Genomic DNA, 54,744 nt, shown 5'->3' on the forward strand with positions numbered 1-54,744 from the left:
GGAGACGGTTCTCTTGGTCGAAAACCCATCTACCAGGGGTTTCGTCATGCTGTCAGGTCAACCGGCAAGCTCGCAAAGCAGGTTGAGAAACCCTCACTGCTCGACGCTGTCACCGGGTTCCAGATCGTGCCGTCCTGGCATATGCCCCGTTCCCCACCTGCGCAATGGAACTCAACTCCTGGAAAGCGTAGGGCGGCACGCGCGATCGTGAAGGCGTCCCGGAGAAGATCCACCAGAAAGGGAACCCTCCATGAGCACACCCCTGCCCCCGCTCCCCTCCCGCCCCGTCTCCGAGGCGGAGGCCGCCCGCGTCTACCGCGACCTCAAGGACGCCATGGAGACCGCCGGGCTCCCCACGAACGGGCTCTACCGGGACGTCACGCGCGGGCCGGCCGGTGACGTCCACCGGTACGGGCTCGGGACCGTCGGCCTCGGCGGTGCCAAGCGGCTCACCGTGCTCCTGCGCACCGCCCGGGCGGCCGAGAAGTGAGGTACCGGATCGGTGACGTCGTGACCGACGCGCAGCGGGCGCTCACCGGGCAAGTCCGGTCCGTGAACGGGAACATGCTGGTCCTGGCCCGCCCCAGCGGCTACCTGTGGGAGGCGGCGGCCGAGCAGTGCTGGGCGGCGAGCCCGGAGGAGCGCGCGAGCCTGACACCGCGCGGAGCCGTACGGATCATCAGCACCTCGTCCAGGAAGCCGCATCCCGCACCTGAATGATGATGTGACCGCGCATCACTCGAATGGGCGGTCTTCACTCCGCACGCCGGTGCGGGCATATGCCACTGCGGTACGTTCACGCAAAACGGCCCCCGCCGATGGCCTGAGACCCATCAGCGAGGGCCTGAACCACTAGTGGAAGAGAACACCTCCCACCGTGATCTACCGGAACTTTAGCGCGCCCTCGCGCGGCTTCACCCAGTTCTCGCACGAGCTCATCCGGCACCCCCGGCTCAGCTCCCACGCCGTACGACTGCTGACCTGGCAGCTCTCCCTTCCCGAGAACGCCCGCGAGAACCTGTCCCGCACCGCCGAACGGGCCGGGATCGGAGGAGACGCGTTCACCAAGGCCAAGCGGCAGCTCATCGCGGAGGGGTTCGTGCACGAGCGGCGGGTGCAGGTGGTCGGCGGCAGGTGGGTGACGCAACAGCTCGTCTCCAACGTCCCGTTGAGCTGCGAACAGGCCGTCAAGATCTTCGCCCGGGACCCGCGCCTCCTCCACCGGGCACCCGTGAACCCGCAGGTCGCACCGGGTCCCCGGAACCCGGCCGCCGGTTCGCCGGTGAGCCCGTCCACCGGCGGTCATCCAGAAAAATACTTTTGGGAGAACAACTCCAACCTTCCGGCCTTTCCGGAGGAGCCGGAAGCGACGGCAGCGGCGGAAGGGGAGGAGGAGGTGGAGAAGGTGGAGGAGGAAACACCGGCGGAGCCGGAAGCGGCCGAGGTGCCGGAAGAGCCGGAAGCGGCAGAGGCTCCGGAAGCGGCAGAGACGCCGAAAGCGGCCGAGGTGGTGACCCCGGCCGCCCCCGACGAGTCCCCGTCCCTCGAAGAAGCCCGCACCCTCGTCGGCGTCCTCCCGATCCTCTCCCCCACCCTGCGCCGCATCCCGCCCGGCATGCGCGACGAACTCACCCGGCTCGCCGCGCGCTGGCTGGACGCCGGATACACCTCCGCCGACATCCACGCACACGTGCTGCGCGGCCTGCCCGGTGACGGGACGCGCGTGCACCGGCCCGGCGGGCTGGTGCGGTACCTGCTGCGGGAGGTGCCGCCCCGCACCCTGCCCCGGCCCACGCCACCGCCGTCCGCGCCACCGTCGTCCGCGCCCCAGCCGTCCGCGCCATCGCCGTCCGCGTCCCAGCCGTCCGGCGCCCGGTCGTCCGGTTCCCGGCTGTCCCCGCGGCTCCAGGGCGCGCGTGAATGCTCCGGCTTCCACACCCAGTCCATGCTGTTCCGGCCCGTCGCGGACGAGACGCACTGCCGGGAGTGCACGGCCGAGGAGTGGCACGGGACACTGCACGGGTACCCGCCCCCGCACACGGTGCGAGAGGCGCCGGGACGAGCTGGGACGGAGTGATGAACCGCAGCCCCGGCTACCGGCCCCTCACCAAGATCCTCCACTGGAGCGTCGTGGTCGCGTTCGCCGCGCAGTTCGCGCTCGGGTACGCGCTGGACGCCTCGGAGTCCGGGCGCGGGCGGGGACGGGGCAGGGGCGGGGAGTCCGGACGGGGCCGGGGGCGGGGCGGCGGTTACGAGCCCTTCGGCGAGGACGCCCTGCTGACCGCCCACGTGCTCGTCGGGGCCCTCGTCGTCGTCCTGGGCGCGGCGCGGCTGCTGTGGCGGCGGCGCGCGGACCTGCCGCCCTGGGCGCCGACGCTCACGCGGTTCGAGCGCCGCCTCGCCCACCGTACGGAGGTCGTCCTGTACGCGCTGACCTTCGTCGTCCCCGTCACCGGAGTGCTGCTCCTCGCCTCGGACGACGACGACCTGCTGTGGGTGCACGTGGCCGCGCAGGTGTGCTTCCTCGCCGCGCTCGCCTGCCACGTCGGCCTGGTCCTCAAGCACCAGTTCGTGAACCGCGACCGGCTCCTGCGCCGCATGCTCTGACACGGCACCGGTCGCGGCGGGCGGCCCGGTGGGCGGGCCGGCGGGCACAATGCCCCCATGACCGCAGACCAGGACCCCGCGCTCCTCCGGCGCTGGAACGCCACCCTGCTCGCCGCCCGCGCCGGCCGTGAGGGCCCCGACCCCGCCCCGTACGGCCGGAACCTGCTCGCCCGCTGGGCCGAGCCCCAGCGCCGCTACCACACGGTCGACCACCTGCGGGCGGTCCTCGACCGCGTGGACGAGCTGACCGACCAGGGCGGCGAGGGCGGCGAGCTGGAGCTCGTACGGCTCGCCGCCTGGTTCCACGACGCCGTCTACCGCCCCGACCGCTCCGAGAACGAGGAGCGCTCGGCGGTCCTGGCCGAGAAGGCCCTCACCGAGGCGGGCCTGACCCCGCACGAGGTGGCCGAGGTCGCCCGCCTGGTCCGCCTGACCGTCACCCACGACCCGGCCGACGGCGACCTCAACGGCGAGACCCTCTGCGACGCGGACCTCGCGGTCCTGGCGAGCGACCCCGACACGTACGCGCGGTACGCGGCGGCGGTCCGCGAGGAGTACGGCTTCGTGCCCGACACCGCCTTCCGCGAGGGCCGCGCCGCCGTCCTCCGCCACCTCCTCGACCTCCCCCGCCTCTTCCGCACCCCGTACGGGGCGGCGGTGTGGGAGGAGAAGGCGCGGGAGAACGTGGAGCGGGAGCTGAAGGAGCTGACGGGGGCGTCCGGGGCTGGATGAGCCCCGGGAGGGGGCCGCCCCCCGCGGTCCCGGCCCGGCTCGGCGCGCAGGCGACCGTCTCGCATGACAAGACGACCCGGCGCCGAGGAATGACAGCAATGAATCCCTGGTTGACCCATGTCATGCCCTCTTCCTCCGCCGAGCCCGTGACACCCGCTCCCGCCTCCCCCGCGTCCCCCCGCATGCCGACGGCCGTCTACATCCTCGGCCTCTCCGTCTTCGCGCTCGGGACGAGCGAGTTCATGCTCTCCGGGCTGCTGCCGCCCATCGCGGAGGACATGGACGTCTCCATCCCGAGCGCCGGGCTGCTCATCTCGGCCTTCGCCGTCGGCATGGTGGTGGGCGCCCCGCTCCTCGCCGTGGCGACCCTGCGGCTCCCCCGCAAGACGACCCTGGTCGCCCTGATCACCGTCTTCGGCCTGGGGCAGGTCGCGGGCGCCCTCGCGCCGAACTACGGGGTGCTCTTCGCCTCCCGGGTCGTGAGCGCGCTCGCCTGCGCCGGGTTCTGGGCGGTCGGCGCGGCCGTCGCCATCGCGATGGTGCCGGTGGGCGCGCGGGCCCGGGCCATGGCCGTCATGATCGGCGGGCTCTCCCTGGCCAACGTCCTCGGCGTCCCCGCCGGGGCCTTCCTCGGCGAGCACCTGGGCTGGCGCTCCGCCTTCTGGGCGGTCGGCCTCGCCTCCGCGATCGCCCTCGTCGGCGTCCTCACCCGCATCCCGCGCATCCCGATCCCCGAGACCCGGCCCCGGCTCAGGCGGGAGCTGACGATCTACCGCGACCCCCAGGTCCTGCTCGCGATCGTCGTCACCGCCCTCGCGGCGGGCGGCGTCTTCTGCGCCTTCTCGTACTTCGCCCCGCTCCTCACCGACGTCTCCGGCCTCGGCGAGGGCTGGGTCTCGGTCGTCCTCGCCCTCTTCGGCATCGGCGCCCTGGTCGGTACGGCGATCGGCGGCCGGATCGCGGACGCGCACCTCTTCGGGGTGCTGCTCAGCGGCATCGCCGCCTCGACCGTCTTCCTGGTCGCCCTGGCCCTCTTCGCGTCCAGCCCGGTCGTCACCGTCCTGCTGGCCTTCCTCCTCGGCGTCTCCGCCTTCTACACGGCCCCGGCCCTCAACGCCCGCATGTTCAACGTCGCCGGCGCCGCCCCCACCCTGGCCGCCGCCACCACCACCGCCGCCTTCAACCTCGGCAACACCGGCGGCCCCTGGCTCGGCGGCACCGTCATCGACGCGGGCCTCGGCTTCGCCTCCACGGCGTGGGCGGGCGCGGCGATGACGGCGGTGGGCCTCGGGGTGGCGGCGGTGGCGCTGAAGCTGTCCCGGCGGACACCGGACGGGGGCCGCGTCGTGACCGGGAGCGGTGCCGCCCCCGCGAAGGACGGCCGGGAGTCGTCCCTGTCCGGCTGAGGCCGGGCCCCTTCCCCCGCGCGGCCCGCCGGGTCCTCAGCCCGCCGGCCGTCCCTTCGGCCGCCGCAGGCCCGCCGCCGTGAGGCGGCGGAGGAGTTCCTTCGAGCCGACCTCGACCGCGCCGCCGGTCACCGCGGCCGCGTAGTGGTCGGCCGGGATGTCGTAGTGGTCCCGCTCGAAGGCGCGGCGCGGGGCGCCGATCGCGGCTGCGAAGGCGTGCAGCTCCTCGAAGGAGACGTCGCTGACCAGGTGCGACCACATGCGCCCGTGGCCCGGCCAGGTCGGCGGGTCGATGTACAGCGTCACGCGCGGACTCCCCCCGTAGCCCCGGCCCCGCCGCTCACCTCAGGCCGCCCACCGGCGCCACCACCACGCCCTGCTCGCCGCAGACCCAGTGCGGGTCCGGGCCCAGCTCCGGCTCCACGTCGAGGGCGTGCGGGTCGCCCGAGGAGCAGACGGGGCAGAGCGGCCAGCGCCCGTACCGTTCGAGCAGGGCGTCCTGCACGTCCTGGGCGACGAGCCCCGCCACGTACGCGACCCCCTCCGGCCACTGCTCGACCCACCAGCGCCGGTGCGTGACCGAGTCCTCCACCATCGAGACGACCTCGGCCGCGGCGACCTCGCGGGCCGCCAGGTCGGCCAGTACCAGCGCACGGGCGGTGTGCAGCGCCTGCTCCACCGTGTCGATGTCGTCCATCCCCTCATTGTCACCCGGCCCGGGAGGAGGCGGAAAGGGCGAAGGCCCCTTCCGGAACCGGACACCGGAAGGGGCTTGTCGCCCCACCTTTACGAAAGTATCTTTCAGGCGTGACCAATGATGTGAAGGAAAGTTTCACCAGCGACGCGCCGCCCGCGCCCGCCGCCCTCGCGGCCAAGGTGCGGACCCTGGCGCCCTCCATGACCCGCTCCATGCAGCGGGTCGCCGAGGCCGTCGCCGGAGACCCGGCCGGCTGCGCCGCCCTCACGGTCACCGGCCTCGCCGAGCTCACCGGCACCAGCGAGGCGACCGTCGTCCGCACCGCCCGCCTCCTCGGCTACCCCGGCTACCGCGACCTGCGCCTCGCCCTCGCCGGGCTCGCCGCCCAGCAGCAGTCCGGCCGCGCGCCCGCCGTCACCGCCGACATCGCCGTGGACGACCCCATCGCCGACGTCGTCGCCAAGCTGGCCCACGACGAGCAGCAGACCCTCGCCGACACCGCCGCCGGACTCGACACCGTCCAGCTCGGCGCCGCCGTCGCCGCCCTCGCCACCGCCCGCCGCGTCGACATCTACGGCGTCGGCGCCTCCGGGCTCGTCGCCCAGGACCTCGGGCAGAAGCTCCTCCGCATCGGCCTGGTCGCGCACGCCCACAGCGACCCGCACCTCGCCGTCACCAACGCCGTGCAGCTCCGCTCCGGCGACGTCGCCGTCGCCATCACCCACTCCGGCTCGACCGGCGACGTCATAGAACCGCTCCGGGTGGCCTTCGACCACGGCGCGACGACGGTCGCGATCACCGGCCGCCCGGACGGCCCCGTCACCCAGTACGCCGACCACGTCCTCACCACCTCCACCGCCCGCGAGAGCGAACTGCGCCCGGCGGCCATGTCGTCCAGGACCAGCCAACTCCTGGTCGTGGACTGCCTGTTCACCTGCGTGACCCAGCGGACGTACGAGACGGCCGCCCCGGCCCTCGCCGCCTCGTACGAGGCCCTGGCCCACCGGCACGCGCCCCGTACGCGCTGAAGCCCCCGCACCCGCTGAAACCCCTGCACCCGCAACCGCACCCGTAAAGCCCGGCGCCGACGACGCCGCCGTACCGAAAGAGCCGCACGTGTCCGCTTCCGCCTCCGCCTCCACGTACTCCGCGCTCCGCGCCCAGCTCGCCACCCTCACCACCGAGGCCTTCCGTCCCGAGCTCGCGGAGATCGACCGGCTTCCCACCCTGGAGATCGCCCGGACCATGAACGGCGAGGACCAGTCCGTGCCCGCCGCCGTCGCCCGGCAGCTGCCCGCCATCGCCGCCGCCATCGACGCCACCGCCGAGCGGATGGCACGCGGCGGCCGGCTCGTCTACATGGGCGCCGGGACCGCCGGCCGGCTCGGCGTCCTCGACGCCAGCGAGTGCCCGCCCACCTTCAACACCGACCCCTCCGAGGTCGTCGGGCTCATCGCGGGCGGCCCCTCCGCCATGGTCAAGGCCGTCGAGGGCGCCGAGGACTCCAAGGAACTCGCGGTGGAGGACCTCACCGCGCTCGGCCTCACCCCGGACGACACGGTCGTCGGCATCTCCGCCTCCGGCCGCACCCCGTACGCGATCGGCGCCGTCGAGCACGCCCGCGCCCTCGGCGCGCTCACCGTCGGCCTCTCCTGCAACGCCGACAGCGCGCTCGCCGCCGCCGCCGAGCACGGCATCGAGGTCGTCACCGGACCCGAGCTGCTCACCGGCTCCACCCGGCTCAAGGCCGGCACCGCCCAGAAGCTCGTCCTCAACATGATCTCGACCATCACGATGATCCGGCTCGGCAAGACGTACGGGAACCTGATGGTCGACGTCCGCGCCTCCAACGAGAAGCTGCGGGCCCGCTCGCGGCGGATCGTCGCCCTCGCCACCGGCGCGCCCGACGAGCGGATCGAGGCCGCGCTCGCCGCCGCCGACGGCGAGGTGAAGAACGCCATCCTCATGATCCTCGCGGACGTCGACGCCCCCACCGCCGCCGGGCTCCTCACCGGCTCCCGGGGCCACCTGCGCGCGGCGCTGCACGCCCGGTAGAACCGCACCCCTCCCCCACGCAGAACTCCCCCACACAGCAAGGCACCACCGCACCATGAGCACAGACGACAAGAACCGCGCCGTCGCCGCCGCGATCCTCCCCCTCGTCGGCGGCGCCGGGAACATCACCTCCGTCGCCCACTGCATGACCCGCCTCCGCCTCGGCCTGCGGGACCGCTCGCTCGTCCGGGACGAGGAGCTGAAGGCCCTGCCGGCCGTGATGGGCGTCGTCGAGGACGACACGTACCAGATCGTCCTCGGGCCGGGCACGGTCGCCCGCGTGACCCCGGAGTTCGAGGCCCTGGTGACCGAGGCACAGGCCGCTCCCGCGGCGAAGCCCTCCGCCGACGACCTCGCGGCGCAGGGCGCGGCGATCAGGGCGGCCCGCAAGGCGAGGAACCAGACCCCGTTCAAGCTGTTCCTGCGCCGGATCGCGAACGTCTTCGTGCCGCTGATCCCCGCCCTCATCGGCTGCGGCATCATCGCCGGCCTCAACGGCCTCCTGATCAACCTCGGACGGCTGCCCGCCGTCACCCCCGCCCTCGCCGCGATCGCGAGCGGCTTCATGGCCCTCATCGCGGTCTTCGTCGGCTTCAACACGGCGAAGGAGTTCGGCGGCACCCCGATCCTGGGCGGCGCGGTCGCCGCGATCGTCGTCTTCCCGGGCGTCGCGAAGGTCGACGCGTTCGGCCAGACCCTCTCCCCCGGTCAGGGCGGGGTGCTCGGCGCGCTGGGCGCGGCGGTCCTCGCGGTGTACGTGGAGAAGTGGTGCCGCAGGTGGGTGCCGGAGTCCCTGGACGTGCTGGTCACCCCGACGCTCACGGTCCTGGTCTCCGGCCTGGTCACGATCTTCGGCCTGATGTTCGTCGCGGGCGAGGTCTCGAACGCGATCGGCGAGTTCGCCGACTGGCTCCTCGTGCACGCCGGGGCGGGCGCGGGGTTCGTCCTGGGCGGCCTGTTCCTGCCGCTGGTGATGCTGGGCCTGCACCAGGCGCTCATCCCGATCCACACCACGCTCATCGAACAGCAGGGCTACACGGTCCTGCTGCCCGTCCTCGCGATGGCGGGCGCGGGCCAGGTCGGCGCGGCGATGGCGGTCTACCTCAAGCTCCCGCGCAACGGCTCGATCCGCCGCACCGTCAGGTCCGCCCTCCCGGCCGGCTTCCTGGGCGTCGGGGAGCCCCTGATCTACGGCGTCTCGCTGCCCCTGGGCCGCCCCTTCGTCACGGCCTGCGTGGGCGGCGCCTTCGGCGGCGGCTTCGTCGGCCTGTTCAGCATGCTGGGCACCACGGTCGGCTCGACCGCGATCGGCCCGTCGGGCTGGGCCCTCTTCCCGCTCCTCGACGGCGACCACGGCCTGGGCCGTACGATCGCGGTCTACGCGGGCGGCCTGCTCACCGGCTACCTGGCGGGCTTCGTGGCGACGTACTTCTGGGGCTTCGGCGCCCGGCTCCTGGAGGAGTTCGACGTGGACACGGACGCGGGGCCGGAGACGGTGGTGGCCGCCTCGCCGGGCACGACGCCCCCACCGGGCCCTTCGGGCCCGTCGAACCCCGTGCCGGAGCCGGCCCCGCAACCGACCAAGGCCTGACACCCCGTACGGGAGGACCCCCGGCCCGTACGGAAGAACCCCGCCCCGTACGGAAGAACCCCGCCCCCCTACGGGAGGCCCCGCCGCTCCCTAGACTCCACGCCCATGACGACCACGCAGCGCATCGCCGCCGACCTCGCCCCCACCGGAGTCCTCCGCGCCTCCGTCAACCTCGGGAACCCGGTGCTCGCCCAGGGCACCCCCGAGGACCCCTCCGGGATCACCGTCGACCTGGCCCGGGAGATCGGGGCGCGGCTCGGGGTCGGGGTCGAGCTGCTCTGCTTCGACGCGGCGCGGAAGTCCTTCGAGGCGATGGCGGACGGGCGGGCCGACCTCTGCTTCCTCGCCGTGGACCCGGCGCGCGAGGCGGAGGTCGCGTTCACCGCGCCGTACGTGGTCATCGAGGGGGTGTACGCCGTACCGCGCGACTCCGCGCTCACCACGGTCGAGGAGGTCGACGCCCCCGGCGTCCGGATCGGGGTCAAGAAGGGGTCCGCCTACGACCTGTACCTGTCCCGGACCCTCGCCCGCGCGACCGTCGTGCGCGGCGAGGAGGGCGTCGACGTCTTCCGGTCCGAGGGTCTGGAGGCGGGCGCGGGCATCCGGCAGCCCCTGACCGCGTATGTACGGGAGAACCCCGACGTCCGGCTGATCGAGGGCCGTTTCATGGAGATCCGCCAGGCGGTCGGCACCACGCTCTCCCGCGCCCCCGAGACCCTGGCCTTCCTCCGCGCCGCGGTCGAGGAACTGAAGACGAACGGCTTCGTCACGGACGCACTGCGCCGGTCCGGCCAGGACACCGGCCTGCTGGCCCCGCCGGCCTGACCCGCCCGCTCGCCCGACCCGTCCTCCCGGCTTCCCCACCCCCTGCCAGGACCTGGAAAGCCCCCCCGCCCGGGCCCCGGAAAGGCCCCTTCCCGACCCCCGGGGCGGGCCCCCGGACACGATGCCGCGCCCCGCGCCCCCGTAGACCCCTCCGTACGGGAAGGCCCGTCCAGCAGCCGTACGGAGCCCCCGCCGAAACCTCCAATACCCTTACTGAACTGGGGCTTTGGCGACCGGATCAGTAAACTGGGGCTCTTCGGAGGGGAGCCCGTATGGATACCGCCCATCGCCATGTCCGCACGCTCGACGACGTCATGACCCTGCTCGACGACCTGTTCCCGCCCGCCGCCGACCGCTGGTCGGTCGGGGGCTCCGAATGGTGGGACGGGTTCTACGCCGACCGGGACAGGCCGGTGCCGTTCTTCGTCGCGAAGCCGGACGAGAGCCTGGTGTCGTACGCCCGGCGGGGGCTGCTCCCGGGCCGCGGGAGCCGGGTCCTGGACCTCGGCTGCGGGCCCGGGCGGAACGCCCTGTACCTCGCCTCGCTCGGGTACGAGGTGGACGCCGTCGACCTGTCCCCCACCGCGATCCGGTGGGCGGAGGAGCGGGCCCGGGAGACGGGCGCGGAGGGCGTGCGGTTCGTGTGCGGCGACGCCTTCGCGCCGGGCGTCCTGGACGGGCCGTACGACCTCGTGCACGACTCGGGCTGCTTCCACCACCTGCCCCCGCACCGCCGCGTCGGCCACCTCGCACTCCTCGACCGGGTCCTGGCGCCCGGCGGCCTCTTCTCGGTGACCGCGTTCGCCGCCGGGAAGGGCGGCATGGGGTCCGAGCTGCCGGACGCCGACTTCTACCGCAACGGCCGGCTCGACGGCGGCCTCGCGTACACCGACGACTCGCTGCGCGCGATCTTCGCGGACCTGGCGGAGGTCGAGCTGCGGCGCATGCGCGACGAGCCCGCCGACTCGGCGTCCTTCGGCGAGCCCTTCCTGTGGGCGGGGCTCTTCCGGAAGGCGTAGACCGCCCCGGACAACGCCCGAGGGCGGCACCCCCTGGTGGGGGTGCCGCCCTCGTTCGCGTCCAGCGGTGAACCGCCGATCCCGGGATCCGGAGATCCCCGAGGATCAGAAGTCCATGTCACCGCCCGGCATGCCGCCGCCGGCCGGCGCGGCGGCCTTCTCCGGCTTGTCGGCGATGACGGCCTCGGTGGTGAGGAACAGCGCGGCGATCGACGCGGCGTTCTGCAGCGCGGAGCGCGTCACCTTCGCCGGGTCGATGATGCCCTCGGCGATGAGGTCGACGTACTCGTTGGTCGCGGCGTTCAGGCCGTGGCCGACGGGCAGGTTGCGGACCTTCTCCGCCACGACGCCGCCCTCGAGGCCGGCGTTGACGGCGATCTGCTTCAGCGGGGCCTCCAGGGCCAGCTTCACGATCGCGGCACCGGTGGCCTCGTCGCCGGCGAGGTCGGCCTCCAGCTTCTCGAAGACGTTCGACGCCTGGAGCAGGGCCACGCCACCACCGGCGACGATGCCCTCCTCGACGGCCGCCTTCGCGTTGCGGACGGCGTCCTCGATGCGGTGCTTGCGCTCCTTGAGCTCGACCTCGGTCGCGGCACCGGCCTTGATGACGGCCACGCCGCCGGCCAGCTTCGCCAGGCGCTCCTGGAGCTTCTCGCGGTCGTAGTCCGAGTCGCTGTTCTCGATCTCGGCGCGGATCTGGTTCACGCGACCGGCGACCTGGTCGCTGTCACCGGCACCGTCGACGATGGTGGTCTCGTCCTTGGTGATGACGACCTTGCGGGCGCGGCCGAGCAGGTCGAGGCCCGCGTTCTCCAGCTTGAGGCCGACCTCCTCGGAGATGACCGTGCCGCCGGTGAGGATGGCGATGTCGTTCAGCATGGCCTTGCGGCGGTCGCCGAAGCCCGGGGCCTTGACCGCGACGGACTTGAAGGTGCCGCGGATCTTGTTGACGACCAGGGTCGACAGGGCCTCGCCCTCGACGTCCTCGGCGATGATCAGCAGCGGCTTGCCCGACTGCATGACCTTCTCCAGGAGCGGGAGGAGGTCCTTCACGGAGGAGATCTTGGAGTTGACGATCAGGAGGTACGGGTCGTCGAGCGACGCCTCCATGCGCTCCATGTCGGTGGCGAAGTACGCCGAGATGTAGCCCTTGTCGAAGCGCATGCCCTCGGTGAGCTCCAGCTCCAGACCGAAGGTCTGGGACTCCTCGACGGTGATGACGCCTTCCTTGCCGACCTTGTCCATCGCCTCGGCGATGAGCTCGCCGATCTGGGTGTCGGCGGCGGAGATGGAGGCCGTGGAGGCGATCTGCTCCTTGGTCTCGACGTCCTTCGCCTGCTCGAGGAGGGCGCCGGAGACGGCCTCGACGGCCTTCTCGATGCCGCGCTTGAGGGCCATCGGGTTGGCACCGGCGGCGACGTTGCGGAGGCCCTCGCGGACGAGCGCCTGGGCGAGGACGGTGGCGGTGGTCGTGCCGTCGCCGGCGACGTCGTCCGTCTTCTTGGCGACTTCCTTGACCAGCTCGGCGCCGATCTTCTCGTACGGGTCCTCGAGCTCGATCTCCTTGGCGATGGAGACACCATCGTTGGTGATCGTGGGGGCACCCCACTTCTTCTCGAGGACGACGTTGCGGCCCTTGGGGCCGAGGGTGACCTTGACGGCGTCAGCGAGCTGGTTCATGCCGCGCTCGAGACCGCGCCGGGCCTCCTCGTCGAACGCGATGATCTTGGCCATGTGAAGTGGTCCTCCCGGACATGGGGTGGATAACGCTCCAGGACCGCGCCGACGCCCGCGACGGACGGCCTCCGCGGCTCCGCGTGGTTCCTTGCCCCACCCGGACGGCGGCCTCGTCTGCCCGATCCTCGTAGCACTCTCACCTTCCGAGTGCTAACGCCAATGATTAGCACTCGCCCTAGGAGAGTGCAAGCCGTTCCGGAGGAACGTCGACGAGGGGTGGCGGCCGGGCGGCGGGAGGGTGCAAGCGACTCTGGGGTTTCGGGCGGGAGCGCGAGGGGCCGGGGAGGAGCGGGAACGCGCGAGGGGCCCGCCCCCCGGGAAGTGCTCCCGGGGATGCGGGCCCCTCGACGGCGTGCGTCGGTGGCCGATCGCGCCGCGCTCAGACGGCGAGCTTGACCATGTCCGCCTGCGGACCCTTCTGGCCCTGCGAGATCTCGAACTCGACTCGCTGTCCCTCTTCGAGGCTGCGGTAGCCATCCATCTGGATCGCGCTGTAGTGGACGAAAACATCCGCACCACCGTCGACCGCGATGAAGCCGTAGCCCTTCTCCGCGTTGAACCACTTGACGGTGCCCTGAGCCATGCCTAACTCCCCTATTACTGGCCCTTGCGCGGGGCCGCACTTCACGAACCCCGGGTCAGACCCTGCGCCGGAACGCGTCGACCGCGGCTGAATGTATCTGCCCAACTGCCCTCTGCAACAGGCCATTCGGACGGGAATTCTGGGCAGCCCGGAAAGGAGGATTGGGGAGATTCCCCTGAATCACGGGGCAAGTCGGGCCCGGCAAAAGACGCAGAAGGTACACAACGCATACGCACTTTGGCTGCTTCTTGTCAGGTCGGGGCGCGTTCTCATATGCACCCGACATGAGCAGCGGAGGGGGCTTCCCCAACTCTACCGCGCTCAACCATGCAGAATTGCCCCTTCCGCTTATGGCCGCGGAAGGGGCAATTCAAGAAAGACGGGACAACGGGTACCGCTCGGGAAACCCGGCTCAGCAGCCGCCGGCGACCGCCGGGATGATCGAGACGCCCGAGCCGGCCGGGGTGGCCGTCTCCAGGCCCTGCTCGAAGCGCACGTCGTCGTCGTTCACGTACACGTTGACGAAGCGGCGCAGCTTGCCCTGGTCGTCCAGGACGCGGGCGGCGATGCCCGCGTGGTTCTTCTCCAGGTCCGCGATGACCTCGGCGAGGGTCGCGCCCTCGGCCTGGACCTCGGACTGCCCGCCGGTGTAGGTGCGGAGGATGGTGGGGATGCGGACGTTGACGGCCATGGCGTGCGTAACCTTTCGGGGTGCCGGAGAGCCGGGAGGACCGGAGAACCGGAAAGACTGGGGAGCCGGGTGCCGGAGGGCGTCAGCGGGCCAGACCGGCGTCGCGGAACGCGTCCAGGCTCGGGCGGATGGTGGCGGTCGCCTGAGAGGTGTCGGCCACCGCGTCCAGGGTCTTGAGCCCGTCGCCGGTGTTGAGGACGACGGTGGTGAGTTCCGGGTCGATGAGACCGTTCTCCACCAGCTTGCGCGTGACGCCGACGGTCACGCCGCCCGCGGTCTCGGCGAAGATGCCCTCGGTCCGTGCGAGCAGCTTGATCGCGTCCACGACCTGCGTGTCGTCCACGTCCTCCACGGCGCCGCCGGTGCGGCGGGCGATGTCGAGGACGTACGGGCCGTCGGCCGGGTTGCCGATGGCGAGCGACTTGGCGATCGTGTTCGGCTTCTGGGGCCGTACGACGTCGTGGCCGGCCTTGAAGGCGGCCGACACCGGGGAGCAGCCCTCGGCCTGGGCGCCGAAGATCTTGTACGGCTTGTCCTCGACCAGGCCCAGCTTGACGAGCTCCTGCAGACCCTTGTCGATCTTGGTGAGCTGGGAGCCGGAGGCGATCGGGATGACGAGCTGGTCGGGGATGACCCAGCCGAGCTGCTCGCAGATCTCGTACGCGAGCGTCTTGGAGCCCTCGCCGTAGTACGGGCGCAGGTTGACGTTCACGAAGCCCCAGCCCTCGCCGAGCGGGTCGCCGATGAGCTCCGAGCAGAAGCGGTTGACGTCGTCGTAGTTGCCCTCGATGGCGACGAGGTCGCCGCCGTAGACGCCGGCCATGACGACCTTGCCCTGCTCCAGGTCGTGCGGGATGAACACGCAGGAGCGGAAGCCGGCGCGGGCGGCGGCGGCGCCGACGGCGCCGGCCAGGTTGCCGGTGGAGGAGCAGGAGAGGGTGGTGAAGCCGAAGGCGCGGGCGGCCTCGATGGCCTGGGCGACGACGCGGTCCTTGAAGGAGTGGGTCGGGTTCCCGGAGTCGTCCTTGACGAAGAGCCTGCCGGGGGCGACGCCGATCTCGCGGGCGAGGTTGTCGGCCTTGACGAGCGGGGTCCAGCCGGGGTTCAGGTTCGGCTTGTCGGCGACGTCGGCCGGGACGGGCAGGAGGGGGGCGTAGCGCCAGATGCTGGCGGGGCCGGCCTCGATGCGCCTGCGCAGCTCCTCGGGGTCGCCGGCGGGCAGGTCGTACGCGACTTCGAGCGGTCCGAAACACAGCTCGCAGGCGAAGATCGGGCCGAGGGCGAAGACTTCACCGCATTCGCGACAGGAGAGCCCGGACGCGGGACCGAGGTCGACGGTGGTGGCGGGTGCGACGGTCTGTACAGCCATGGAGGCGAGGCCCTTTCTCCTCATCTTTCTCAATGGCGAATTTTTCGCCTTGAGACGGATTTGGCACCTTCCCTAGCCGGGGGCCTCGCTGGATCACGAGACGAACCGACTGGAGGGTTGCCGGGGCTTCAACGGGCCGTTTCCCTCTGCCCCTCTGGATGAGCGGTATTCGATTGTGGGGGCGTCGGGACTTTCGTTCCCGTGCTCCGACGCGGTTGCCACCCCGACGTGCGGGGGGTCGCCGCGTTGTTCAAGACTGTAACCGAAGGCCCGGGCGCTTGGACGGCCCGTCCGAACCGCGAGATGGAGATCACGTGCTGGAAGAGGTGGAGCGCTGGCTGTCCCGGCGGTCCTGGTCCGTGGCGGACCGGCCGCTGGAGCGGATCCTCGCCGCCAAACGTGCGACGACGGTCAGCGTGGTGCTGCCGGCGCTGAACGAGGAGGCGACCGTCGGGGACATCGTGGGCGTGATCCGCCGCGAGCTGATGTCGGAGGCGGTGCCGCTCGTGGACGAGCTGGTGGTGCTCGACTCGGGCTCCACGGACCGCACGGCGGAGGTCGCCGCGGCGGCCGGGGCGCGGGTGGTCGCGCGCGACGACGTACTTCCCCGGATACCGGCCGTGCCCGGCAAGGGCGAGGTCCTGTGGCGGTCACTGATGGTGACGAGCGGGGACGTGGTGTGCTTCGTGGACGCGGATCTGCGGGACTTCTCGGCGGACTTCGTGACGGGGATCGTGGGCCCGCTCCTGACCGACCCCGACGTGCACCTCGTGAAGGCGATGTACGACCGCCCGCTGGGCGACTCCCCAGGCCAGGGGGGCCGGGTGACGGAGCTGATGGCCCGCCCGGTCCTGAACCTGCACTGGCCGCAGCTGGCCGGCTTCGTGCAGCCGCTCGGCGGCGAGTACGCGGCCCGTCGCTCGCTCCTGGAGCGGCTGCCCTTCCCGGTCGGTTACGGAGTGGAGCTGGGGCTGCTCGTGGACGCGCTGCACACGGTGGGCCTGGACGGGCTCGCGCAGGTGGACGTGGGGGTGCGCAAGCACCGGCACCAGGACGGGCACGCGCTCGGCCGGATGGCGGCGACGATCTACCGGACGGCGCAGCTGAGGCTGTCGCGGGGGCATCTGGTGCGGCCGTGGCTGACCCAGTTCGAGCGGGGCGAGGAGGGCTTCGAGCCGCGGACGTACGCGGTGGACACGGAGGAGCGGCCGCCGATGGCGGAGGTCGCGGAGTACGCGCGCCGCCGCGTGGCGTAACGCACGCTTATGACCCGTTTTACATACATTCACTGTCCATGGGTTCCATGGACTTCGGACGACGGCGTACGGGCAGGGTGCTGGCGGCGGCGGGCCTGACGGCGGTCGCGTGGGCGCCCACGGCGGCGGGCGCGGCGCCGGTGCCGCCGCCCTCCGTCCCCCTCCACGCGCACGCGTCCCCGGCGCCGGGCGCACCGGGCGCACCGGGCGCACCGGGCGCACCGGGCGCACCGGGAAAGGCGACCACTCCGCCCCACCCCCGGGGCAATGAGGAACGCCTCTGGCTGCTCGGCGGCCTGGTGGCGGCCCTTGCGGCGACGGGCCTGGTGGCGAGGGCGGCCCTGCGGGCCCACTCCGCCCCCTGACCCCTCCCGGGCCCGGCCCCCGTGACCCTGGGTGGCCGGATCCCCCTCGTCTTGTATACGTACGTTTGAGCGTTTACGGGACGGGCTAGGTTCGCCACATGGCTTCTGTGCTCGTGGCATCCAACCGCGGTCCCGTCTCGTACGTGCTCGGCGAGGACGGCTCGCTCGACACCCGCAGGGGCGGCGGCGGCCTGGTCTCCGGCCTGAGCGCCGTCTCCTCGCAGGACAGCGTGTGGGTGTGCGCGGCCCTCGGCGAGGGCGACCGGGAGGCGGTCCGGCGCGGGGTCGGGGAGCCCGGCGTCCGGATGCTGGACATCGACCCGGACGTGTACGCGGACGCGTACAACGGCATCGCGAACTCGGTGCTGTGGTTCCTCCACCACCACCTGTACGACATCCCGCGCGAGCCCGTGTACGACGCGGAGTTCCGGCGCCGCTGGGAGTCGTACCGCGCGTACAACCGCGCCTTCGCGGAGGCGCTGGCCGGGGCGGCGGACGAGGGGGCGGCGGTCCTGGTGCAGGACTACCACCTGGCCCTGGTCCCCGGGCAGCTCAGGGAGCTCCGCCCGGACCTGCGGATCGCGCACTTCACCCACACGCCGTGGGCGTCCCCCGCGTACCTGCGGATGCTGCCGGACGACGTCCGCGAGGAGCTGCTGTGGGGGATGCTCGGCGCGGACGAGCTGGGCTTCCACACCTCGGCCTGGGCCGAGTCCTTCGCGGCCGGCGCGGACGTGGCGGGCACCGGGACGCGCGTGGCGGTGCACCCGCTCGGCGTCGACGCGGAGGAGCTGCGGGCGCTCGCGTACCGGCCGGCGGTGGACGAGCGGCTGGCGGAGCTGCGGGCCGAGGTCGGCGACCGGAAGACGATCGTCCGCGTGGACCGCACCGAGCTGTCGAAGAACATCCTGCGCGGCCTGCTGGCGTACCGGGAGCTCCTGACCGCCCGCCCGGAGTGGCGCGGCCGGGTGGTGCACCTGGCGTCGGCGTACCCCTCGCGCCAGGACCTGGAGGTCTACCGCTCGTACACGACCTCGGTGGCGGCCCTGGCGGAGGAGATCAACGCGGAGTTCGGCACGGAGGACTGGACGCCGGTGCTGGTCTCGGTGAAGGACGACTTCACCCGCTCCCTGGCGGCCTACCGCCTGGCGGACGTGGCCCTGGTGAACCCGGTCCGCGACGGCATGAACCTGGTGGCCAAGGAGATACCGGTGGTCTCGGAACAGGGCTGCGCGCTCGTCCTGTCCCGGGAGGCGGGCGCGTACGAGGAGCTGCGCGAGGACGCGCTCACGGTGAACCCCTTCGACGTCTCGGAGACCGCCGAGGCCCTCCACACGGCCCTCACGATGCCCCACCCCGAACGCGCCGACCGCACGAAACGCCTGGCCACGGCATCCACGGCCCTGCCGCCGCAGCGCTGGTTCCTGAACCAGCTGGAGGCGCTGAGGGGACCCGCGTAGGACCCGGAGGAGCCCACGTGCCCACGGGACTGCGCCACTACACGAACGCCCACGAGGTCACCGCTCCCCTGATCGCGGCGTACGCGAAGGTGCGCGAGCCCCTGCTGCACCTGCCGAACTACGCCGTGCCGACCTTCGCCGAACGCCTGGAGCGTCACGGCGGAGAGCCGGGATTCGAAGCGGTGCTCGCGTTCGACGCCGAGGGGCGGCCGGTGGGTTACGCGTACGGCAACACGGTGGAGAGCGGGGACCGCTGGTGGAAGAGGATGGGCGAGGTGGACCCCGCCTTCACCCGTGCACCGGCCTTGGCCCTGAAGGAGATCGGCGTGACGGTCCCCCACCGGGGAACCGGGCTGGCACGGCGCATCCACGACGCACTCCTCGCCGGCCGCAGCGAGGCGTACGTGTCGCTGATGGTCAACGCGTCGGCCGGTGACGGGAAGGTCCGGCGGGTCTACGAGGCCTGGGGGTACGAGGCGATCGGCACGAGCCGCCCGTCCCCGGAGTCGCCCGTACTCACCGCGATGATCCGACCGGTCAGGACCGCGGCCTGACGGGGGCCGGGCTCACGCGTCCCCGTCGTCCCCGCTGTCGCCACCGTCGATGACGGTCAGCCCGGCGCCCTTCCGCGTGTACGGGTCGGGGGCGTCGGCCGGAATGCTCTGGACGGCCCGGCCCTGAGCGGCCCCGTTGCCGTTGAAGACGAAGTCGGGGCGGATGCGCCAATCACGACCGTCGGGATAGATGAAGCCCGCCTCCGCAAGCTGCTTGAGGGACCTCGACACGGTCGGCTGCGACATGCCCACCTGCTCGGCGAACTTGGCCTGGGTCTCCACCCGGACAAGACCGTGGTCCTTGCGGTTTTGGAGAGCGCACATCTTGTGGAACAGCTTGTAGCACGCCCCGCTGAGATCCGCTTCGGCCAGGGCGTTGTGGGCCTCGTACCCCATCGTGGTGTACCCACCTCCCCGGAACCAGAGCCCGTGCGCGGCACTGACCGACGAGTGCACGGTGAGGTCCTGCACCTCGCCCGTGGTCCGGTTGACCGTCTCGATCCTGGTCACTCGTCGGGCCGCGCGCAAAGGGTACCTCCGTGGCTGGGTGAAATCATCCAGGGCTGGATAGCTTCTGCCGAACCCTTCGGCATCTTATTCATTTTCGCATTCTAATCCTCCACGAAGTCGGGCTTCTATTCATTTTCGCATAGTCAATCTACAGGGCCGCAACACGGCCCAGCTGTTTGCGCAGGTCAGCGGCTCACCCCGGCCGCTCCGTCTTAAGTAGGCAAGCGCGCCCGCCGTACGGGGAGCCCCTGCGGTACTCGCTCCGCTCCGTTCCTCGGGGGTGCCCCACCCTCGCCACGGGCTCGTGCAGGCCGCCGTGGGCCGAGGTCGTGGCATCAGGAGAAGCGTGGCCGGGGTCGGTGGGTGGTTGCCGTGCACACGTGGCGGGTGCTCTTTCGGCTCTCCCGCCACCTGGGCTGACTTTCGTCGGCCGAGGTCACGACGGGGTCTCACGGGACGGGGCCGGCCGGATTCGAACCGGCGTCCTCCTACATGCGGTGAAGGCGCGACGACCGCTGCGCTACGAGCCCCGTCCCGCCCGTGATCCTACGAGACGCCCGCGCCCCGTCGCCTCCGGATATGCGGGCCCGGTCAGTCCCCCCGTACCGCCTCCGCCAGCGTCGTCAGGAAGTCCACCACGCCCGCCGGGCCCGGGACCGAGAGGTCGGCGCGGTCGGAGAGTTCCGGGACCTCGCCGGAGTCGCTGCAGACCAGGAGGCCGGGGGTGCCGTCGGCACGGAGCTTCTCCACGGCGGCGAAGGCGGGCAGGTCGCCCAGGTCGTCGCCCGCGTACAGCACGGACCCGGCACCCGCCTCCCGTGCGTACGAGGCGAGCGCCACGCCCTTGTCCACGCCCGGGGGCCGCAGCTCCAGGACCATCCGGCCGGGCTCCAGGACGAGGCCGTGGCCGGTGGCCAGGTCGGTGAGGGGGCCCTTCAGCGCTTCGAAGGCGCCTTCCGGGTCGGCGGCCCTGCGGGTGTGGACCGCGACCGCGCGGCCCTTCTCCTCGATCCAGACGCCCCGCCACGCCCCGGCCCGGTCGAGGAAGCCGGGCAGCTCGGCACGGACGGCGGCCACGCCCGGGGGGACGGGGGCGGCCTGCACCGTGCCGGTGGTGGCGTCCCAGCGTTCGGCGCCGTAGTGGCCGAGGACGACCAGGCGCTCCAGACCGGGGACGCCGGCGAAGCCGCCGTGGCGGACGGCGACCCCGGCGGGCCGGCCGGTCACGACGGCGACGGAGGCGACCCGGGGAGCGAGGGCCGCGAGGGCGGCCACGGCGCCGGGGTGGGCGCGGGCCGATTCGGGGTCGGGCACGATGTCGGCGAGCGTGCCGTCGAAGTCGAGGGCGACGACGGCCTCCTGCGGCCGCGCGAGGAGCGCGGCCAGGCCGTCGCGGCCGGCGGACGTGGTCGGATGCGGAAGGCTGGTGACCATGCTTCCGACCCTACCCACGCGGGGCGTCCCCTACCTTCCGGATCTCCCGGCGCCCGCGCCCGCCCGCCTTCTTCCGGCCTTTCCGCCGCCGTCCGCCCGCCTCCCGCGCCCGCCTACCTCCTGCGCTGCCGCTCCTCGCGGACCCGGCGCAGGCGGTTGACCGTCACCGGGTCGTGGGCCAGGGCGCGCGGGTCGTCGAGGAGGGCGTTGAGGAGCTGGTAGTAGCGGGTCGGGGATAGGCCCAGGCCCTCGCGGACGGCCCGCTCCTTGGCGCCGGGCCCCGGCCAGGAGCGGCGCTCGACGGCGAGGAGGGCCCGCTCCTGCTCGGTGAGGGGGGCTGGGCCCCGGGCGGTCCCGGACTCGCCGTCCTCACCACGCGTCGCTTCCCGGTCCTCGCTCATACGACCAACTTATTACTCGGCAGCCTCCGCCGCCGTCGCCACGCGTCCGATCGAGCCCAGGACCTCGGCCGGGCGGCCGGTCGGGGTGACGGCCTTGCCGATGTTCTGCTTGACGTTCTCGCTGACCTTGGCCCACGAGGTCTTGCCGACCGGCGGGAGCTGCGCGTCGGGGAGGACCTTGAGGAAGACGCGCAGGTTGGCGTGCTCGGGGTCGGTCTCCATGCGGGTGGAGGCGCTGACGGTGACCGGCAGCAGGTCGTTGTCCCCGGCGAACTTCAGGACGTTCTCGTCGTTGAAGGCGAAGTTCAGGAAGTCGCCGATCTCCTTGCGGTGGCCGTTCTGCTTGAAGCCCATGATCCAGTCGGCGACGCCCATGGAGGTCTTGGAGGGGCCGTCGGCGCCGGGGAGCGGGACCTGCCCGACCTCGACGCCCTTCTTCGCGGCCTCCTTGAGGAGCGAGGGGTGGCCGTTGAGCATGCCGACCTCGCCGTTCGCGAAGGCGGTGAAGGCGGCCTTGCGGTTGAGCTTGCCGGGGGCGACGGGTCCGGTGAGGTCCTTGCCGACGAGGTTGGTCCGCAGCCACTCGAAGGTGCGCACGTTGGTCTCGGAGTCGACCGCGTAGTGGTCGCTGGCGTCGGTCCAGCCGCCCTCGCCCGCGAGCAGCCACATCATGGCCTCGGCCTGGGCCTCCTCGGGGCCGAGCGGCAGCGCGAAGGGGGTCCGGACGCCCTCCTTCTTGAGCTTCGCGGCGGCCGCGGCCAGCTCGTTCCAGGTGGTGGGCGGCGTGACGCCGGCCTTCTCGAAGAGGGCCTTGTTGTAGAAGAGGGGGCGCGTGGAGGCGACGAAGGGCAGGCCGTACTGGGTCTGCTTGTGCTCGCCCGCGGCGGCGAGCCGGGGGAGGAAGTTGGCCTGGACGGGTATGGAGAGGAGTTCGTCGGCGGAGTAGAGCTGGCCGGCGGCCGCGTAGTCGGCGTAGGCGCCGATCTGCGCGATGTCGGGGGCCTGGCCGGCCTCGACCATCTCGGCGACCTTGCGGTCGACGTCGTCCCAGGACTCGACCTGGACCTGGATCTTGATCCCGGGGTGCTTCGCCTCGAAGGCGGCGGCGAGGTCGGTCCAGTACTTCTTGGTGGAGTCGCCGCCGGTCAGGTCGTACTCGGCGGCGACCAGCTTCAGGGTCACGTCGCCGGAGTCGCCGCCCAGGGAACCGCAGCCGGAGACCGTCATGGTCAGGCCGAGGGCCGCGGCGGCCGCGGTCAGTCCAAGAAATCGTCGCCGCTCCACGGCTTCATCCACCTTTTGCTCGTCGTTGAGCTGCACTGAGCTGCACGTTTGCTCTCGTCAGGGCCGCAAGTCTGCCCCGCACCCGCCATAAGGTCTACACCACTCGGATATCACTTCCGCAACACCCTTTCCGAAATGCCGCGGATCGGACGCCCCGGGGAGGCGGGGGACGGGCCCGCGCTCCGGGAATCGAATTTGTATCCGCACGCAACAATCCTCGGCAGTGGACTAGACCTTTTGCCCCTCCGCGCGCCAGACTGTTCCACGTGAAACACGTCATCGCCCTGGATGTGGGCGGCACCGGCATGAAGGCCGCCCTCGTCGGGGCGGACGGCACCCTGCTCCACGAGGCCCGCCGCGCCACCGGGCGCGACCGGGGCCCCGAGGCCGTGGTCGAGACGATCCTCGGCTTCGCGGAGGACCTCCGCCTCCTCGGCCAGGAGCGGTACGGAGAGCCCGCCGCGGCCGCCGGAGTCGCCGTCCCCGGAATCGTCGACGCCGACAACGGCATCGCCGTCTACGCCGCCAACCTCGGCTGGCGCGACGTTCCCATGCGCGAACTCCTCAGCCGCCGCCTCGACGGCATCCCCGTCGCCCTCGGCCACGACGTGCGCACCGGCGGCCTCGCCGAGGGCCGCATCGGCGCGGGCAACGGCGCCGACCGCTTCCTCTTCGTGCCCCTCGGCACCGGCATCGCCGGCGCCATCGGCATCGGCGACCGCATCGAGGCCGGCGCCCACGGCTACGCCGGCGAGATCGGCCACATCGTCGTGCGCCCCGGCGGCACCGCCTGTGGCTGCGGCCAGCGCGGCTGCCTGGAGCGGTACGCCTCCGCCTCCGCCGTCTCCTTCGCCTGGGCCGAGGCCGGCGGCGACCCGGAGGCCGACGCCGCCGACTGCGCCAAGGCCGTCGACTCCGGCGACCCCATCGCCGTACGGGTCTGGCAGGACGCCGTCGACGCCCTCGCGGACGGCCTGGTCACCGCGCTCACCCTGCTGGACCCCCGCACGCTCATCATCGGTGGCGGTCTCGCCGAAGCCGGGGAAACCTTGTTCACACCACTTCGGGCCGCGGTGGAAGAGCGAGTCACGTTCCAGAAGCTGCCCGCCATCGTCCCGGCGGCCCTCGGGGACACCGCCGGTTGCCTGGGCGCGGGCCTCCTCGCCTGGGACCTGCTCGCCGCCCAGCGCCCCACCGACTCGGAGGTTTCCGCCTGATGGCAGATCACAAGGTTCTCACCGGCGCACACGTCGTGCTGCCGACCGGGATCGTCGAGAACGGACGCGTGATCGTCGACGGCGGCCTCATCGCCGGCAGCGCGCCGGAGGACGCCGAGCGCATCGACCTGACCGGCCACTGGCTCGTCCCCGGCTTCGTGGACACGCACAACCACGGCGGCGGCGGCGCGTCCTTCACCTCCGGCACCGCCGAGGAGGTCCTCCAGGGCGTCCGGACCCACCGCCTGCACGGCACCACCACCACCGTGGCCTCCCTCGTCACCGGCGAGATGGACTTCCTCACCGAACGGGCCGGGCTCCTCTCCGAGCTGGCCGAGCAGGGCGAGATCGCCGGCATCCACTTCGAGGGCCCGTTCATCTCCCCCTGCCGCAAGGGCGCCCACGACGAGACGCTGCTGCGCTACCCGGACCCGGCCGAGGTCCGCAAGCTGGTCGACGCCGCGCACGGGCACGCCAAGATGGTCACCCTCGCCACCGAGCTGCCCGGCGGCCTGGACTCCGTGCGCCTCCTCGCCGAACACGGCGTGATCGCCGCCATCGGCCACACCGACGCCACGTACGAGCAGACCGTCGCCGCCATCGACGCGGGCGCCACCGTCGCCACCCACCTCTACAACGCGATGCCCGCCCTCGGCCACCGCGCCCCCGGCCCGATCGCCGCCCTCCTGGAGGACGAGCGGATCACCGTCGAGCTCATCAACGACGGCACCCACCTGCACCCCGCCGCCCTGGAGCTGGCCTTCCACCACGCGGGCCCCGGGCGCGTCGCCCTCATCACCGACGCCATGGACGCCGCCGGCTTCGGCGACGGCCGCTACATGCTCGGCCCCCTGGAGGTCGAGGTGAAGGACAGCGTCGCCCGGCTCGTGGAGGGCGGCTCCATCGCCGGCTCCACCCTCACCCTGGACCGCGCCTTCAAGCGTTCCGTCACCGTCGACGGCCTGCCCGTCGAGTCGGTCGTCCAGGCCATCTCCGCCAACCCGGCCCGCCTCCTCGGCCTGTACGACCGGGTCGGCTCCCTGGAGCCCGGCAAGGACGCCGACATCGTCGTCCTCGACGCGGACTTCACCCTCAAGGGCGTCATGCGCAAGGGCGCCTGGGTCGTCGAACCGGCGCTCGCGGCGGCCGTCTGATCAGGAGTCATGCGGAAGGGCGGCGGGCCGGGGTCTGGGCCTGCCGCCTTTCCTTTGGCATGATCAGGGGCCGTCGGAACGTACGTTCCACGGGTCTTCACAGGGAGTACGGGGGGTGGACAGGTGATCGTGACGGTCACCCTCAACACGGCGCTGGACCTGACCTACCGGGTCCCCGCCCTCACCCCGCGCGCCTCCCACCGGGTCACCCAGGTGATCGAGCGCCCCGGCGGCAAGGGGCTCAACGTCGCCCGGGTCCTCGCCGCCCTCGGGTACGAGACCGTCGCCACCGGCTTCGCGGGCGGCGCCACCGGGGCCGTCCTGCGGGACGGGCTCGCGGCGACCCCGGTCCGGGACGAGCTGGTCGAGACGGCCGGGTCCACCCGCCGCACGGTCGCGGTCGTCGACGCCGCCGACGGGGACACCACCCAGCTCAACGAGCCGGGGCCGACCGTCACCGCCGCCGAGTGGGACGCCTTCCGGGCCCGGTTCGCCTCGCTCCTCGACGGCGCCGCCGCCGTCGCCCTGTGCGGCAGCCTCCCGCCGGGCATCCACGTCGGCGCGTACGCGGAGCTCGTCCGGCTCGCGCGCGCCGCCGCCGTGCCCGTCCTCCTCGACACCAGCGGCGAGCCGCTGCGGCGGGGCATCGCGGCCCGCCCCGACCTGGTCAAGCCGAACGCGGACGAGCTGGCCCAGCTCACCGGCGCCCGCGAGCCCCGCCGGGCCACCCTGGACGCGCGCCGCCGGGGGGCCCACGCGGTGGTCTCCTCGCTCGGTCCCGAGGGCCTGCTCGCCGCCACCCCCGAGGGCCTGTGGCGCGCGACCCCGCCGGCCCCCGTCAAGGGCAACCCGACGGGCGCGGGCGACTCGGCCGTCGCCGGCCTGCTCTCGGGCCTGGTCGACGGCGTCCCCTGGCCGGACCGCCTGGTCCGCGCGGTCGCCCTCTCGGCGGCGACGGTCCTCTCCCCGGTGGCGGGGGAGTTCGACGCGGGGGCGTACGAGGAGCTGCTGGGGCGGGTGAAAACGACGGAGGAGACCCCGTAGGGCCTCCTCCCGGAAGAACTCAGGAACTCGTGACCTCGCGCGTCAGCGCTTTCCGGTCTGTCCGGCCTCCAGGTAGACCTGGTCCAGGATCGCGTCGCAGGAGTCGCCCGGCTCGCAGGAGATCTTGAGCGAGTTGCTCGTGCCCTGCTTGAGCTTCACGTAGGAGTAGGTGTAGGTCCACCCCTTCTCCCACTCGCCCTCGGGAGCCTTCGCCCAGTTGGCCATGTTGATCTCGCGGGGCTTCTCGCCGTTGACCGTCAGCGAGGTCTTGGCGTCCTTGCCGGGCACGCTGTACACGATCCGGAGGGTGTAGTCCCCGGTGCTCGGCACGTCCACGGTCCAGCTCGCGGAGCCGCCCTGGCCGTTGAAGACCACGTAGGCGCCGCCCGGGCCCTTCGCGCCCTTCACGGCCGTGTCGAGCTTGGCCGGGCCGCCGAGCTGGAGGGTGGCCGCGTCCTGCCTCGGCAGGTCGGTCGGAGTCGGCTTCGCCGAGCTCGGCTCGCTGCTCGGGGTCTCCGACGGCTGGGAGGACGCCGTCGGCGTGGGCGTGGTGCCGCCCGCCTTGTCGTCCGGGGTGTCCTTGTTCATGTTGGTGATCACCGCCGCCGCGATGCCGAGCACCACGACCGCGACGACCGCGACCGCGCCGATCAGCAGGCCCCGCGTGTTGGGGCCCCGGCCCGAGCCGCCGCGCTGCGGGGGCGGCGGGGTCCGGCGGGGCGGCTGGTGGCCGCCGTAGGTCTCGGGCGCGGCGTACTGCGCGTGCGGCTGCCCGTACGGCGCCTGCTGCTGCGGCGGCACGTACGGCTGCGCGTGCTGCTGGCCGCCGCCGTACTGGCGGCGGTCGCCGACCGTTCTGACCTGGTTGTACGAGGTCCGGGGCACGCCCGGCTGAGCGGGGCCGGGACCGGGGTAGCCGTAGCCGCCGCCCTGCGGGGGCTGCGCGCCCGCCGCCCGTCCGTCCTCGTACAGGTAGCCGAACGGATCGTCGTCCTCGGGCTTGTTCGAGCCGTCGTTACCGGCAGCCATCCGGGTCATCCTCTCCATGCTCGCCAGCCGTCGCCGACCGGGCGAGCCTACCCCGAACGGGCCATTCCCCGACTCGGACCCTTGACCTGGTGGGGGGTGGCGTGCACGTCAGCCGGCTCGGCGCTGGACCTTGGCGCGGGAGCGTTTCTCCACGTACATGCGCTGGTCGGCGGAGTTCAGGACCTCCTCCACGGACATGCCGCACTCGGCCCAGCCGATGCCGAAACTGGCCCCGACGCGCACCGCGCGCCCGTCCACCCGGATGGGCGGGATGATCGCGTTCCGGAGGCGTACGGCCAGGTCGGCGGCGTCGGCCGCGCCGAGGCCGTCGGCGAGGACGACGAACTCGTCGCCGCCGAGCCGGGCGACGGTGTCCCCGTCCCGGACGCCGGTGGTGAGCCGCCGGGCCACCTCGATGAGGACGGCGTCGCCGGTGTGGTGCCCGAAGCGGTCGTTGATCGACTTGAAGCCGTCGAGGTCGCAGAAGAGGACCGCGAGCCCCTTGGTGCCGTCGTCGGCCTCGCCGCCGGAGGGAGCCACCATGTGCACGTGGTGGTCGTACGGGCCCGCGCCGCCCGCCGGCTCGAAGCCGAAGCCGTGCTCGTGCTCGTACGGCTCGTAGCCGGAGCCCGGTCCGGAGCCGGGGACGGGCCCGTACCCGTAGCCGTCGCCGTACGCGCCGGGGGCGTCCGCCGGGCGCTCGCAGAGCCGGGCGGAGAGCCGGGAGCGCAGCTCGGCGCTGTTGGGGAGGCCGGTGAGGGCGTCGTGCGAGGCGCGGTGGGCGAGCTGGAGCTCGTGGCGCTTGCGCTCCTCGATGTCCTCGACGTGGGTGAGGAGGAAGCGGGGGCCGTCGGCGGTGTCGGCGACGACCGAGTTCCGCAGGGAGACCCAGACGTAGGTGCCGTCGCGGCGGGCGAGCCGCAGCTCGGCCCGGCCGCCCTCGGCGGAGGTCCGCAGCAGGGTGCCGATGTCCTCGGGGTGGACGAGGTCGGCGAAGGAGTAGCGGCGCATCACGGAGGCGGGCCGGCCGAGGAGCCGGCACAGGGCGTCGTTGGTGCGCAGGAGCCGGCCGTGCTGGTCGCCGCCCATCTCGGCGATGGCCATGCCGGAGGGGGCGTACTCGAAGGCCTGGCGGAAGGATTCCTCACTGGCGCGGAGGGCCTGCTGCTCCCGTTCGAGCCGGACCAGGGCCCGCTGCATGTTGGAGCGGAGGCGGGCGTTGCTGATGGCGATGGCCGACTGCGAGGCGTACATCTGGAGCGCTTCCTGGCCCCAGGGGCCGGGGTGCCGGCCGTTGCGCGGGCGGTCGACGGATATGACCCCGAGGAGCTCGCGGCCCGATCCCGAGGCGTACATCGGGGCGTAGAGCCGGTCGTGGGGGTGCCACTCGTCCTCGAAGCGGGGGGCGGGGCCGTCGGTGTGCCACTGGGGGACGTCGTCGTCCAGCAGGACCCAGCCCTCGGTGTGCGGTATGAACCGCAGGTCGCCCCAGGCGATCCCCATGGAGAGGCGGCGCTCCCAGGCCGCGCGGGAGCCGACCCGGCCGGTGATCAGGGCCTCGGCGGCGGAGCTTCCGGCGAAGGCGGCGACGACGAGGTCACCGTCGGGGCGCACGAGGTTGACGCAGGCCAGCTCGTAGTTGAGACCGGCGACCACGCCGTCCGCGACGGTCTGCAGGGTGTCCGCCAGACTGCGGGCGGTGTTGAGGTCCGTCACGACCTGATGCAGCTGCCGCAGGGTCGAGAGACGGACGTACGGCTCCGACTCGGTCTCCATCGCTCGCTCTCCCCGAGACCTCGACAGCAACTCCAGGGTGTCTGATCGGCTTCCTGTCGCACGTTCGCGTTTCCATGAGGACTGTGTTTGCCACTGAATCACAGTGAGCTGCGCAGCCGGTACACAGGGTCAGCAAATACTGGCCGCTGTGACTCAAGTCACAGCAGGTCACGGCGGGTCGGCCGGGGCTCGGCGGAGCCGTCGGCGGGAACTTCCGCCGGGCCTCCTCCGGGGGTCCTAGGACCGGCGGGGGGCACGGGCCTGGTCCCCCCGCCCGATGCGGCCGGCGGGCGGCCGTCCTAGCGTCGGGAGGGTGCTGCAGAAGACCGCCTCCCCGCCCCCCGCGACCGACCTGGCGATCCCCCATGCTGAGGGGGTGAGCAACGAAGAGTTCCGGGCGGCGATGTCCCGCCTCGCGTCGGGCGTGGTCCTGGTGACCGCGCACGACCCCGACGACGGTCCGCGCGGCGAGGACGTCGGCATGACGGCCACCGCCTTCACGTCGGTCTCGCTCGACCCGCCCCTGGTCCTGATCAGCCTCCGCAACGGCTCCCGCATGGACGACCTGCTTTCCGAGGTCCCCGTCTGGGCGGTCTCGGTGCTCTCCGAGAACCAGCGGCACATCGCCGGGCGCTTCTCGATGAAGAACCGCGTCAGCGACCGGCTCCTCTTCGCCGACGTGCCGTACGTCCGGGGCGAGGCGAGCGGCGCCCCGCTCATGGGCGGCGCGCTCTCGGTCCTGGAGTGCCGCACCGAGAACCGGGTCGTGGCCGGCGACCACACGCTGGTGGTGGGCCGGGTCCTGACGGCGGGCGTGTCGCCGGCGGACGGCAGCGGGCCCCTGACGTACTTCCAGGGGAAGTACCGACAGCTGGGGCGATAGCCCGTCGTCTTTCGGGGGCGGCTCCGGTCGCGGCTCGGCCCGGTTGTGCCTCGGCTCCGATCGCGGCTCGGCTCCGATCGCGGCTCGGCCCGGTTGTGCCTAGGCCCGGTTGTGCCCGGCTCCGGTCGCGGCCCGGTCGCGGCTCGGCTCCGGTCGCGCCTCAGCCCCAGTCGCGGGACCGCCGGGTGCGCTTGGTCTCCGAGCGCTGCTTCTTCTCCCGCAGCCGCCGCTCGTTGACGCCGCGCGGGATCTTCGTCGGCCTGCGGGGCTTCGGCGGCGGGGCCGTCGCCTCGGCGAGGAGGGCGGCCAGGCGGACCGCCGCCGTCTCGCGGTTGCGCCACTGCGAGCGGTGCTCCGAGGCCCGTACGGTCACGACCCCGTCGACCAGGCGGGAGGCGAGCCGCTCCAGGGCGCGGGCCTTCCACACCTCGGGGAGCGCGTCGGTGGCCGCGAGGTCGAAGCGGAGCTCGACCCGCGAGTCGCTGGTGTTGACGTGCTGTCCGCCCGGACCCGACGAACGCGAGAAACGCCACTGGAGCTCGGCCTCGGGGAGCGAGACGGAGCCGCGAACGGGATACGGACCGGACATGCCCCCCATGTTCCCCGCACTGGGCCGTCGGAGTCATCCTGATTTCCGTCCGGGACGGTCCGGGACGGAACGGGAACCGTCGGGGGGCCACACGCGTTTCTCCAGGCGACGACACCACGATGAAAGGGACTTTCCATGGCTGTGAGCCTGTCCAAGGGCGGCAACGTCTCCCTGACCAAGGAGGCCCCGGGCCTCGCCGCCGTCACCGTGGGCCTCGGCTGGGACGTCCGCACCACCACCGGCACCGACTTCGACCTCGACGCCTCCGCGATCGGTGTGGACGCCGCCGGGAAGGTCGCCTCCGACGCCCACTTCGTCTTCTTCAACAACAAGTCGACGCCGGACCAGACCATCGTCCACACCGGTGACAACCGCACCGGCGAGGGCGGCGGCGACGACGAGCAGATCAACGTCAACCTCGCGGCCCTCCCGCCGAACGTCGACAAGATCGTCTTCCCGGTCTCCATCTACGACGCGGTCTCCCGCTCGCAGAACTTCGGCCAGGTCCGCAACGCGTACATCCGCATCGTGAACCAGGCCGGCGGCGCCGAGCTCGCCCGCTACGACCTCTCCGAGGACGCGGCGACCGAGACGGCCATGGTCTTCGGCGAGCTGTACCGCAACGGCGCGGAGTGGAAGTTCCGCGCGGTCGGCCAGGGCTACGCCTCGGGCCTGGAGGGCATCGCCCGCGACTTCGGCGTCAACCTCTGACCTCCGGTCGGAACCTCTGACATCCGACCGGAACCTCTGACCTCCGGTCGGAACCTCTGACGTCCGGCCGGCCCATGGGCCGGCACCCCGACGCCGGGCTCCGGAACCACACGTGTGGTTCCGGAGCCCGGCGTCGTCGTTTCGTTTTGAACAAGGTTCCCGCGAACCCTCCCTGGAAGGCGTTTCCCCCTATAGCGTGCGCCTCTTCGACCAGATGAACGACCCTGTGGGGGGGATCGATGTACGACAACGACGAAGACGGCAGAGAATCCGGAGTCCGGAGCGGAGTCGGACGGCGGCGCGGGCGGGGGGCCCGGGCGGCCCGACTGGTGCGGCAGACGCTGGCGGGCCTGGCACTCGTCGGCGTCACCGTCGCCTGCGGGCCCGTGGCGGCCGACGACTCCCCCGCCACCCCGGCCCCGGTCCCCACCTCGGCGACGCCGACCCCGGAGCCGACCCCGACTCCCACGCCAAGCCCGTCCACCGCGGAGCCCACGCCCAGCGCCACGACCACGGCTCCCCCGCCCACCACCGAGCCGCCGGCGCCGCCGAAGGCGAAGCCCACGACCCGGCCCCCGGCGACGCCGAAGGCGACCCGGGCCCCGAAGCCCACCACCCAGGCGCCCGCGCCGAAGCGCACGACGGCGGCCGCCGAGGCCACCTGCGAGATCGTCTCCAACGCCGGGAACTGCTACGACGCGGGCCAGTTCTGCCGGAAGGCCGACCTGGGCAGGTCCACGCACGCGGCCAACCGACGCATGATCCACTGCGTGATGGACGGCGACCGAGCCCGCTGGAAGTACTGAACCGCTGACGCGGCGAAGGGGCCCGCCGGTGTCTCCGGCGGGCCCCTTCACCACGTGGGCGCACGGCCCGTCAGGGCCGCTCCGGCCGCCCGTCCCCGTACAGCCACACGTCCCACAGCCCGTCGAGGTCCTTCCCCGCGACCTCCTCCGCGTAGGCGGTGAAGTCGGCCGTGGAGGCGTTGGCGTGACGGTACTTCTCCGGCCAGCCGCGCAGGACCGCGTCGAAGGACGCGTCCCCGACCGTCTCGCGCAGCTTGTGCAGGACCATCGCGCCGCGCTGGTAGACGGGCGGGTCGAAGAGGTTCGCGGCGGTGGGCGGGACGGCCGGCGGGAAGGCCCAGTTGGCCTTCTGCGCGAAGGCCCGCTCGAAGGCGGTGCGGGCCGGGACGCCCCCGTGCTCCTCCGCGTACAGCCACTCCGCGTACGTCGCGAAGCCCTCGTTCAGCCACAGGTCCCGCCAGGTCGCGGGCGACACCGAGTTGCCGAACCACTGGTGGGCCAGCTCGTGGACGAGGGTCGTCCGGTCGAAGGAGGAGGCCGGGAAGACGGGCCGGGTCTGGGTCTCCAGGGCGTAGCCCAGCTTCCCGTCCTCGGTGACGACCGCCCCGGCGGCCGAGAAGGGGTACGGGCCGAAGCGCCGCTCCTGCCGGGCGAGGATCGCCGGGACCTCGGCCCGCAGCGCGGCGGTCCGCGCCGCGACCCCCGGCTCGGCGGCGGTCAGCACGGGCACGGTCCCGAGGGCGGTCGCCGTCCCCGTCTCGTACCGCCCGATCATGACCGTCGCGAGGTAGCTCGCCATCGGCTCGGGCGTGTGCCAGACGGTGGTGACGCGCCCGTCCGGCTCCGTGCGCCGCTCGGTCCTGACGCCGTTGGAGAAGGCGTCGGTCCCGGCGGGGACGGTGAGGGCGATGTCGTACGCGGCCTTGTCGGAGGGGTGGTGGTTGCCGGGGAACCAGGTCGCGGAGCCGGCGGGCTCGCCGACCGCGACGACCCCGCCGCCGGCGTCGCGCAGCCAGCCCTCCTCGGAGCCGTCCGCGTCCGTGACCGGTTCGGGCACGCCCGCGTACGTGACGGTGGCGCGGAACTCGGCGCCCTTCGGGATCTCCTCGCGCGGGCGGATCGTCAGCTCGTTCCCGGCCCGGTTGTGCGCGGCGGGCGCGCCGTCCACGCGCGCGGCGCCGACCGCGAGCCCCGACAGGTCGAGGTTGAAGGCGCTGAGGTCCTGGGTGGCGCGGGCGGTGATCTCGGCGGTGCCGTCGAGCCGCCCGGTGCCCGGGTCGTAGGCGAGGGAGAGGGCGTAGTGCCGCACGTCGTAGCCGCCGTTCCCGAGCTTCGGGAAGTACGGGTCGCGGAGCCCGGCGGCCCCGGGGGTGCCCCGGACCCCGCCGGTGGCGCCGGTGCAGCCGCCCGCGAGCACCGCGAGGGCGGTGAGGAGGGCGGCGGCTCCGGTGCGGGTCCGGTGGCGGGTTCGGTGACGGCGCTTCACGGACCGATCGTATGCAGGGGAGGTGGGACCGGCCGTACGGAGAAGGCCGTGGCGCCCGGCGGGGGTCCGGGCGCCACGGCCGGCCGGGAGGAGTGGCCGGCCGGGAGGAGTGGCCGGTCGGGAGGAGTGGCCGGTCGGGAGGAGCGGTTACCGTCCGAGGGAGGCGACGCCCGCCCGGGCGAACTTCTCGTCCAGGTCGCCGGAGGGGGCGCCGGCGACGCCGATGCCGGCGACGGGCGCGCCCTTGGCGGTGACGGGGGCGCCGCCGGCCAGGAAGAGGGTGTTCGGGATGTCCTTGAGGGTGGGGGCGTTGGCGAGGCGCTTGACCAGCTCGGAGGTGGGGGCGTTCCAGGAGACGGCGGTGTACGCCTTCTTCACGGCCGACTCGTAGGACTGCGGGCCGGCGCCGTCGCCGCGCAGGGTGACGAGGGTGTTGCCGTTGCGGTCGACGACCGCGACGGAGATCCGCTGGTTCTCCTTCTCGGCGGCCTTCAGGGTCGCCTGCGCGGCCTTCGTCGCCGCCTCGATCGTCAGGTGCGTCGACTGCTGGAGGTTGCCGTCGGAGGCGTCGGCGCGGACGGCGGCGGCGGGGGCGGCGGCCGGGGCGGAGGCGTTCGCGGAGACCACGCCGAAGGCGCCGGCGGCGATGACGGCGGCGGCGGTGGCACCGAAGAGGATCTTCTTCATGGGGAACTCCGTGGGACGGGGTCGGGTGGGAGGAGGGGAACGGCGCGGGGCCGCGGGCCGAGCGATCCGTTCGTCCGTCTCGCTCTGTCATCCATCCTGTGGCCGCTCCCGGGGCCTCCCGGTCCACGGTCCGGCTGCCCTCCGGGAGCGCACCGGCGGACGGCCGGGTCAGCCGATCGGTCGATGCCGGCCTGGTCCCGTCGGGCCAGGATGGAGGGGTATGCGCAGGTGGGAACGGTGAGCGGAGCGGAAGGGCCGGGACATGGAGGAGGGTGCGGAGCGGGGCGTGGAGCGGGATCCCGACGCCCGCTGGCTGGCGCGGATCATGCACACCGCGTTCTTCCTGCTGCTCGGCGCCTCGCTCGCCCGCTTCCTGCTGCGGCACGACTGGGAGGCCCGCAGCCCCTGGATCGTCGCGCTCACCGGCGCGCTCGCCTCCCTCTACCTCCTCGGCCCGGTCCTGGGCACCCGCGCGACCCCGCGCCGGATCGCCTGGCTGGGCACGGTCGTCGCCGTCTGGGTGCTCCTCGTCGTCCTCGCGCCCAGCTTCGCCTGGTGCGCGGTGCCGCTCTTCTACACGGGCCTGCGCACCCTCCCGGCGCGCGCCGCGCTCGGCCTGGTCGCCCTGCTCACCGCCTTCGTGGTCTTCGCGCAGGTCCGGCTCGCGCACGGCGGCTGGGACCCGAACCTGATCGTCGCCCCGCCGGCCGTCGCCGCCCTGGCCACCGGGGTGTTCGTGTACGCGGACCGGCAGGCGGCGCGCCAGCGGGCCCTGATCGACGACCTGATCCGCACCCGGCGCGAACTCGCCGCGACCGAGCGCCGCGAGGGGACCCTGGCCGAGCGGCAGCGGCTCTCCATGGAGATCCACGACACCCTGGCGCAGGGCCTGTCCAGCCAGCAGATGCTGTTGCAGGCGGCGGACCGCACCTGGGACGGCGACCCGGAGACGGCCCGCCGGCACGTCCGTACGGCCGAGTCCATCGCCGAGCGCAACCTCGCCGAGGCCCGCCGCTTCGTCCACGACCTCGCGCCGGCCGACCTGGCCGGGGGCGGCGGCCTGGAGGAGGCGCTGCGGGGCCTGGCCGCGCGCGAGTCGGCGGCGTTCCGGGTCGACGGGGCGCCGGTGCCGCTGCCGGACCGGGCGCAGTCGGCGCTGCTGCGGATCGCGCAGGGCGCCCTCGCGAACATCCGGGAGCACGCGGGCGCGGACTCGGCCGCCGTGACCCTGACGTACCTCGACGACCAGGTGGTCCTGGACGTCGCCGACGACGGGCGCGGCTTCGACCCGGCGGACCGGCCGGGCGGGGTGCGCGGCCACGGACTGCCCGCGATGCGGGTGCGGGCCGAACAGCTCGGTGGCACCCTGACCGTCGAGTCCGCCCCGGGCGAGGGCACGGTGCTCTCGGCCGCGATCCCGCTGAACCCGGAGCCGTGAGGCCCACGACCCCGCCGCTCCCTCCGTCCCTGCCGAACCCGCCGCCCCCGCTCTCCCTGGAGTCGTGATGTCCTCCGTACGGATCCTGCTCTGCGACGACCACGCGGTGGTCCGCGCCGGGCTGCTCGCCCTCCTCGGCAGCACCCCCGACATCGACGTCGTCGGCGAGGCGGGCAGCGGTGAGGAGGCGGTCGCGATGGCGGCGAAGCTGAAGCCGGACGTGGTCCTCATGGACCTCCAGCTGGGATCCGGCATCGACGGCGTGGAGGCGACCCGCCGGATCGCGCCGACCGGCGTCCACGTCCTCGTCCTCACCACGTACGACACGGACGCCGACATCACGCGGGCGATCGAGGCGGGCGCGACCGGCTACCTCCTGAAGGCCGAGCGGCCCGAGGAGCTGTTCGCGGCCATCCACGCGGCCGCGCAGGGCCGCACGGCCCTCTCACCGCCGGTCGCCAGCCGGGTCATGGACCGGATGCGGGGCGCGGCGGGCCCGAGCCTCACCGACCGGGAGCGGGACATCCTCGGGCAGCTGGGGCGCGGCCTCGGCAACCGGGAGATCGCGCGGGCCCTGTTCATCAGCGAGGCGACGGTGAAGACCCACCTGAGCCGGATCTACGCCAAGCTCGGCGTGGACACGCGGGCGGGCGCGGTGGCGGTGGCGAAGGAGCGCCGGCTGCTGCCGTAGGCACTCCCCTTGCGTACACCTTTGTGCGGTCTTTGCCCCCACCCCTCCCCCTCCCCTGCTACCGTGCGTTACTTCCCGACCGCAGGGTGTCATGACCCCAGTCCCAGTGGAGCGCACGTGAAGCTCGCGATCGTCGGCGGCGGCCCCGCCGGCCTCTACCTCTCGGTCCTGCTGAAGCGGCGGGACCCGTCGCACGAGATCACGGTGTACGAGCGGAACCCGGAGGGCTCCACGTACGGCTGGGGCGTCACGTACTGGGCCGGGCTGCTCGACAAGCTGCGCGCGGGCGACCCGGAGTCGGCGCGGGCCGTCGCGGACGCCTCCGTGACCTGGACCGACGGGGTCGCGATCGTCCGCGACGAGCGGACCGTCCACCGGGGCGACGCGGGCTTCGGCATCGGGCGCCGGCGGATGCTGGCGCTGCTCGCGGACCGCGCCCGCGAGCTGGGCGTGCGGGTCGCGTTCGAGCACGACGTGAGCGGCCCGGACGCGCCCGAACTCGCGGACGCGGACCTGGTCGTCGCCGCCGACGGGGTGAACAGCACGCTCCGCGAGGCGTACGCGGACCACTTCGGCAGCGAGGTCGCCTGCGGCCGCAACCGGTACGTCTGGCTCGGCACGAGCAAGGTCTTCGACGCGTTCAGCTTCGCGTTCAAGGAGACGGAGCACGGCTGGATCTGGTGCTACGCCTACGGCTTCAGCGGCGAGCGCTCCACCTGCGTCGTGGAGTGCTCGCCGGAGACCTGGGCCGGTCTGGGCCTGGACGCGCTGGGCGAGGCCGACAGCCTGCGCCTCCTGGAGAAGCTCTTCCACGACCTGCTCGACGGGCACGAGCTGATCGGCCGGGACCGGGCCGGGGAGCCCGCCCGGTGGCTCGCCTTCCGCACCCTCACCAACCGCGTCTGGCACCGGGGCAACCTGGTCCTCCTCGGCGACGCCGCCCACACCATGCACTACTCGATCGGCGCGGGCACCACCCTGGCCCTGGAGGACGCCCTCGCCCTCGCGGACGCGCTGCACTCCCCCGCGCCGGACCTCGGCACGGCCCTGACCCTGTACGGGAAGCGGCGCCGCGCCGAACTCGTCTCGGCCCAGAGCGCGGCCCGCTACAGCGCCCGCTGGTACGAGAACCTGCCCCGCTACATGCGCCTGGAGCCGGCCCGGATGTTCGCCCTGCTCGGCCAGCGCCACTCCCCCCTCCTCCCGCACGTGCCGCCCCAGCTCTACTACCGCCTCGACCGCGCCGCCGACAGCCTGGAACCCCTCCGCCGCCTCAAGCGCTGGCTGGGGCCGCGGGTGGCGAGGACGGTGCACGGGCGGGGCCGGTGAGCCGGGGCGCGTACGAGCCGGACCCAGGCCCGTAGGAGCCGGGGCCGGGGCCGTACGAGCCGGGGCCGGGCCCGAGCCCGGAGCCGTACGAACCGGTCCCGGGTCCGGAAGGTCCGGGACCGTGACACCATCGACCCCGTGCTCGACATCGGCTACTCCCTCTCGCGTCGCTTCCCCGACCCCCCGCAGACCGACTACCGCCGCGCGGACGTCCACGCGCTGCGGCACGACCTGTTCTGCGGGGACGTGTACCTCGCGGACACCGAGACGGACCGGGAGGTGTCCACGGCCTGGGGATGGGTGCCGGTGCTCGACTTCGCGTGGGCGCTCTGCGACATCGTCGAACAGCTCGACCGGGACCCGCGCGGGAGCCGGGCCGCGCAGCCGCAGTACGCGGAGCTGGACTTCACCGAGTCCACGGACCGGATGCTGTTCGAGCGCCGGTTCGGCTGGGTGGACGTCGAGGCCGACTGGATGCCGGGCGACGAGCCGCCCGTGACCTTCAACCACGCCGAACTGCGCCGCGAGGCCCGCGACTTCCTGCACGACCTGATCGCGGACCTCACCGACATGCACGAGGGCCTGGCCGACAACCCGGCCGTCTGGTCCCTCCAGGCCCGCTTCCCCCGCCTGCCGTGACCGCGGGCTAACCCTCCACCCGCACCCCCAGCTGCGCCGCGAGCACCGGCGCCAGGTCGAAGAGCTGGGACGTCGAGATCACGGCGCCCGCCAGGGACTCCACCCCGCGCGCGATCTCCAGGCGCCGGGCCCCTCTCAGGTCCACGTCCCGCAGCCGCGCGCCCGAGAAGTCGGCCCCGGTCAGGGCGCAGTCCACGAACCCGACCCGTTCGAGGTCCGCGCCCCCGAAGTCCGGCTCGCTCAGCACGCACCCCTCGAAGACCACGTCCTTCAGCTTCGCGGACCGCAGGTTCAGGTAGTCGACCTTGCCGCCCCGGACCAGGACCCGCTCCAGGACGGCGCCGTGCAGCTGCGTCCCGCCGAGCCGCGCCTCCACGACCTCCACGTCCCGCAGCTGCGCCCCCGCCAGGTCCGTCCCCACGCCCCGCACCCCGCTCAGGACCGAGTCCAGGAACCGCGCGTTCGTCAGCCGCGCCCCGTCGAGGCCGCACTCCCGCAGCGCGCAGTCCAGGAACCGGGCCCCCTCCCCCGACTGCCCGGTCAGGTCGAGCCCGGACAGCTCCAGGCCGTCGTAGTCCCCGTCCGCCTCCAGTCCTCCCCCGTACGGCTCCAGGGGCGGCAGCCGCACCTCCGGCCGCCGCGCCCCCGGCACCTTCTTCTTCCGCACCGTCGCCCTCGCGCCGTGATCCGTCATCCCCCCATGGTGATGTACGACACTGACAACGCCCCCGTGTCACGAACGCGCCCGTTCGTCCCGTCCCCCGTGCAGGACCCGAGAACGAACGAGGGAGAGCGCCATGCGGAAGCTCACGATCGTCGGCGGCGGCTTCGCCGGACTGACCGCGGCCGTCACCGCCGCCGAGGCCGGCACCGCCGTGACCCTGCACGAGGCCCACCGGACCCTCGGCGGCCGGGCGCGCACCGCCGAGGGCCCGTACCGCACCAACGACGGGCCGCACGCCCTCTACAGCGGCGGCCCGCACTGGACCTGGCTCGAACAGCGCGGGCTCCTCGGACCGCTCGCCCCGCTGCCGCCCGCCGAAGGGCTCCGGTTCCGCTTCCACCGCGGCGGCGCCCTCCGCCGCGTCCCGCCGCCCGGTCTGCTCCGCCAGTCCCTCCGTACCGCCCGGACGGCCCCCGTCGACACCGACTTCCGCACCTGGGCCACCGGGCTCGCGGGCGCGCGGACCGCCCGCGTCGCCGCCGCGTACAGCGGGGTCGCGCTCTTCCACCACGACCCCGGCGCGCTCTCCGCCCGCTTCGTGCAGGAGCGGCTGCACCGGGCCGCCGCCCTGCCGCCCGAGGCGCACTACGTGCGGGGCGGCTGGGGCGCGCTGATCGGGCGGATGGCGGACCGGGCACGGGATCTGGGCGTACGGATCGAGACCTCGGCCCGTGTCGACGCGCTGCCGACCGGCGGGGGCCCGGTGATCGTCGCCACCGCCCTGCCCGCCGCCGCCCGGCTCCTCGACGACCCCTCGCTGACCTGGGAGAGCGGCCGTACGGTCCTGGTCGACCTGGCGCTGCGGACCCGGAAGGGGGACCCGTTCGTCGTCTCCGACCTGGACGCGCCGGGCTGGATCGAGCGGTTCACCGCGCAGGACCCCTCGCTCGCCCCCGCCGGGCAGCAGCTCCTCCAGGCCCAGCTGCCCGTCGGGCCGGACGCGACGAAGGCGGACGGGGTCGCCCACGCGGAACGGCTCCTCGACCTCGGCTTCCCCGGTTGGCGCGAGCGGACGGTGTGGCGGCGCGAGTCGCTGTCCCGGGGGCGTACGGGGGCGGTGGACCGCCCCGGCACCACCTGGCGCGACCGGCCGGCCGTCGACCGGGGCGACGGGGTGTACCTGGTGGGCGACCAGGTCGCGGCGCCGGGCGTGCTCTCGGAGGTGTCGTTCACGAGCGCGGTCGAGGCGGTGTCGCTGGCACTGCGGGCGGAACGGCGGCTCGCGCACGGGACGCACTGACCTGTCGCGGGCCTTGACCTCAAGTCCGCTTGAGGTCGGAGGCTTTCCCCGTGGCCGCCCGGACCACACTCCGTACGACGACAGGGGAACCGTCATGCACGCCGTCCGCCTCCACGCCTTCGGGCCCGCAGAGAACCTCACGTACGAGAAGGTCCCCGATCCCGCCCCGGGCCCCGGCCAGGTCCGCGTCCGGGTCGCGGCGGCCGGGGTGCACCTCCTCGACACCGCGCTCCGGGAGGGCGAGCCGGGCCCCTTCCCGGCGCCCACCGAGCTGCCCACGGTCCCGGGCCGCGAGGTCGCCGGCACGGTCGACGCGCTCGGGGAGGGAACCGACCCGTCCTGGCTCGGCCGGCGGGTCGTCGCCCACCTCGGCATGGTCCCCGGGGGGTACGCGGAGCTGGCCGTCACCGACGCCGCCCGGCTCCACCCCCTGCCCGACCACCTCGGCGAGGCGGAGGCCGTCGCCATGGTCGGCACCGGGCGCACGACCCTGGGCATCCTCCGGTTCACGGAGCTCGGCCCCGAGTCGGTCGCGATCGTCCCGGCGGCGGCCGGCGGCATCGGCACCCTGCTCGTCCAGTACGCCAAGAACGCCGGCGCCACCGTCGTCGGCCTCGCGGGCGGGCCCGCGAAGACGGCCCTGGTCCGGGAGAACGGCGCCGACCTGGCCGTCGACTACCTGGAACCGGACTGGCCGGAGCGGGTCCGCGCGTACCTGGACGGGCCCCTCGGCGGACGCGCGGCCACGGTCGTCTTCGACTCGGTCGGCGGGGCCGCCGGCCGCGCCGCCGTGGACCTCCTCGGCAAGGGCGGACAGCACGTCGTCTTCGGCTGGTCGGGGGCCGGCCTCCACGACGGCGAACCGCTCGCCTTCACACCGGAGGAGCTGGCGGAGCGCGGCATCACCTCGGAGTCGGTCCTCGGCCCGGTGATGATCGAGAAGGCGGGCGGCGACGTCCGCAACCTCGAACTCGCCGCCCTCGCCGCCGCGGCCGCCGGCACCCTGCGCCCCGCGGTCCACCGCTTCCCGCTCGCGGAGGCGGCGGAGGCCCACCGCGCCCTGGAGAACCGGGGCACGACGGGCAAGGTGGTCCTGGTGCCCTAGGGGGCGTGTCAGACGGCGCCGACGACGTCCCAGGAGTGCGCCTTGAACTCCTTCAGGAAGTCGGGGTGGTCCTCCCACATGCGGGCGACGGACCGCAGCACGTCCCAGTTGTGTTCGAGGGCCTGGTCCACGACCTGCCGCAGCTCCGGGGCCGTCGCCCGCTTCTCCACGAGGCCGGAGACGGCCGACGCGGCCTGCACGGTGTAGCGGGCGGCCCGCAGCGCGCGCGAGGTGTCGTCCATGCCGAAGCCGTGGTCGCTGCCGTTCGCGGGGTCGAAGAGCGGCGTCAGGCGGGCCTCGACGAAGTCGGTGATCCGCCGGAAGCGCTGCTCGATGTCGTGGGCGGCGCTGTCGGCGTTGCCGTTGCCGCTGTCCATGGTGTTGTCCATGGCCCCTTCCTACACTCCCGCCGGACCGCCGAGCGCCGCCAGGGCCCCGTCCGTCAGCCGGTAGACCGTCCACTCGTCCTGCGGGCGGGCGCCCAGGGACTCGTAGAAGTCGATCGAGGGCTTGTTCCAGTTCAGGACGGACCACTCGAGGCGCTCGTAGCCGCGCTCGACGCAGATCCGGGCCAGCTCGCGCAGCAGCGCCTTGCCGTGGCCGCCGCCGCGCGCCTCCGGACGTACGTACAGGTCCTCCAGGTAGATGCCGTGGACCCCGCGCCAGGTCGAGAAGTTGAGGAACCAGAGCGCGAAGCCGACCGGCTCGCCGGCCGCGTCCTCCGCGATGTGCGCGAAGGCCGCGGGCCGCTCGCCGAAGAGGGCCTCGTGAAGCTGTTCGGGGGTGGTGCGGACCTCGTCGAGGGCCTTCTCGTACTCCGCGAGGTCGCGGATCATGGCGTGGACGACGGGGACGTCGGCGGGGGTCGCGGTACGGATCATGGGGTCAGGGTGCCCTGAGCCGGGGCCTTCGGGCCAGCGCAATTCGCACCGGGGGCCCCGCCCCACCGCTCCCTCGCCCCGCCACCACCGGCGTCACCCCCGCCGCTCCCGCAGGATCCGCGCGACCGCGACCTGCTCCGCGTCCAGGGCCGGCTCCCCGTCCTCGACGTCCCACAGCCCGTTCTGGAGGACCCGGCCCAGCGTCCACGCCACCGCGCGCCGCCGGTCCCCGACGACCTCGGCGAGCAGGTCGAACCGCCGGAGGACCTCGTCCGGGTCCGGGTCGAAGCGGTCCACGAGCGCCGGCAGGAGGTCGAAACCGGGGTCGCCCGCGAGCGGCTTGGGGTCGATCGACAGCCAGGGCTCGCGCCCGGCGGCCAGGACGTTCCCGAGGTGCAGGTCCCAGTGGAGCAGCCGGTCGCCCGGTTCGCCCGCCACCTCCCGTACCGCCGCCGCGCAGTCCCGCAGGACCGCCGCGTCCTCCGGGCCGAGCCGGGCTGCGGCCCCGGGGACCTCCGCGAGCATCCCGGCCGCGATGCCGCCGAGCGTCCGCAGGCCGGGCGGCGCGGGGACGGCCGTCAGCCGGGCGAGGAGACCGGCGACGATCCGCATCGCCTCCCGGGTGTCCGCGAGGGACGACAGCGGCCGGGCCTCGTCCAGGCGCTCCAGGAGCATGGTCCCGGTGGCGGGGTCGTGGTCGAGGAGCCGTACGGCCCCCGCCCCGCCCCAGGCGCGCAGGCCGGCCGGCTCGCCCTCGCTCTCCTCGTCGAGGAGCTGCATCTTCAGCGCGGCGGGCGTCCCGTCCGCGCACCGCTCCACCGGCAGGACCAGCGAGGCCACTCCGTACATCGAGGGCCCGGTGACCCGCAGCCCCCACCGGCCCAGGAACTCCTCGGCCGTCCGGGGCAGTCCCGCGACGAACGCCCGCCCCGCCTCACCGTTGTACTTCGCCTGCGACCGCGCGAGCTCCTCCGGTACGTGAATCATGCCGACGAGCCTAGGGCCTGTCCGGCGGATCAGGGTCGGGTGGGCCGCGGCGTCTGGTGCGGTGCCTCGCAAGGCGCCGGAGCGGGTCGATAGCGGAGCTATCGGGGCGTTTCGGCAACGCGGCGAGGCGCCGTGCCAGGCGTCGCGGCCCCGGCCATGATCCGCCGGACAGGCCCTAGGGGTGCCCGGCCCTGGACAAGGTGCCGGGCGCGGAGCGGAATTCCCCGTCACGACAACCGTATCCACAGGCCGAGGAGGCCGGGTAACGTCCCGCCCACGCATTCCGAATCCAGGGGTAGACATGAGTACGGTCAACGGCGGCATCTCGTTCTGGTACGCGCAGGAGGGCGCCCCCGCCCCCCGCGAGCCGCTCCCCGGCGACACCGCCGCCGACGTCTGCATCGTGGGCGGCGGCTACACCGGCCTGTGGACCGCCTACTACCTGAAGAAGGCCGTGCCCTTCCTCAACATCACCGTCCTGGAGGCGAAGTTCTGCGGTTACGGAGCCTCCGGCCGCAACGGCGGCTGGCTCTACAACGGCATCGCCGGCCGCGACCGCTACGCGAAGCTGCACGGCCACGAGGCCGCCGTCCGCCTCCAGCAGGCCATGAACGCCACCGTCGCCGAGGTCGTGGACGTCTGCGAGCGGGAGAAGATCGACGCCGACGTGCACCGCGGCGGCGTCCTCGAAGTCGCCCTCTCCCCCGCGCAGCTCACCCGCCTCAAGGACTTCCACACGGTCGAGATCGCGTTCGGCGAGACCGACCGCGTGCTGTACGGGGCCCGCGAGACCGCCGAACGCGTCCGCGTGACCGGCGCCGTCGGCTCCTCCTGGACCCCGCACGGCGCCCGTCTGCACCCGGTGAAGCTGGTGAAGGGCCTCGCGGCGGCGGTCGAGGCGCTGGGGGTGACGATCCACGAGTCGACGCCGGTGACGGAGATCAGGCCGAAGCACGCGGTCACCCCGTACGGCACGGTCCGCGCCCCGTACGTGCTGCGCTGCACCGAGGGCTTCACCGCCTCCCTCGCCGGCCAGCGCCGCACCTGGCTCCCCATGAACTCCTCGATGATCGCGACCGAGCCGCTCACCGACGCGCAGTGGGAGTCGATCGGCTGGGAGGGCCGCGAGACGCTGGGCGACATGGCGCACGCGTACATGTACGCCCAGCGCACCGCCGACGGCCGGATCGCGCTCGGCGGCCGGGGCGTCCCGTACCGCTTCGGCTCGAAGACCGACAACGACGGACGCACCCGGGCGCGGACGGTCGAGGCCCTGCGCGAGATCCTGGTCCGCTTCTTCCCGCAGCTGGCGGGGGTACGGATCGACCACGCCTGGTCCGGTGTGCTCGGCGTCCCGCGCGACTGGTGCGCGACGGTCACCCTCGACCGCTCCACGGGCCTGGGCTGGGCGGGCGGTTACGTCGGCTCGGGCGTCGCCACCGCCAACCTCGCCGCCCGCACCCTGCGCGACCTGATCAAGGAGGACTCCGGCCAGTCGGGCCCGACCGACCTGACGACCCTCCCCTGGGTCGACCACAAGGTCCGCAAGTGGGAGCCGGAGCCGCTGCGCTGGCTCGGCGTGCAGACCATGTACGCGGCGTTCCGGGGCGCGGACCGCCGCGAGGCCCTGGGGCACTCGGCACGGACGGACCGGGTGGCGGTCCTGGCGAACAGGCTGAGCGGGAGGTAGACGGGGGGGCGGGCGGAGACCGGCGGAGACGGGGGGCGGGAGGAGACCGGCGGAGACGGGCGGAGACGGGCGGAGACGGGCGGAGACGGGCGGAGACGGGCGGAGACGGGCGGCAACGGATAGGGGCGCGCCCCTCACCCCACCTCGACGCCGAAGTCCCCGACCAGCTCCCCGAGCCCGCCGGCGTATCCCTTCCCGCCGACCACGAAGTCCCAGTCGCCCCCGGCCCGCCGCCGGAACGAGCCGAGGACGAGGGCGGTCTCGCCGGGCCGCCCGTCGGACACGTCGAGCCGTTCGAGCTCGCCGCCGGACGCGTCCCGGAGCCGTATCCCGGCCTCCGTGAACCCGCGGAGGTCGGCGTCCGGGTCGGCCTCGGGGTCCACGGCGGCGACGAGGACGAGCCGGTCGGCGCGGGCGGGAAGCGCGTCGAACCCGACGCGGACGGCGGCGCGGTCGCCGGGGGAGGCGGTCACCGCGGCGACGGAACCGTCCGGGGTGGAGGGGTTGTTGTAGAAGACGAACCACTCGTCGCCGAGGACCCGGCCGCCCTCGCAGACGAGCGCGCAGACGTCGAGGGCGACGGACCCGCGCCACACCATCCCGAGCAGGTTGAAGTCCCCGGAGGGAGGGGACGGGGCGGGGGCGGCCCCGGGGGCGCCCAACCTCCCCCGCAACCCGTGCCGCCGCAGCAGATCGACGAGCTCGTTCCCGGAGATCAGCGTCAGCGGCTTGCCCTCGGCGAAGGCGTAGGACCCGGGCCCGAACTTCGAAGTGGTGACGAGGACGCCCTTGTTGGCGCCGGCGCCCTGCACGGTCCCGAAGAGGTCGCGCACGGCGGACGGCGGCACGGTGTTCCGGTACCGCTTCACCTGGACGACGATCGAGCCGCCGCTGATGGGATCGGGGTCGAGGGCGTCGACGTCGACCCCGCCGTCGTTGGAGCGGCGGGTGGTGACGGCCTGGAGCCCCCGGGCCCGGAACAACTCGGCGACGAGCCCCTCGAAGGCGATGGGGTCCATGGACAGCAGATCGGGCTCCTCCCCGTCCCCCTGCACGACCACGTCGCCCCCGACCTGGTCGGGCGTACGGAACGGGGCGACGGCGACCCGCTCCTCCGGCTTGCTGGAGAGCCGCCCGGCGAGCGCGCCGGTCAGGCAGTCCACGGCGGCGACGAGTTCCAGATTGAGCCGGTCGAAGTCCTGCCGGCCCACGACGACGGAGGCGACGCACACGCGGGAGGCGAGCCCGGTGGCCGGGTCGACGCCGCCGACGTACCCGTTGAGGGCGACGGACTCCAGGGCCCCGAACCGGTCGGCGGCGAACAGCTCCCGCACGGCGAGCAGCACGCTCTGGGCGAGGACCCTCCGGTAGAGCGCCCGCCGCTGCGTGACGGGCCGGGCGACCTCCTTCTCCTGGTCGGTGCTGGGCAGGTACTTGACGCCCTTGGTCTCGGGAACGACCTCGTAACCAGGCAGGTCCCAGTCGAGAACGAACCCGCGCCCGCCCCGGTCGTAAGCGGCGGAGACCTCACGGGGAAAGCCGTCGGGCCAGCCGCCGGAGGCGAAGAGCACGGCGGAGAAGTAGTCGACGACGGTCCCGACGTCCCCGCGGGCCAGGGCCTCACCGGTCCCGGCGACTCCCCGGTTGTACTCCCGGATCTCGTCGATCCGCCGGGCGGCCCAGGCGTCGTACTCCCTCCGGTACGCGGCGAGCGACTCCAGGCGCCGCGCCTCGGCGGCCTGCGCGGCGTACCAGTCCCGCTCGAACCGGGCCCGCCCGTCGCGCCCGGAGTAGTGCCGCTGGTCGGGCACGGGCACGGGCTGCGCGAGGGCCCCGGGCGCGAACGGCTCGACCTCCTCGGCCCGCCGCAGCGACTCCATGCGGAAGGCGGGCGCACGACACCCGGCGGCGAGCAGCCCCTCGAGCACGGCGACGCGGTCGTCGATCTCCCGGGTCCTGCGCAACGCGTCGGCATCCCGATGCCTCCGATAGGCGGCCCGCTGCTCCCGCTGCATCCGGGACACGTCCCGCTCGTACGCCCGCTGCTGCCGCTCGGCCTCCCGCTGCTGCCGCAGCACGGCCTGCTGCTGCCCCTCCCGCTGCCGCTGCGCCACCCTCTGCTGCTCGGCCCAGATCCCGATCAGCCCCCCGGAACGCCGCCCCATGCGCGCACCCCTCCCCGAAAACACCCCGCGCCACGTGAACACCCCGTGACACCGGATTGTCCCGGACGCCGAAGCGCTTGCACACAGAAACCGCGTCCCCACTCCGGAAAACCGCCCGGCCCGCGCCCCGGGCCATACTGCGTCCGTGCGCACAGACGGACGCTCCCACCTCCCCCTCCGAGCCGGCATCACACTCGGCGCCGTACTCACCGCCCCACTGCTGCTCCTGGCGGGCGGCTTCGCGTACGACCGCCTCGTACGACACCTGTACCGGGAGGGCGGCCCGGGCCCGCACGCGAAGGAAGAGGGCTGGGTGCACCCGGGCTACTTCGTGATGACCAACGCACTGGTACGAGCCCTGACCTGGCCGACCCGCAGGTGGAACGCCCACCTGAGGCACACGTCCACCCGCTCACGCCCTCGTCACTGACCGCTGCCCCCCCATGAGCTCGACCAGACGACTCCGCGCCTCCGCGAGACGCTGCTCGTAGTCGGGCGTGAAGATCCCCGCAAGCTCCTTCTCCAGGGTCCCGGAGATGGCGTAGATCCCGGACCAGACCGCGCGATCGGGCACGATGGCGTCCAGCTTGTCGGACTCCATCATCACCTCGTACAGCCAGTCGGACAGGACGAACGCCTGGTCCGGCGTGAGCTTGATGAGTACGGGTTCTTCGTCCATCCGGTCACGCTACAAGGGCGCTCCGCGAGCGGGCCGACTGCCGGAGGCACGGCAAGGAGCCGTTGTACGGACGACCGGTCGGAAAGCCCGCCCGCCGATTCCCTCACCGCCCCCGAACAACCACGTCGTCCGGCGGATCCACGACGCGTCAAGCGGTCACCGGACAACCCGAGAAGCCGACGCCCGGCACGGCCTTCGCCCGTCCGTCCGCCCTTTCGACCGGAACCAGCGCGGCCGTATCCGGAACGGGACGGTTCACATGGTCCGTGGAGCCTGGAAGCGCCCCGTAACGGCAGTGCACTTCAGCGATGGACACCACCTCCACCGAGGCGGGCGCGCGCCCCTCCTCCTGACCGTGGTGCTCCTCGCGGAAGTCGATCCCCTCCGCGCGTTCGCTGCCGACGATGTCGTCGTAGTCCGCCGGATCGGCCTCCAGCAGCGTCCACGAGACGACATCACCCGGCGAAAGGAGCAGCAATGTCCCCACCCCTGATTGAGACGACTCTCCGGAACCGGCCGCTCCAGGGCCGCACCGCCCTCGTCACCGGCGGAGCCACCGGCATCGGCGCCGAGATCGGGCGGGCGCTCGCCGCCGGAGCGACCGTCGCGGTCAACCACCTCGGCCAGGACCCCGACGCCCACGCCCTCCTCGCGCCCTTCGAACGCGCCGGCAGTCCCGGGATCGCGGTGAACGCCGACCTGACCGATCCGGGTGCCGTCCGGGATCTGCGTCGACACGGTCCTGCCCGGAGCCATCCAGGTCGAGGCGGAGAACGCCCTCCCCGCCCGGCACCGCGCGCGGCCGGAGGACCGGATCGAGCGCCAGTACGTCCCGCGCCGTGGCCGCCCCGAGGACGTCGCCGCCCTGGTCGACGTTCCCCTCGGGCCCCTCCTCCTCGTTCATCACCGGACAGTCCGTCCACGTCGACGACGGCTGGCTGCTCCACTGAGACCGCCGACAAACAGACCGTCAACAAGCAAGGAGACAGACCGGCATGATCGAACGCGTCCGTGCCGTCCTCGTGACCCCCGATGACACGATGCTGGTCATCCGCCGCACCCGACCCGGCATCCCCGAGTACTGGGTCCTGCCCGGCGGCGGCGTCGAACCCGGCGACGCATCCCGCGAGGCCGCCCTCCACCGGGAGATCCACGAGGAGATCGCGGGGAAGGCCGACGTCGTCCGCCTCCTCCACACCATGGAGTCCGACGACGAGCGCCAGCTCTTCTACCTCGCCCGCATCACGACCTGGTCCTTCGACGACCGCACCGGACCCGAGTTCAGCGCCGAGGGACGCGGCGCGTACGCGCTGGAGGAAATCCCGCTGACCGTGGAAGGGCTCGACGGCATCGACCTCAAGCCCGAGGAGATCGCCCACGTCCTGCGGGTCGCCATCGGCGACGGAAACCTCGGTGCCGAGGCTACGGCGTAACGCCAGAAGGATGGAGCACGACGAAGCCCCGGGACAGGAACCCGGGGCTTCGCGGAAGAACGAACGACGGAAATCGAACCTGCGCCATAGGCCCGGGACCCACCGGCCTTCCGGTCCCCCGGCACGCGAAAGGGCCAGCGCCCGGGGAACACCCCCGCGCCGGCCCTCGCGCCCACAGAGCCCCCTGTCGGGTTCGAACCGACGACCCCCGCTTTACAAGAGCGGTGCTCTGGCCAGCTGAGCTAAGGAGGCAGCCCGTGCAGTGTATCCAACGACGGTCACCCGATGGTCGGGAATCTCACGGGGCGGGGAGTGCTGACAGAACGGGCCGCGCCCGGTAGCGTCACCCCTGGTTCACCCAGGTGGACTAGACCTCAATCCTTCCTTTACTCGGATCGTCCGGCACGTTCCTGCCGGTGAAGGGACACATCACCATGGCTTCCGTCACGTTCGACAAGGCGACCCGGATCTACCCCGGTGCCACCAAGCCCTCCGTCGACCAGCTCGACATCGAGATCGCCGACGGCGAGTTCCTCGTCCTCGTCGGGCCCTCCGGCTGCGGCAAGTCGACCTCCCTGCGCATGCTCGCGGGTCTCGAGGACGTCAACGCCGGCTCCATCCGCATCGGTGACCGCGACGTCACGCACCTGCCGCCCAAGGACCGGGACATCGCCATGGTGTTCCAGAACTACGCGCTCTACCCGCACATGACCGTCGCCGACAACATGGGCTTCGCGCTCAAGATCGCCGGCGTCAACAAGGCCGAGATCCGCGCCAAGGTCGAGGAGGCCGCGAAGATCCTCGACCTCACCGAGTACCTCGACCGCAAGCCGAAGGCGCTCTCCGGCGGTCAGCGCCAGCGCGTCGCCATGGGCCGCGCCATCGTCCGCGAGCCGCAGGTCTTCCTCATGGACGAGCCGCTGTCGAACCTCGACGCCAAGCTCCGCGTCTCGACCCGCACCCAGATCGCGAGCCTCCAGCGCCGCCTGGGCATCACCACGGTCTACGTCACCCACGACCAGACCGAGGCCCTCACCATGGGCGACCGCGTCGCCGTCCTCAAGGACGGTCTGCTCCAGCAGGTCGACTCCCCGCGCAACATGTACGACAAGCCCGCGAACCTCTTCGTCGCCGGCTTCATCGGCTCCCCCGCCATGAACCTCGTCGAGGTCCCGATCACCGACGGCGGCGTGAAGTTCGGCAACAGCGTCGTCCCGGTCTCCCGCGACGCCATCGCCGCCGCCTCCGCCAACGGCGACACCACCGTCACCGTCGGCGTCCGCCCCGAGCACTTCGACGTCTCGGGCCCGACGAGCAAGGACGGCCTCGCCGTCACCGTCAACGTCGTCGAGGAGCTCGGCTCCGACGGCTTCGTCTACGGCTCCACCCGCGTCGGCGGCGAGGACAAGGACCTGGTCGTCCGCGTCGGCGGCCGCGACGTCCCCGCCAAGGGCTCCACCCTCCACGTCGTGCCCCGCGCCGGCGAGCTGCACGTCTTCTCCACCTCCACGGGCGCCCGCCTCAGCGACTGACCCCGGACAGCACACGAACGGCCCCGCGTCCCCCCGGACGCGGGGCCGTTCGGCCATTCGGACCCCATAGAGGGGTTTACGGCGCGAAACCCCGGCATTCCGGGGCCGTACCCCGCCAAAAGCACTCACCGCGTCAACACGGGATTCGAAAAGCCACCTCGAACCATCCCCCGCGAGAGTGACTAAATGTCGCCATATCACTACCGCCCGCTACGCTCGCCTGCGTGACCCACTCTGCCCGCCGAATCGGCCGCTCCCTCGCCCTCGTCCTGCCCGTCGTCCTGGTGCTCTCGGGAACGCTCGCGGTGTCCGCCGTTCCGTGGGCCGGCCAGGACTCCGCGACCCAGCTGACCGCGGCCGCCAAGGACGTCTCCGTCCCGGCCAAGTCCCGCGCCCCGCAGGACGTCCTGCGCGACCAGCTCCTCGCCGAGCTCCAGGCGAAGGACCCCGGCACCGCCCTCACGCGCCTCCAGCGCGAGGTCGAGAACCGGCCCTCCCTCGCCCGGCACTGCATGTCGATCGCCCGCGACCTCGGCCGCGCCGCCGTCCAGCGCTACGGCCCCGCCCGCGCCCAGTCCTTCTCCCGCCCGGTCTGCGACACCTCGTACGCGACCGGCGTCATGCGCGCCGGCTGAGCCCGTCACCACCACGACCGACCGGGCCGTCACCACCACGGCCGACCGGACCCCCGTCACCCCCGCGGCCGACCGGGTCCGTCCCCCCGTGCGGGCCGCGCCCCGCACCGCGGAGATCACGCCCCGTACCGCCGGGATCGCGCACCGGGCGCCTATCGTGCCCGTATGCACTCCACTCCGACGCAGGCCGTGGTCCTGGCGGGCGGCCAGGGCTCGCGGCTGCGCCCCTACACCGACGACCGCCCCAAGCCGATGGTCGAGATCCCGGGCACCGGGACCCCGATCATCGGCCATCAGCTTTCCTGGCTGGCCGCCGAGGGCGTCACCCACGCCGTCGTCTCCTGCGGTCACCTCGCCGAGGTCCTCCAGGAGTGGCTGAAAACCGCCGATCTCCCCCTTGAGGTGACCACCGTCGTCGAGAGCGAGCCCCTGGGCCGCGGCGGCGGCCTCAAGTACGCCGCCGCGCACCTCCCCTCGCCCGACGAGGCCTGGTACGCCACCAACGGCGACATCTGGACCCGCTTCTCGCTGCGCGAGATGGCCGCCTTCCACACCGAGCGCGACGCCCTCGCCACCCTCGCCCTGGCCCGCCCCCGCATCCCGTGGGGCGCCGTCGAGACCGACACCTTCGGGCACGTCACCGACTTCATCGAGGCGCCGCCGTCGCCGTTCCTCATCAACGCCGGCGTGTACGTCTTCTCCGCCGACTTCACCGCGTTCCTGCCCGACCTCGGCGACCACGAGCGGACCACCTTCCCCCACCTCGCCCGCGAGCGGCGCCTGGCCGGCTTCCCGCTGCCCCAGGGGGCGTACTGGCGGGCCATCGACACCGCCAAGGACCTCACCGAGGCCGCCAAGGAACTGGCCGCGCAGAGGGCCTGACCGCGGCACGTACGAGAAGGGCGGCACCGCCCGGAAGCGGTGCCGCCCTTCTCCTGTGCGTACGGACGCGGCCTCAGCCCAGCAGGCCGCCGATCGGGTTCCGCGCGCCGCCGTCCCCGCCGCCGCCCGATGTCGGGCCGCTCTCCGAAGGGGTGCCGGTCGAGCCCGTGGAACCGTCCCCCGACGTCCCGCCCGTGCTGCTCGGGGTGTCGCTGGTGGACGGCGGGGGCTCCGGGTTCGAGCGCGTGGGCGTGCGGCCGCCGGAGCCGCCGGTCCCGGTGCCGACGCCCTGCGTGGCGGTCGGGCGCTGCTCCTGGGTGCGGGTGGACTCGCGGGTCGGCTCGGACGTGCGCTCCGCCTCCCGGGTCCGCTCGCTCTTCTCCGGGGCCCCGGTCGTCTTCTCGGCGGTCGCGGCGGGCCGGGGCGTGGCCGTCGCCGGCTTGGCGGAGGCCTCGCCGCGCGGCTCCTGGAGCGGGCGGCCGGGGAGGTGGTTGACCGGGTCGTCGTTGGGGCCCGGGACGGTGACCATCTCGGTGGAGCGGACCGCGCCGCCGAGGACGGAGCCGACGAGGAGCGTGAGGCCGACGACGACGGCGGCGAGGAGGGAGCCGCGGCGCATCACGCGGCGGCGCAGGTCCAGGAGGTCGGCGCGGGGGCCGAGGGTGCGCCAGGCCTCCCCGGCGAGGCGCCCGTCGACCGAGTAGACGGGGGCGCCCGCCATGATCAGCGGCGTCCAGGCGGCCAGGTAGATGATGTCGGCGGAGTCGTAGACCGGGACGCTCTTCCAGCTGACGGTGAGCAGCAGCGCGGCGGAGAGCAGGGCGCCGACGACGGCGGCGACGCGCTGCCAGAGGCCGAGGATCGTGAGGACGCCGACGACGACCTGGAGGAAGGCGACGGTGAGTCCGGCACCGACCGGGTGCTGGAGGGCGAAGTCGCGGAGCGGTTCGGCGAGCGCCCACGGGTGGAGGGAGTTGAGCCACTTCACCATGGAGCCGCGCTCGCCGCCGTCGAAGTAGACGGGGTCGCAGAGCTTGCCCATGCCGGCGTAGACCGAGATGAGGCCGAGGAAGACCCGGAGCGGGAGGAGGACGACGCCGAGGTTCATCCGGCGGCCGGGGTAGTAGGCGTGCCGGACCGTGTCCTGTCCGGGCCGCCGGTCGGCCCGGCCGGGCCGCGTCCCCTCGCCGCCGTACGCGTCCTCGCCGCCGTACGCGCCCCCGTCGCCGTACGCCTCCGGCTCGGGCCGCATCTCGTACAGGTCGTCGTAGGCGCCCTCGGCGCGCCGCATCGGGGGCAGCAGCGGTCCGGCGGGCACCACGGGGGTGGGCATGGTGTCGCCGACGCGCGGGATCGCCTGCGTGGCGCCGGTGTCCTGCCCCCCGTGACCGCCGACCGGTTCGAGCGTGGCGACGGAGGACTCGCGCACGGCCTGGAGGAGGCCGGTCGCGCCCGGCGTGGACTTCCCGGTCCACACGACGGGGCGCCGGCGCGGGCCGCCGCCCGCACGGGCCGCGGCACCGGCCGCGGCTCCGATTCCGGCTCCGATTCCGGCTCCGGACAGGGCTGCGGTACGGGCGCCGGCGGCGAACTTCGGCTGCGGGGCCGGCGCGAGCCGCACACGGAAGCTGGCGTGGTTCACGATCACCTGGGCGGGATCGGAATCCACCTTGACCATGCTCAGCGCGGGCTGATCGTCGAACCCCGGCCGGGGCGTTCTGGTGTCCACACTCATCTAACCGAGTGATCCGGGTTTAGGACACTGCCTTGACGGGGCGCAAATGTCCGAGACCCGTCAAGATCACGCCACGGCCGGGGCCGGGGTGCTGCCGGGGCCGGTGTCAGCCCCTGCGGCGGCGGGCCGCCTCGTACAGCACGACACCGGCGGCGACACCGGCGTTGAGCGACTCGGCGCCGCCCGGCATCGGGATGCGGACGAGGAAGTCGCAGGTCTCGCCGACGAGCCGGGACAGGCCCTTGCCCTCGGAGCCGACCACGATGACGACCGGGCCGGACAGCGCCTCCAGCTCGTGCACCTCGGTGTCGCCGTCCGCGGACAGGCCGACGACCGTGAGACCGGCCTTCTGGTACTGCTCCAGACAGCGGGTCAGGTTGGTGGCGCGGGCGACCGGGGTGCGGGCGGCGGTGCCGGCCGAGGTCTTCCAGGCGCCGGCGGTCATGCCGGCCGCGCGCCGCTCGGGGACGACGACGCCGTGGCCGCCGAAGGCGGAGACGGAGCGGACGACGGCGCCGAGGTTGCGCGGGTCGGTGACGCCGTCGAGGGCGACGATCAGCGGGTCGTCGTGGTCGTCGAACGCGGCGGCGGCCAGGTCCTCGGGGTGCGCGTACTCGTACGGCGGGACCTGGAGGACGAGGCCCTGGTGGTTCAGGCCGTTCGTCATCCGGTCCAGCTCGGGGCGCGGCGCCTCCATGATGTTGATGTTGCCGCGGCCGGTGGCGAGGTTCAGGGCCTCGCGCACGCGCTCGTCGTTGTCGATGAACTGCTGGACGTACAGGGTCGTGGCGGGCACGCCGTCGCGCAGGGCCTCGTAGACCGGGTTGCGGCCGACGACCATCTCGGACTGGCCCTTGCCGCCGCGGCGGGCGACGGGCTTGCGCTTGGCGGCCTGCCGGGCCATCGCGTTGGAGACGCGGTACGCCTTGTGACCCTTGCGGTCCTCGGCCCTGGGCGTCGGGCCCTTGCCTTCGAGGCCCTTGCGCCGCTGGCCACCGCTG

The 54,744-nt window shown here is 73.3% G+C and carries 57 protein-coding genes, 2 tRNA genes and 1 riboswitch (1 of these 60 only partly in view); of the genes, 33 read left to right on the forward strand and 26 right to left on the reverse strand.

Annotated features, from left to right (window positions below; genetic code table 11):
- Positions 1-250: 250 nt before the first annotated feature.
- From OO47_RS23030 to OO47_RS23055, 6 genes are all read left to right on the forward strand, one after another.
- Positions 251-490 (forward strand): hypothetical protein, encoded by a 240-nt coding sequence (locus tag OO47_RS23030; protein WP_030221882.1) that lies wholly within the window; start codon positions 251-253, stop codon positions 488-490.
- Positions 491-510: 20 nt separating this feature from the next.
- Entirely contained in the window at positions 511-720 is a 210-nt protein-coding gene (locus tag OO47_RS23035) for a hypothetical protein (protein ID WP_158708689.1), read from the forward strand.
- 157 nt (positions 721-877) lie between these two features.
- Complete coding sequence (locus tag OO47_RS23040) at positions 878-2,077, forward strand: hypothetical protein (RefSeq protein WP_063831925.1); 1,200 nt, start codon at positions 878-880, stop codon at positions 2,075-2,077.
- A complete protein-coding gene (locus OO47_RS23045; protein ID WP_030221874.1) occupies positions 2,077-2,607 on the forward strand; it encodes a cytochrome b in 531 nt (176 codons plus the stop codon). Before OO47_RS23040 ends, OO47_RS23045 begins: the two co-directional genes overlap by 1 nt.
- Before the next feature lie 57 nt (positions 2,608-2,664).
- The gene (locus tag OO47_RS23050) at positions 2,665-3,339 is read left to right on the forward strand and encodes an HD domain-containing protein (protein ID WP_030221870.1); all 675 of its coding nucleotides are present in this window, start codon (positions 2,665-2,667) and stop codon (positions 3,337-3,339) included.
- A 182-nt stretch (positions 3,340-3,521) separates the two neighbouring features.
- The gene (locus OO47_RS23055; RefSeq protein WP_033210048.1) at positions 3,522-4,745 is read left to right on the forward strand and encodes a Cmx/CmrA family chloramphenicol efflux MFS transporter; all 1,224 of its coding nucleotides are present in this window, start codon (positions 3,522-3,524) and stop codon (positions 4,743-4,745) included.
- 36 nt (positions 4,746-4,781) lie between these two features.
- On the opposite strand, the gene OO47_RS23060 is transcribed toward OO47_RS23055, so the two are convergent.
- Positions 4,782-5,051, reverse strand: a complete 270-nt coding sequence (locus OO47_RS23060) for a DUF4031 domain-containing protein (RefSeq protein ID WP_030221865.1) — start codon at positions 5,049-5,051, stop codon at positions 4,782-4,784.
- A 34-nt stretch (positions 5,052-5,085) separates the two neighbouring features.
- The gene (locus tag OO47_RS23065; RefSeq protein WP_030221863.1) at positions 5,086-5,442 is read right to left on the reverse strand and encodes a hypothetical protein; all 357 of its coding nucleotides are present in this window, start codon (positions 5,440-5,442) and stop codon (positions 5,086-5,088) included.
- Between the two features lie 110 nt (positions 5,443-5,552).
- Between OO47_RS23065 and OO47_RS23070 the strand changes: the two genes are divergently transcribed.
- The 5 genes from OO47_RS23070 (at position 5,553) to OO47_RS23090 (ending at position 10,932) form a co-directional block, all read left to right on the forward strand.
- Entirely contained in the window at positions 5,553-6,470 is a 918-nt protein-coding gene (locus OO47_RS23070) for a MurR/RpiR family transcriptional regulator (RefSeq protein ID WP_030221860.1), read from the forward strand.
- An 88-nt stretch (positions 6,471-6,558) separates the two neighbouring features.
- Positions 6,559-7,497 (forward strand): N-acetylmuramic acid 6-phosphate etherase, encoded by a 939-nt coding sequence (gene murQ / locus OO47_RS23075; protein WP_033210036.1) that lies wholly within the window; start codon positions 6,559-6,561, stop codon positions 7,495-7,497.
- Positions 7,498-7,552: 55 nt separating this feature from the next.
- A complete protein-coding gene (locus OO47_RS23080) occupies positions 7,553-9,088 on the forward strand; it encodes a PTS transporter subunit EIIC (RefSeq protein ID WP_030221854.1) in 1,536 nt (511 codons plus the stop codon).
- A 105-nt stretch (positions 9,089-9,193) separates the two neighbouring features.
- Positions 9,194-9,913: a transporter substrate-binding domain-containing protein gene (locus OO47_RS23085; RefSeq protein WP_030221851.1), complete on the forward strand. Its 720-nt coding sequence runs from the start codon at positions 9,194-9,196 to the stop codon at positions 9,911-9,913.
- Between the two features lie 272 nt (positions 9,914-10,185).
- Positions 10,186-10,932 (forward strand): class I SAM-dependent methyltransferase, encoded by a 747-nt coding sequence (locus tag OO47_RS23090; protein WP_030221847.1) that lies wholly within the window; start codon positions 10,186-10,188, stop codon positions 10,930-10,932.
- 105 nt (positions 10,933-11,037) lie between these two features.
- Here OO47_RS23090 and groL read toward each other — a convergent pair whose 3' ends face one another.
- From groL to thrC, 4 genes are all read right to left on the reverse strand, one after another.
- Positions 11,038-12,666, reverse strand: coding sequence for a chaperonin GroEL (gene groL / locus OO47_RS23095; RefSeq protein ID WP_030221844.1), 1,629 nt, complete (start codon positions 12,664-12,666; stop codon positions 11,038-11,040).
- Between the two features lie 382 nt (positions 12,667-13,048).
- Positions 13,049-13,252 carry a cold-shock protein gene (locus tag OO47_RS23100; RefSeq protein WP_015035246.1) on the reverse strand — a complete coding sequence of 68 codons (204 nt, stop codon included), beginning with the start codon at positions 13,250-13,252 and terminating at the stop codon, positions 13,049-13,051.
- 412 nt (positions 13,253-13,664) lie between these two features.
- A complete protein-coding gene (locus OO47_RS23105; protein ID WP_030221840.1) occupies positions 13,665-13,943 on the reverse strand; it encodes a MoaD/ThiS family protein in 279 nt (92 codons plus the stop codon).
- Positions 13,944-14,025: 82 nt separating this feature from the next.
- A complete protein-coding gene (gene thrC, locus OO47_RS23110; RefSeq protein WP_078489837.1) occupies positions 14,026-15,336 on the reverse strand; it encodes a threonine synthase in 1,311 nt (436 codons plus the stop codon).
- Positions 15,330-15,477: riboswitch (SAM riboswitch) on the reverse strand. (Overlaps the previous gene by 7 nt.)
- A 149-nt stretch (positions 15,478-15,626) precedes the next feature.
- Here thrC and OO47_RS23115 point away from each other — a divergent pair.
- The 4 genes from OO47_RS23115 to OO47_RS23130 all read left to right on the forward strand — a co-directional run bounded on the left by OO47_RS23115 (position 15,627) and on the right by OO47_RS23130 (position 18,947).
- Positions 15,627-16,568, forward strand: coding sequence for a glucosyl-3-phosphoglycerate synthase (locus OO47_RS23115; protein ID WP_030221834.1), 942 nt, complete (start codon positions 15,627-15,629; stop codon positions 16,566-16,568).
- Positions 16,569-16,606: 38 nt separating this feature from the next.
- Positions 16,607-16,933: a hypothetical protein gene (locus OO47_RS23120; RefSeq protein WP_158708690.1), complete on the forward strand. Its 327-nt coding sequence runs from the start codon at positions 16,607-16,609 to the stop codon at positions 16,931-16,933.
- Positions 16,934-17,031: 98 nt separating this feature from the next.
- On the forward strand, positions 17,032-18,393 hold the full coding sequence (locus tag OO47_RS23125; protein ID WP_030221827.1) for an alpha,alpha-trehalose-phosphate synthase (UDP-forming): 1,362 nt from the start codon (positions 17,032-17,034) through the stop codon (positions 18,391-18,393).
- A gap of 17 nt (positions 18,394-18,410) precedes the next feature.
- Entirely contained in the window at positions 18,411-18,947 is a 537-nt protein-coding gene (locus OO47_RS23130) for a hypothetical protein (protein WP_051716355.1), read from the forward strand.
- A gap of 12 nt (positions 18,948-18,959) precedes the next feature.
- Here OO47_RS23130 and OO47_RS23135 read toward each other — a convergent pair whose 3' ends face one another.
- From OO47_RS23135 to OO47_RS23155, 5 genes are all read right to left on the reverse strand, one after another.
- A complete protein-coding gene (locus OO47_RS23135; protein ID WP_030221821.1) occupies positions 18,960-19,457 on the reverse strand; it encodes a helix-turn-helix domain-containing protein in 498 nt (165 codons plus the stop codon).
- A 457-nt stretch (positions 19,458-19,914) separates the two neighbouring features.
- Positions 19,915-19,988, reverse strand: a tRNA-Ala gene (locus OO47_RS23140).
- Positions 19,989-20,048: 60 nt separating this feature from the next.
- Positions 20,049-20,891 carry a trehalose-phosphatase gene (gene otsB / locus OO47_RS23145; protein WP_030221818.1) on the reverse strand — a complete coding sequence of 281 codons (843 nt, stop codon included), beginning with the start codon at positions 20,889-20,891 and terminating at the stop codon, positions 20,049-20,051.
- Between the two features lie 113 nt (positions 20,892-21,004).
- On the reverse strand, positions 21,005-21,292 hold the full coding sequence (locus OO47_RS23150; RefSeq protein ID WP_030221816.1) for a DUF3263 domain-containing protein: 288 nt from the start codon (positions 21,290-21,292) through the stop codon (positions 21,005-21,007).
- A 12-nt stretch (positions 21,293-21,304) separates the two neighbouring features.
- Entirely contained in the window at positions 21,305-22,588 is a 1,284-nt protein-coding gene (locus OO47_RS23155; protein WP_030221814.1) for an extracellular solute-binding protein, read from the reverse strand.
- Between the two features lie 254 nt (positions 22,589-22,842).
- Here OO47_RS23155 and OO47_RS23160 point away from each other — a divergent pair, with 254 nt between their 5' ends.
- The 3 genes from OO47_RS23160 to OO47_RS23170 all read left to right on the forward strand — a co-directional run bounded on the left by OO47_RS23160 (position 22,843) and on the right by OO47_RS23170 (position 25,991).
- On the forward strand, positions 22,843-23,793 hold the full coding sequence (locus tag OO47_RS23160; protein ID WP_030221812.1) for an ROK family protein: 951 nt from the start codon (positions 22,843-22,845) through the stop codon (positions 23,791-23,793).
- A complete protein-coding gene (nagA, locus tag OO47_RS23165) occupies positions 23,793-24,947 on the forward strand; it encodes an N-acetylglucosamine-6-phosphate deacetylase (protein ID WP_030221810.1) in 1,155 nt (384 codons plus the stop codon). The genes OO47_RS23160 and nagA overlap by 1 nt, the downstream gene beginning before the upstream one ends.
- A 123-nt stretch (positions 24,948-25,070) precedes the next feature.
- Positions 25,071-25,991, forward strand: coding sequence for a 1-phosphofructokinase family hexose kinase (locus OO47_RS23170; RefSeq protein WP_030221808.1), 921 nt, complete (start codon positions 25,071-25,073; stop codon positions 25,989-25,991).
- A gap of 42 nt (positions 25,992-26,033) precedes the next feature.
- Here OO47_RS23170 and OO47_RS23175 read toward each other — a convergent pair whose 3' ends face one another.
- Both OO47_RS23175 and cdgB read right to left on the reverse strand, forming a co-directional pair.
- A complete protein-coding gene (locus tag OO47_RS23175; protein WP_030221806.1) occupies positions 26,034-27,020 on the reverse strand; it encodes a carbohydrate-binding protein in 987 nt (328 codons plus the stop codon).
- Between the two features lie 108 nt (positions 27,021-27,128).
- Positions 27,129-28,796, reverse strand: a complete 1,668-nt coding sequence (gene cdgB, locus OO47_RS23180; RefSeq protein ID WP_030221803.1) for a diguanylate cyclase CdgB — start codon at positions 28,794-28,796, stop codon at positions 27,129-27,131.
- Positions 28,797-29,109: 313 nt separating this feature from the next.
- Between cdgB and OO47_RS23185 the strand changes: the two genes are divergently transcribed.
- On the forward strand, positions 29,110-29,679 hold the full coding sequence (locus OO47_RS23185) for a flavin reductase family protein (protein WP_030221802.1): 570 nt from the start codon (positions 29,110-29,112) through the stop codon (positions 29,677-29,679).
- Positions 29,680-29,839: 160 nt separating this feature from the next.
- Here OO47_RS23185 and arfB read toward each other — a convergent pair whose 3' ends face one another.
- The gene (gene arfB, locus OO47_RS23190; RefSeq protein ID WP_030221800.1) at positions 29,840-30,277 is read right to left on the reverse strand and encodes an alternative ribosome rescue aminoacyl-tRNA hydrolase ArfB; all 438 of its coding nucleotides are present in this window, start codon (positions 30,275-30,277) and stop codon (positions 29,840-29,842) included.
- Positions 30,278-30,403: 126 nt separating this feature from the next.
- Here arfB and OO47_RS23195 point away from each other — a divergent pair, with 126 nt between their 5' ends.
- Complete coding sequence (locus tag OO47_RS23195; protein ID WP_030221799.1) at positions 30,404-30,979, forward strand: TerD family protein; 576 nt, start codon at positions 30,404-30,406, stop codon at positions 30,977-30,979.
- 329 nt (positions 30,980-31,308) lie between these two features.
- Positions 31,309-31,785, forward strand: coding sequence for a hypothetical protein (locus OO47_RS37360; protein ID WP_033210040.1), 477 nt, complete (start codon positions 31,309-31,311; stop codon positions 31,783-31,785).
- Positions 31,786-31,855: 70 nt separating this feature from the next.
- Here the strand turns inward: OO47_RS37360 and OO47_RS23205 are convergent, their stop codons facing one another.
- Both OO47_RS23205 and OO47_RS23210 read right to left on the reverse strand, forming a co-directional pair.
- On the reverse strand, positions 31,856-33,271 hold the full coding sequence (locus OO47_RS23205; protein WP_030221786.1) for a M1 family metallopeptidase: 1,416 nt from the start codon (positions 33,269-33,271) through the stop codon (positions 31,856-31,858).
- A gap of 147 nt (positions 33,272-33,418) precedes the next feature.
- Positions 33,419-33,958 (reverse strand): GlcG/HbpS family heme-binding protein, encoded by a 540-nt coding sequence (locus tag OO47_RS23210; protein ID WP_030221774.1) that lies wholly within the window; start codon positions 33,956-33,958, stop codon positions 33,419-33,421.
- Between the two features lie 262 nt (positions 33,959-34,220).
- Between OO47_RS23210 and OO47_RS23215 the strand changes: the two genes are divergently transcribed.
- The 4 genes from OO47_RS23215 to OO47_RS23230 all read left to right on the forward strand — a co-directional run bounded on the left by OO47_RS23215 (position 34,221) and on the right by OO47_RS23230 (position 38,055).
- Positions 34,221-35,396 carry a sensor histidine kinase gene (locus tag OO47_RS23215; RefSeq protein WP_030221772.1) on the forward strand — a complete coding sequence of 392 codons (1,176 nt, stop codon included), beginning with the start codon at positions 34,221-34,223 and terminating at the stop codon, positions 35,394-35,396.
- Positions 35,397-35,463: 67 nt separating this feature from the next.
- Positions 35,464-36,087, forward strand: coding sequence for a response regulator (locus OO47_RS23220; RefSeq protein ID WP_030221168.1), 624 nt, complete (start codon positions 35,464-35,466; stop codon positions 36,085-36,087).
- A 117-nt stretch (positions 36,088-36,204) separates the two neighbouring features.
- Positions 36,205-37,416, forward strand: coding sequence for an FAD-dependent monooxygenase (locus tag OO47_RS23225; RefSeq protein WP_030221171.1), 1,212 nt, complete (start codon positions 36,205-36,207; stop codon positions 37,414-37,416).
- Between the two features lie 138 nt (positions 37,417-37,554).
- A complete protein-coding gene (locus OO47_RS23230) occupies positions 37,555-38,055 on the forward strand; it encodes a hypothetical protein (RefSeq protein WP_030221173.1) in 501 nt (166 codons plus the stop codon).
- A gap of 7 nt (positions 38,056-38,062) precedes the next feature.
- Here OO47_RS23230 and OO47_RS23235 read toward each other — a convergent pair whose 3' ends face one another.
- Positions 38,063-38,749 (reverse strand): pentapeptide repeat-containing protein, encoded by a 687-nt coding sequence (locus OO47_RS23235; RefSeq protein WP_051716325.1) that lies wholly within the window; start codon positions 38,747-38,749, stop codon positions 38,063-38,065.
- A gap of 103 nt (positions 38,750-38,852) precedes the next feature.
- Between OO47_RS23235 and OO47_RS23240 the strand changes: the two genes are divergently transcribed.
- On the forward strand, positions 38,853-40,019 hold the full coding sequence (locus tag OO47_RS23240) for an NAD(P)-binding protein (protein ID WP_030221180.1): 1,167 nt from the start codon (positions 38,853-38,855) through the stop codon (positions 40,017-40,019).
- 94 nt (positions 40,020-40,113) lie between these two features.
- Positions 40,114-41,124, forward strand: a complete 1,011-nt coding sequence (locus OO47_RS23245) for a zinc-binding dehydrogenase (protein ID WP_030221183.1) — start codon at positions 40,114-40,116, stop codon at positions 41,122-41,124.
- An 8-nt stretch (positions 41,125-41,132) separates the two neighbouring features.
- Here the strand turns inward: OO47_RS23245 and OO47_RS23250 are convergent, their stop codons facing one another.
- The 3 genes from OO47_RS23250 to OO47_RS23260 all read right to left on the reverse strand — a co-directional run bounded on the left by OO47_RS23250 (position 41,133) and on the right by OO47_RS23260 (position 42,992).
- Positions 41,133-41,513, reverse strand: a complete 381-nt coding sequence (locus OO47_RS23250; RefSeq protein WP_234323273.1) for a hypothetical protein — start codon at positions 41,511-41,513, stop codon at positions 41,133-41,135.
- A 9-nt stretch (positions 41,514-41,522) separates the two neighbouring features.
- A complete protein-coding gene (locus tag OO47_RS23255) occupies positions 41,523-42,005 on the reverse strand; it encodes a GNAT family N-acetyltransferase (RefSeq protein WP_030221189.1) in 483 nt (160 codons plus the stop codon).
- 93 nt (positions 42,006-42,098) lie between these two features.
- Entirely contained in the window at positions 42,099-42,992 is an 894-nt protein-coding gene (locus OO47_RS23260; protein WP_030221192.1) for an aminoglycoside phosphotransferase family protein, read from the reverse strand.
- A 301-nt stretch (positions 42,993-43,293) separates the two neighbouring features.
- Here OO47_RS23260 and OO47_RS23265 point away from each other — a divergent pair, with 301 nt between their 5' ends.
- A complete protein-coding gene (locus OO47_RS23265; RefSeq protein ID WP_030221195.1) occupies positions 43,294-44,682 on the forward strand; it encodes an NAD(P)/FAD-dependent oxidoreductase in 1,389 nt (462 codons plus the stop codon).
- Between the two features lie 134 nt (positions 44,683-44,816).
- Here OO47_RS23265 and OO47_RS23270 read toward each other — a convergent pair whose 3' ends face one another.
- Complete coding sequence (locus OO47_RS23270) at positions 44,817-46,847, reverse strand: restriction endonuclease (protein WP_030221198.1); 2,031 nt, start codon at positions 46,845-46,847, stop codon at positions 44,817-44,819.
- Positions 46,848-46,992: 145 nt separating this feature from the next.
- On the opposite strand from OO47_RS23270, the gene OO47_RS23275 reads away from it, so the two are divergent.
- A complete protein-coding gene (locus OO47_RS23275; protein ID WP_033210044.1) occupies positions 46,993-47,277 on the forward strand; it encodes a hypothetical protein in 285 nt (94 codons plus the stop codon).
- On the opposite strand, the gene OO47_RS23280 is transcribed toward OO47_RS23275, so the two are convergent.
- Together OO47_RS23280 and OO47_RS23285 are read right to left on the reverse strand one after the other, a co-directional pair.
- Positions 47,260-47,526: a hypothetical protein gene (locus OO47_RS23280; protein WP_030221201.1), complete on the reverse strand. Its 267-nt coding sequence runs from the start codon at positions 47,524-47,526 to the stop codon at positions 47,260-47,262. The two genes, OO47_RS23275 and OO47_RS23280, sit on opposite strands and share 18 nt — an antisense overlap.
- Positions 47,527-47,674: 148 nt before the next feature.
- A complete protein-coding gene (locus OO47_RS23285) occupies positions 47,675-48,013 on the reverse strand; it encodes a DUF6578 domain-containing protein (RefSeq protein ID WP_051716326.1) in 339 nt (112 codons plus the stop codon).
- Between the two features lie 508 nt (positions 48,014-48,521).
- Here OO47_RS23285 and OO47_RS23290 point away from each other — a divergent pair.
- Positions 48,522-48,959, forward strand: coding sequence for an NUDIX hydrolase (locus OO47_RS23290; protein ID WP_030221207.1), 438 nt, complete (start codon positions 48,522-48,524; stop codon positions 48,957-48,959).
- Positions 48,960-49,137: 178 nt separating this feature from the next.
- Here OO47_RS23290 and OO47_RS23295 read toward each other — a convergent pair.
- Positions 49,138-49,211: transfer RNA gene (locus tag OO47_RS23295), tRNA-Thr, on the reverse strand.
- 182 nt (positions 49,212-49,393) lie between these two features.
- Between OO47_RS23295 and OO47_RS23300 the strand changes: the two genes are divergently transcribed.
- The 3 genes from OO47_RS23300 (at position 49,394) to OO47_RS23310 (ending at position 52,008) form a co-directional block, all read left to right on the forward strand.
- Positions 49,394-50,491: an ABC transporter ATP-binding protein gene (locus tag OO47_RS23300; protein ID WP_030221210.1), complete on the forward strand. Its 1,098-nt coding sequence runs from the start codon at positions 49,394-49,396 to the stop codon at positions 50,489-50,491.
- Between the two features lie 224 nt (positions 50,492-50,715).
- Complete coding sequence (locus tag OO47_RS23305) at positions 50,716-51,126, forward strand: hypothetical protein (RefSeq protein WP_030221214.1); 411 nt, start codon at positions 50,716-50,718, stop codon at positions 51,124-51,126.
- Positions 51,127-51,291: 165 nt separating this feature from the next.
- Entirely contained in the window at positions 51,292-52,008 is a 717-nt protein-coding gene (locus OO47_RS23310) for a nucleotidyltransferase family protein (RefSeq protein WP_030221220.1), read from the forward strand.
- 73 nt (positions 52,009-52,081) lie between these two features.
- On the opposite strand, the gene OO47_RS23315 is transcribed toward OO47_RS23310, so the two are convergent.
- Together OO47_RS23315 and rlmB are read right to left on the reverse strand one after the other, a co-directional pair.
- Positions 52,082-53,743: a DoxX family protein gene (locus tag OO47_RS23315; RefSeq protein ID WP_078489843.1), complete on the reverse strand. Its 1,662-nt coding sequence runs from the start codon at positions 53,741-53,743 to the stop codon at positions 52,082-52,084.
- A gap of 106 nt (positions 53,744-53,849) precedes the next feature.
- Positions 53,850-54,744 carry the 3' portion of a 23S rRNA (guanosine(2251)-2'-O)-methyltransferase RlmB gene (rlmB, locus tag OO47_RS23320; RefSeq protein ID WP_030221227.1) on the reverse strand. It continues 62 nt past the right edge of the window, so only the last 895 of its 957 coding nucleotides appear in the window; its start codon lies beyond the right edge, outside the window; its stop codon occupies positions 53,850-53,852.

This window comes from Streptomyces bikiniensis (genome assembly GCF_000716625.1).
In the GTDB taxonomy this organism is placed as follows: Bacteria; Actinomycetota; Actinomycetes; order Streptomycetales; family Streptomycetaceae; genus Streptomyces; species Streptomyces bikiniensis.

What these genes read in the sequence shown, in the direction of transcription:
- OO47_RS23030 (WP_030221882.1), top strand. Translation starts at nt 251, where the DNA reads ATGAGCACACCCCTGCCCCCGCTCCCCTCCCGCCCCGTCTCCGAGGCG.
- OO47_RS23045 (WP_030221874.1), top strand. Translation starts at nt 2,077, where the DNA reads ATGAACCGCAGCCCCGGCTACCGGCCCCTCACCAAGATCCTCCACTGG.
- OO47_RS23050 (WP_030221870.1), top strand. Translation starts at nt 2,665, where the DNA reads ATGACCGCAGACCAGGACCCCGCGCTCCTCCGGCGCTGGAACGCCACC.
- OO47_RS23055 (WP_033210048.1), top strand. Translation starts at nt 3,522, where the DNA reads ATGCCGACGGCCGTCTACATCCTCGGCCTCTCCGTCTTCGCGCTCGGG.
- OO47_RS23065 (WP_030221863.1), bottom strand. Translation starts at nt 5,442, where the DNA reads ATGGACGACATCGACACGGTGGAGCAGGCGCTGCACACCGCCCGTGCG.
- OO47_RS23080 (WP_030221854.1), top strand. Translation starts at nt 7,553, where the DNA reads ATGAGCACAGACGACAAGAACCGCGCCGTCGCCGCCGCGATCCTCCCC.
- OO47_RS23085 (WP_030221851.1), top strand. Translation starts at nt 9,194, where the DNA reads ATGACGACCACGCAGCGCATCGCCGCCGACCTCGCCCCCACCGGAGTC.
- OO47_RS23090 (WP_030221847.1), top strand. Translation starts at nt 10,186, where the DNA reads ATGGATACCGCCCATCGCCATGTCCGCACGCTCGACGACGTCATGACC.
- groL (WP_030221844.1), bottom strand. Translation starts at nt 12,666, where the DNA reads ATGGCCAAGATCATCGCGTTCGACGAGGAGGCCCGGCGCGGTCTCGAG.
- OO47_RS23100 (WP_015035246.1), bottom strand. Translation starts at nt 13,252, where the DNA reads ATGGCTCAGGGCACCGTCAAGTGGTTCAACGCGGAGAAGGGCTACGGC.
- OO47_RS23105 (WP_030221840.1), bottom strand. Translation starts at nt 13,943, where the DNA reads ATGGCCGTCAACGTCCGCATCCCCACCATCCTCCGCACCTACACCGGC.
- thrC (WP_078489837.1), bottom strand. Translation starts at nt 15,336, where the DNA reads ATGAGGAGAAAGGGCCTCGCCTCCATGGCTGTACAGACCGTCGCACCC.
- OO47_RS23120 (WP_158708690.1), top strand. Translation starts at nt 16,607, where the DNA reads ATGGGTTCCATGGACTTCGGACGACGGCGTACGGGCAGGGTGCTGGCG.
- OO47_RS23125 (WP_030221827.1), top strand. Translation starts at nt 17,032, where the DNA reads ATGGCTTCTGTGCTCGTGGCATCCAACCGCGGTCCCGTCTCGTACGTG.
- otsB (WP_030221818.1), bottom strand. Translation starts at nt 20,891, where the DNA reads ATGGTCACCAGCCTTCCGCATCCGACCACGTCCGCCGGCCGCGACGGC.
- OO47_RS23150 (WP_030221816.1), bottom strand. Translation starts at nt 21,292, where the DNA reads ATGAGCGAGGACCGGGAAGCGACGCGTGGTGAGGACGGCGAGTCCGGG.
- nagA (WP_030221810.1), top strand. Translation starts at nt 23,793, where the DNA reads ATGGCAGATCACAAGGTTCTCACCGGCGCACACGTCGTGCTGCCGACC.
- OO47_RS23175 (WP_030221806.1), bottom strand. Translation starts at nt 27,020, where the DNA reads ATGGCTGCCGGTAACGACGGCTCGAACAAGCCCGAGGACGACGATCCG.
- cdgB (WP_030221803.1), bottom strand. Translation starts at nt 28,796, where the DNA reads ATGGAGACCGAGTCGGAGCCGTACGTCCGTCTCTCGACCCTGCGGCAG.
- arfB (WP_030221800.1), bottom strand. Translation starts at nt 30,277, where the DNA reads ATGGGGGGCATGTCCGGTCCGTATCCCGTTCGCGGCTCCGTCTCGCTC.
- OO47_RS23195 (WP_030221799.1), top strand. Translation starts at nt 30,404, where the DNA reads ATGGCTGTGAGCCTGTCCAAGGGCGGCAACGTCTCCCTGACCAAGGAG.
- OO47_RS23210 (WP_030221774.1), bottom strand. Translation starts at nt 33,958, where the DNA reads ATGAAGAAGATCCTCTTCGGTGCCACCGCCGCCGCCGTCATCGCCGCC.
- OO47_RS23215 (WP_030221772.1), top strand. Translation starts at nt 34,221, where the DNA reads ATGGAGGAGGGTGCGGAGCGGGGCGTGGAGCGGGATCCCGACGCCCGC.
- OO47_RS23220 (WP_030221168.1), top strand. Translation starts at nt 35,464, where the DNA reads ATGTCCTCCGTACGGATCCTGCTCTGCGACGACCACGCGGTGGTCCGC.
- OO47_RS23235 (WP_051716325.1), bottom strand. Translation starts at nt 38,749, where the DNA reads ATGACGGATCACGGCGCGAGGGCGACGGTGCGGAAGAAGAAGGTGCCG.
- OO47_RS23240 (WP_030221180.1), top strand. Translation starts at nt 38,853, where the DNA reads ATGCGGAAGCTCACGATCGTCGGCGGCGGCTTCGCCGGACTGACCGCG.
- OO47_RS23245 (WP_030221183.1), top strand. Translation starts at nt 40,114, where the DNA reads ATGCACGCCGTCCGCCTCCACGCCTTCGGGCCCGCAGAGAACCTCACG.
- OO47_RS23250 (WP_234323273.1), bottom strand. Translation starts at nt 41,513, where the DNA reads ATGGACAACACCATGGACAGCGGCAACGGCAACGCCGACAGCGCCGCC.
- OO47_RS23255 (WP_030221189.1), bottom strand. Translation starts at nt 42,005, where the DNA reads ATGATCCGTACCGCGACCCCCGCCGACGTCCCCGTCGTCCACGCCATG.
- OO47_RS23260 (WP_030221192.1), bottom strand. Translation starts at nt 42,992, where the DNA reads ATGATTCACGTACCGGAGGAGCTCGCGCGGTCGCAGGCGAAGTACAAC.
- OO47_RS23265 (WP_030221195.1), top strand. Translation starts at nt 43,294, where the DNA reads ATGAGTACGGTCAACGGCGGCATCTCGTTCTGGTACGCGCAGGAGGGC.
- OO47_RS23270 (WP_030221198.1), bottom strand. Translation starts at nt 46,847, where the DNA reads ATGGGGCGGCGTTCCGGGGGGCTGATCGGGATCTGGGCCGAGCAGCAG.
- OO47_RS23280 (WP_030221201.1), bottom strand. Translation starts at nt 47,526, where the DNA reads ATGGACGAAGAACCCGTACTCATCAAGCTCACGCCGGACCAGGCGTTC.
- OO47_RS23290 (WP_030221207.1), top strand. Translation starts at nt 48,522, where the DNA reads ATGATCGAACGCGTCCGTGCCGTCCTCGTGACCCCCGATGACACGATG.
- OO47_RS23300 (WP_030221210.1), top strand. Translation starts at nt 49,394, where the DNA reads ATGGCTTCCGTCACGTTCGACAAGGCGACCCGGATCTACCCCGGTGCC.
- OO47_RS23310 (WP_030221220.1), top strand. Translation starts at nt 51,292, where the DNA reads ATGCACTCCACTCCGACGCAGGCCGTGGTCCTGGCGGGCGGCCAGGGC.
- OO47_RS23315 (WP_078489843.1), bottom strand. Translation starts at nt 53,743, where the DNA reads ATGAGTGTGGACACCAGAACGCCCCGGCCGGGGTTCGACGATCAGCCC.